The organism is Bacteroidales bacterium (assembly GCA_029210725.1).
Taxonomy (GTDB): Bacteria; Bacteroidota; Bacteroidia; order Bacteroidales.
Genome location: JARGFM010000008.1, coordinates 1 through 57,671, shown reverse-complemented (window position 1 = coordinate 57,671; position 57,671 = coordinate 1). Strand labels below are relative to the sequence as shown.

Genomic DNA, 57,671 nt, shown 5'->3' with positions numbered 1-57,671 from the left:
CTGGAAGGTGAGTTTTGTTGCATTTTGTTATAAATTAGAGAGATAGAGAATGAATCATGAATACATGAACCGGGTGGTGGATCTGACCGATCCCCGAAAAAATATTATTTACAATATGTCTGAGGAGGAGGCTGTGGAGCTTGTAAGGGCCGGGGATGCAGAAGGAGTCAGGGGTATTGACGGCCAGTTTGCCCTGGTGGCGGTGGAAGGAAAAACCATCCGGATGGCCCGCTCCATCGGACGCCCGCTGCGTTTTTTTATTGCCAAACTGAAGGCAGGACCCTGCCTGGTGCTTGCCGGGCGTATCGATACCATCTATAAGTACCTGAAACAGGAGGGGCTCGAAAACCAGTTTCATCCCTCCTATACCCGCATGGCCCCGGCTCATTATATTACGACCATTGAATTGCTGGGCTGTCCCGATCCCGCTCCGGTGCATCAGCGTTTTTTCACTCCCGCCAGGAACCGTTTTAAAGGGCTTGCAGTGGAGGAGATCGGCTGGCAGTATATGTCCGCCCTGTATGAGGAAATCCGGAAGTGGCTGAAGCACGTAGACACCAGCGGTCCCGTCGGGGTCTCCTTTTCGGCAGGAATCGACAGCGGATCGGTCTTTCTGCTTACCTATCATGCCCTGCTGGAGCTGGGAGAGAGTCCTTCCAGGCTGAAGGCATTCACCCTGAGCGTAGATGGGGAGGGGGAGGACCTGAAGCAGGCCAGGGAGTTTCTGAAGGCAGTGAACCTGGAAGTTTTCCTGGAGCCCGTTGAGGTCAAAGCGTCCGGCCTTGACTGGAAAAAGACCATTAAGGTGGTGGAGGATTACAAAGCGCTTGATATCCAGGCGGCCACCATGAACCTGACCCTGCTGGAAGGGATCCGTAAGCGCTATCCCGGATGGATCCATATGATAGACGGAGACGGGGGAGACGAGAACCTGAAGGATTATCCCATTGAGGAGAATCCCGAGCTGACCATCCGGAGCGTGCTGAATAACCTGATGCTCTACCACGAAGGATGGGGGGTTGGTAAAATGAAACATTCTCTCACCTACAGCGGAGGCTTGAGCCGGGGATATATGCGCACCTATACCACTGCCGATACCCTGGGCTTCCGGAGTTTCAGTCCCTATACCCTGGCCAATGTCATTGAAATTGCAGAAGGCATTCCCTTTATCGAGCTTACCGGATGGGACCATGAGAAGCTTTATGCCCTTAAGGGACAGGTGGTTGCCAGCGGAGTGAAGGCCATCACCGGAATGGAAATGCCGGTATTTGAAAAGCGGCGTTTCCAGCATGGGGCTGCCTCCATGGATAAGTTCCAGGCTCATTTTCCGGAAAAGGAGCTGGACTATCGCAAGGAGTTTCTCTCCCTTTATGAGTAAATTTCCCCCTTTCCCCACGGATGGCCGCTGGATCCGGTCCATGCGGGGAGAGAAGTCCCCGGCGGACCCCTATCTGCCTTATGGCTGGTTCAATGAGCAGGAACCTGATTCGGCACGTCAGATACAAAAGGTGTCTGCCATCCTCCTTACCAACAGGGAGTGTCCCTGCAGCTGCCTGATGTGCGATCTCTGGAAGCATACCACCAATGAAACGGTCCCGCCCGGGGCCATCCCGGCTCAGCTGATCTATGCCCTGGACAGGCTGGCTCCTGCCGGTCACCTGAAACTATTCAACAGCGGGAGTTTTTTTGATCCCGGTGCTTTTCCGGTGGAAGATTACCGGGTGATCGCTTCCCTGTCATCCGGATTTGATCAGGTGCTGGTGGAAAGCCATACGGCTTTCATTGGAGAAAAGTGCCTGGAATTTAATAAGATGCTTGAGGGCCAGCTGCAGGTGGCCATTGGATTGGAAACTGTCCATCCCGAAGTGCTTCCACGTCTGAATAAAGGGATGACTCTGGAGGATTTTAAAAGGAGTGTGGACTTTCTCCATGGCAGGGGCATCACCAGCCGGGCATTTATATTGCTTCGTCCCCCCTTTCTCTCTGAGACGGAAGGCGTGGAGTGGGCCTGCCGGTCCATCGATTTTGCATTCAGCTGCGGGGTGGAGATCTGTTCGGTGATCCCGGTCAGATCGGGGAACGGGGCCCTGGATCATCTTGCCGGGGGAGGGTTTTTCGCGGAGCCTTCCATTCGTTCTCTGGAACAGGTGGTGGAATACGGAATTGGACTGAACAGGGGACTGGTATTTGCGGATTTGTGGGACCTGGAGCGCTTTTCCACCTGCGAATCCTGTTTTACATCCAGAAGGGAGCGCCTGAAGCAGATGAATCTGAAACAGGAAGTTTTGGAGTGTGTGGAATGTGACTGTTGATTATCTTTGATCAGGAACTGAAATCATCCGGACCATAGCCTGGATTTTTATTATATTGTCCGCTACAGACCGGATTCTAATCAAGCTTTATATTCACATAAAAAACAGAGATTTACTTATGCGACCCTATATTCTTTCAGAGACACACTGGTCAGAGGTCAGCGACCAGGACTTCGAACTGGCCATCCTTCCCTGGGGGGCCACCGAGGCACACAACTTCCATTTGCCTTATGGGACCGATAATTATGAAACAGAGGCCCTGGTGTACGAGGCAGCCCGCCTGGCCTGGGACCAGGGGGCCCGGGTGATTGTTCTGCCCACCATTCCATTGGGCGTAAATACCGGCCAGACAGACATCTATATGACACTCAATATGAATCCTTCCACCCAGCAGTCCATTATTGAGGATGTGGCGGAGAGCCTCTACGGGTATGGAATGGAGAAATTGCTGCTGGTAAACGGCCACGGGGGGAACGATTTCAGGCAGATGCTCCGGGAAGTGGGTACCGCTTTCCCGGATATGTTTCTGGTCACCTGCAACTGGTTCCAGTCGGTGGATCAGAGCCGGATCTTTGAAAATGACGGGGGGCATGCCGATGAGATGGAGACCAGTCTGATGCTTCATGCCTGTCCGGAACTGGTCAGATCCCTGGATCTGGCCGGGGAAGGGAAAGCGAAGAAATTCTCTGTGGGGGCCCTGAATGAGCCCTGGGCCTGGGCCGAACGCAGGTGGACCAGCATCAGTCAGGATACCGGGGTGGGTGATCCGCGTAAAGCCACCCGGGAAAAGGGAGAACAGTATTTCCGGGAGGTGACGGCCAAGCTGGCCGGACTTTTTGTGGATCTCTGCGGAACAGAGGCGGGGGAATTGTATAAATAAGGAGACCCGGACATGAAACGACGAAACTTTTTAAGTCAGGCGGGTGCGGCCGGGAGCAGGGTATGAGGATTGGGACCGGGCCCTGTCGGAACTTGTGGAACGGGGCTACGATGCCATCCGGATCGATGCTTTTCCACATCTGATTCACGAGGACCCGGAGAGGGAGTATCTTCTGCTTCCCCACTGGAGTACCCAGGATTGGGGCAGCCCGGAGATTAACCGGGTGCTGGTCCAGCCCCATCTGAACCTTTTCCTGGAACGCTGCAGGGCTTTTCACATCCGGGTAGGTCTCTCCTCCTGGTTTCGAACCGATGAGGAGGATGTACGAATGAAACTGGACAGTCCCGCGAAGCTGGGAGAAGCCTGGCTGGCGGTTTTAAAGTCCGTTGAGGAGGGGGGGCTGCTGGATACCATCCTGTACGTGGATCTCTGTAACGAATGGACCGGCGATGCCTGGTGCCCTTTTTTTGTGAACGATCCCCCTGAAGCCCTGTGGACGGGCTGGGATACTCCGAAATCGAAACAGTGGATGGGGGACTCTATAGCTCTTCTGAGGCAACAATACCCGGAGATCCCCTTTACCTTTTCATTCACCGGCGAAATAAGTGAGGAGACCCTTTCCAGAGGCCCCTTTAAAATGCTTGATTTCCTGGAGCCGCATATCTGGATGACCAGCTACAAGGATGGAGAGTTTTACCGCCGGGTTGGTTACAATTATGAACGTTTCGATTATGCAGGGTACCGGAACATGGCCCTTTACGGCAAAGGGATCTACGAGGAGAAAAAGGAGTACTGGCAGACGGGACTGGTAAAGCAGATCCGGCTGGCGGCTAAGTGGTCGGAGCAACTGGGTCAGCCACTGATCACCACCGAGTGCTGGGGGGTGGTGGACTACAAGGACCTGCCCATGCTGGACTGGGGATACGTAAAGGAACTGTGTGCGCTGGGCACTCTGGAAGCTGCTAAAACCGGGAGGTGGCTGGCTGTGGCCACCAGCAATTTCTGCGGTCCCCAGTTTGTGGGAATGTGGCGAGATGTGGAGTGGCACCGGCAACTGACCGATCTCATACACCTGGCCCCGGTGAGCCAGGATCTTCAGGACTCCCTGCTGGCAGGAAGGATGCGGGCGATATAGCTGTCATTTTTTCTTTGTCTCATTGATAAAGACGTGCAAAATGAATACTTTTGCCTTTCTCCTGTAATTATTGAAAATATTAAATTCCAACATCATGCAGTTCAAGTCCCAAGTTGAAAAAGCCTTTTATAAAATCTCCGGCGAAGCGTTGATCCGCACCAGGATCCCCTATATCGTGGTGGAGAATTTCCCCTTGATGGGCCTGCTTACCGCCCTTCGTTTTCTGGAGTGGGTCAGTGAGAATCCCGGGGGAGTGATCAGTCTGCCCACCGGGAAAACGCCGGAGTATTTTATCAAGTGGACCACTCACCTTCTGGAAAACTGGGAGGAGCAGAAAATTAAGGAGCTGAGAGGCAAATATGGCGTTGCGGATTTAAAAAAGCCCTCCCTGAAGGATCTTCATTTTGTTCAGATCGATGAGTTTTATCCCATCAGCTCCGAACAGCATAACAGTTTTTACAACTATGTGAAAAAATATTACATCCAGGGATTTGGCCTGGATCCGAAAAATGCCCTGCTGATTAATTCAGATGAGATTCTTCTGGCAGAAGGCAAACATTTCAGAGAAGTTTTTCCCGACAGCCGGGTGGATCTCTCGCTGAGGTACCGGGCCCCTAAGAGTCAGACCGAAAAATTACAGCAGGAATCGATCTTCCTGATCGATGACTGGTGCACGAATTATGAAAAACAGATCCGGGACAAAGGAGGAATAGGATTTTTCCTGGGAGGGATCGGACCGGACGGTCATATCGCTTTTAATGTCCGGGGATCCGACCATCATTCCACCACCCGGCTTACCGAAACCAATTTTGAAACACAGGCCGTGGCTGCGGGGGATCTGGGAGGAATCGAAATCTCCCGGAACCGCCTGGTCATTACCATCGGACTGGATACCATTACCCATAATCCGGATGCAGTGGCTCTCATCTTTGCCGCCGGAGAGGCCAAGGCTCCCATGGTCAGGGAGGCCCTGGAGAATGAACCTTCGGTGCTTTACCCGGCCAGCGTGCTGTCAAAACTGGATCATGCCCGTTTTTACCTGACCACCGGAGCGGCTGCCAGTCTCCAGGCTTCCGTGGATGCCTTATATAAGGAGGGGGAATGGACCCAGGCCAAGACCGACCGTGCGGTGATCGATCTTTGTGCTAAATTGAACAAGTACGGGCATCATCTTACCATGAGCGATTTGAAAGGGGACCGTTATTGCAGGCAGATACCCGGTTTGAATGAGGATACGGTTTCCGGGGTGATCAGCTCCACCATGGCAAAGTTTGAAAAGGGGATGGTAGCCGAAAAAAATCAGACCTATTACCATACGGGACCCCACCACGATGATATCATGCTGGGGATCAACCCTCATATTCACCGGTTGATGCGGAACGAGACCAATACCAATTACTTTTCGGTGCTCACCTCCGGGTTTACCGCTGTTACCAACGATTTTGTGATCAAAGCCCTGGAAGATACCCGCTACTTCCTCGACAACGGAATGATGCAGATGGTCAATTATCCGGATTTCTTTGAAACGGGATATAAATTCAAGCGGGACAAGGATGTGAACCATTACTTGCTGAAGGTGGCCTCGGGAGAGGATTTTGAACTCCGGAGGGGCCTGGCTCACCGGATCGTTCGTGATATGGTGGGCCTGTATAAGGTGAAGAGCAAATACCAGCTGCGCGATGAGATCAACAACATCATTCATATCCTGAACAAGAGCTACGACGGGGAGGTCAATCAGCCCGATATCCAGAAGCTGAAGGGGATGATCCGGGAGTTCGAGGAGGAACTGGTCTGGGCCTATTTTGGAATTGAGACTAAAAACGTACATCACCTCAGGCTGGGCTTTTACACCGGCGAGGTATTTACCGAGCAACCCAAGCTGGAAAGGGACGTGGAACCCATCCTGGAAAAGCTCAGGGAGATCAAACCCACCGTGGTAAGCCTGGCCTTTGACCCCGAGGGAAGCGGCCCCGACACCCATTACAAGGTGCTGCAGGTGATTGCAGAAGCCCTTCGTAAGTGGAGCAGGGAGGAGGATTTATCCGGGCTCAGGGTATGGGGATACAGGAATGTGTGGTACCGCTTTCATCCGGCTGAGGCCAATGTGATCGTTCCGGTCTCGCTGAATGCCATGGGAGTTATGGACAATGCCTTTACCCACAGCTACCTGAGCCAGGTGGATGCCTCCTTCCCATCCTACCAGCACGATGGTAAATTCAGCGATCTGACCAAACGCATCTGGGTGGAACAGCTGAAACAGATCCAGTTGCTGGTTGGAAAAAACACCTTCTACCAGAGCGATAGTCCCCGGATAAGGTCCACCCACGGACTGCTCTATTTCAAGGAGATGAAACTGGATGAATTTCTGACCAACGCCCGTGAACTGGAAAAATCCATGGAGGGAGTGGTACTCTAGCGGGCAGCCTGAATGAAAAAGAGGTACTGTTTTAATATCCAAACGTTTTAAGGATATTTTGTAATTTGGGCTAAACGAAGGAGAACTTCAGATCTTTAAGTTGTTTAAATAGCGGGTGTGGTGGCACCCAGTTTGATAATTTCCTTTCTGCTCCCATTCGTGCAATGACACGGGCATCCACCTTGTCTGTTTTCGTTTTTACATTGAGACTTTTTGCAAAGTGGCTGACTTTGTTGGGAAGTAGGACACAAACTGGTTGTTTAAGATTGTAGAGATGATGTGCCAAGTTTTCATAGTAAACGCCTGTCGCCTCCATAACGAAAGTCACTTCTAATGATGGTACAGTGATCTTTCGACTCCACGTGATGAGCTGATTAAAACCTGATTTTAGATTTTTGAACTCAATAACTTCACTAAGTCGTTCTTCCCCTGTCTTGTAATGAGTACAGACACATGCAGTAAAGCTTTCTTTTGAGACGTCAATCCCTACACTTTGCTTGATAAGCTGTTCCATGATGCTGAGAATTTAGGTTAATTGACCTAGTTTCTCCATCATCTTGTCTCTTGATTTACACTTGCTTATCTAATGATAGCATGAAGTACTGTCCAGACTCTGAAGAAACTAAAATGGGAACGGAGCATCCTCTTTTTCGATATGACTTTATGCCTATCTGGCCGTACCTACTCTCGCTCCCTAAGGCCAAAATGTTTAGTTTAACTAAACAAATTAACCCTATTTATGGTCTGGGTACAAATGTAAGAGGCCGTACCTTTTGATACAGCCTCTTTTTCGTTATACCCGTTCGTCGCTTAAAATATTTACGCAGTAAAGATTTGTAGGCTTCCTCACAGGTATAACTTTCAAAGAGGTATTTTTGGACGACCTCCTTTTCGATTGCTTGAAACTTCCCTGTTACAACTCCTTGATCTTGATATTCCTGAACCAGACCGCATGGCCGTGGTCCTGGAGACCGATATAGCCTGTCTTGGCCACATCTGCAAAATCAGGATTAAATTCCGGGAACTTGCTATTGGCGATCATCTCTTTCCACTCATCGGTCCAGAGGTGAAACTCAATGGTGTTCTCTCCATTCATCCGGTAGACGATGGTTCCTTCATAGGAGATAATCTCCGCGGAGTTCCACTCCATGGGCCCTTTGGCATTCTGCGGATCGGGGGGGATCAGGTCGTAAAGACTTCCGGCCCTCCGGTTTCCGTTTTCACCCAGGGTATTGTCGATGTGGTTTCCAAAGTTATCCAGGATCTGATATTCCGGAGCTGTATACCAGATCTTCTTGCCCGGCAATTCCTGCGCAAGATAGAAGATCCCGGAGTTACCTCCCTCTTCAATCATCCAGTCCACTTTGAAATGGAAGTTGGTAAACTGTTTGTCGTAAATGATGTCACCACCAAATCCGGCCTCGCCGTTCCCGGAGTTTTCACATACCAGGGCACCATCTTCGATGTACCAGCCGGTATCGGGGAAGACTCCGGCATCGTATTCACGCCAGCCCTCGGTGGTTTCGCCATCGAACATCAGGATCCAGCCCTCTGTTTTTTCCTGTTCTGTAAGGGTATTGATGGCAGCAACTTCTCCGGTCGTTACTTCAGTGCTTTCCTCATCAGCAGCCTTTCCCTTTTTAGGGGCAGAGTTACAGGCCGACAGTCCCAGAAATAAAACAGCAATAAACAGATAAAATAGTTGTTTCATCAGATTTCGATTTTAAAACCAACTATCCCCGCAGCTTGCTGCAAGGATAGTTGATTGATTTTTAATTCAACTTGCTTAAGGCATGGGGGGAAGCTCCCAGCCACCTTCTCTCGGGGTGTGTTTCACCAGTTCCCTGGAGAACTCCCTGGCTGAGAATTTATCGGTCCAGTCCTTCTTGAAGGTCGGGTGTCCGTCGTGGATCTCAAATCCGTCCTTGATGCACATGCGCAGCTCTTCACTATCGCTGATATTGGTGAACTCCATCTTTGCACCATCCCATTCCAGCTCCTTGTTCAGGCCCTGGAGGCGAACTGCATTCACGCCCATAACCACCATCTCGTTGAATGGACCGGCTTCGCTGAACGGGGATGCGGTCTGAACCCGGTTTTCGGGACTCTCCTTGCAGGCCCTGACCCAGTCCATTTCATGGCTGGCCTCTACGCGGCGCCTGAATTTGGGAGCATCGGGCACCCTTCCGGAAAGCAACCAGGGGTTCACACCGTAGCAACCACAAACCAGGGTATCCTTGGTTCCGTGGAACAACACGCCACCACCCTGATCGTTCATGTCCTTGCCATCGGGCCAGCCTGCCGGCTTCATGGGCTGCAGACCACCATCATACCAGGTAACTTCGACCTCGGGCAGAGCTACCCTGGGCATATTGTCCCTGGCGGGATAAGTCAGCTTCACCATTTGTGCATTGGGGGCGCATTCGGTCAGCAGGAGGGTAGAACTGGCCTGTACCTTGCTTGGGTAGGTCAGTTTCAGACCAACGAAAACCGGATGCAGGATATGGCAGGCCATATCGCCCAGGGCCCCTGTTCCATAGTCCCACCAGCCACGCCAGTTCCAGGGGTGGTAAATCTCATTAAAGTCTTTCATTTCGGCCGGACCGGTAAAGAGATCCCAGTTGAGGGTATCCGGAACCGGATCTACTTTTTCGGGTATATTCAGACCCTGGGGCCAGATGGGCCGGTCGGTAAAGGCCTCTACTTTGGTTACTTCTCCGATCTCGCCATTGGCCAGCCATTCACAAACCAGGTTGACCCCTTCGCCGGACGATCCCTGGTTACCCATGGAGGTGGCCAGCTGGTGCTTGTCGGCCAGGTTGGTCAGCAAGCGCGACTCATACACGGAGTGTGTCAGAGGCTTCTGGACGTACATGTGCTTATTCATGGTCATCCCGTGGGCAGCGATAAGTGCGTGGGTATGGTCGGCAGTGGCTACGATAACTCCATCGATATCTTTGCCCATCTTATCATACATCTTTCTCCAGTCCCAGAATTTTTTGGCATCGGGATATCTCTTAAATGTGCCATCAGCATATTTCCAGTCTACATCGCAGAGAGCTACAATATTCTGATCCTTGATGTTCCGGAGGTTGGAAGCACCCATACCTCCAATACCTACCGCAGCAATGTTCATCTTGTCGCTGGGGGCAACGTGACCCATTCCACTGATCACCTTACTGGGCAGAATGGTGAAACCTGCAGTTGCAGCAGCGGTAGTGCCCATAAAAGCCCTACGGGAAACCCCACCTTTTTTTTCTTTACTCATAATAGTCTTGATTTAAGTTAGGTATTTTGTCTAAGTTGAATAATCGCCCTCCAATTTAGTAATAAAAATCCATAGTTAAAACTCTCAGCTATCCTTTATTGGGCGATCTCTGCCCCTTTATCAGCAAATCAGCATTCCTTTTATGTATTTTTTACACAAAGTCACTTTTTCCGGCTGATCAGGGGGCATCTACAGAGTAATTTCCTAAATTTAGTGTTCCTAACTAAACTTCCATCATGAAAAAATCACCAAAAATCACCCGCAGAGAGTTTTTGGGTACAACTGCCGCTGCCGCTGCCTTTACGATTATTCCCAGGCATGTCCTGGGAGGAGCGGGCTATACGGCTCCAAGCGATAAGCTGAATATCGCCTATATCGGATGCGGAACCCAGGGGATTCGTGAGATGGCCCCGCTGCTCAGGGAGGAGGATATTCAGATCACTTCTGTTTGCGATCCGAATAAGTTCACCACCGACTACGTGGACTGGTCGCTGAATGGCATCCGCAACATCATGCGCCGCACCCTGGAAGATCCTGAATGGGGGAGTGCCCTGGATGGTATTCCCGGAGGGCGTGACCTGGGCAAGGAACTGGTGGATAAGTACTATGCCATGAAGAGCGGACAGAGCACATACAAGGGCTGCAAGGCCTATATAGATTTCAGGGAGCTGCTGGAGAAAGAGACCGATGTGGATGTGGTGAAGATCATGACCCCTGACCATTTGCATGCTGCAGTTTCCATTGCTTCTTTGAAAAAGGGGAAGCCCGTGGTGATTCACAAGCCCATTGCCAACCGGATGAAAGAGGCCCTGCTGACCATTGATACGGCCAGAACCACGGGTGTGGGATCACACCTGCTGGCCTGGAGTCAGAGAAGCGGACTGGATGTGGCCAGGGAGTGGATCAAACAGGGGCATATCGGTATTCTTACAGAAATACATAACTGGTCGAACCGTCCCGTCTGGCCGCAGTGGACCGCGAATCCTGAAGAGGAGATGCCCGTTCCCGATGGATTTGACTGGGACCTCTGGCTGGGACCGGAACCCGACCGGCCCTACCATCCCAACTATACCCATGCGGTTTTCCGGGGCTGGTATGATTTTGGAGCCGGAGCCATTGCCGATATGGGGCACTACAGCCTCTGGCCCATGTTCCTGCAGATGGGGATCCATACGGCGCCCCTGAGTGCACGGGCCTACGGGACCACCACCTGTGAAGTGGTCAACCACGTGAGCAGGGGAGTACGTAACAACGTGGCCTTTCCCTATTCCAACATGGTGAAGTTCGATTTCCCGCAGCAGGAGACCCTGCCGGCCTTTAAGCTTTTCTGGTACGATGGCGGGATGAAACCCTTCACACCTGAAGAACTGGAGGCCGATGGCAAGGACCTGCCACGGGAGGGAATGATGTTTGTGGGAGACAAGGGAAAGATCCTTTCGGGGTTCAGGGGCGAGAGTCCCGTGCTTATTCCCGAAAAACGGATGGTCGAACTCACCGGTTCCGGTAAGCCCCCCAAAGAAGAGACCATCCGCTCCGATCGCGACTGGATCGATGCCTTTAAGAAGGGAGAAGAGTCGCCCGGAACCTTCCTGAAGGCCGCACCCGTGACCCAGACCATTCTGCTGGGCGGGGTGGCAATGAGAGCCGGTACGAAGGTGGATTACGATCCGGAGAAGGTGGAGATTACCAATGAACCCGATGCCAATGAATTTTTAACCAGGACTTACCGGAAAGGATGGGAGTTGTAAGATGAAAAGAAGATCTTTTATTGAGAAATCAGTGGGAATAGGGGCCGCCGGAGTGGTGGCTCCTTCCTTGCTGGGATCCTGTGTATCTCAAGGAGATACGGACGGGACAGCAAAAAGTGAACCGGCCATTATTTTGCCGGTAATGCCCGAAAGGGATGATATTTCGATTGCCCAATGGTCGCTGGTGGATGAGATCCGGCAGGGCCTGTGGACCACGCTCGATTTTCCAAAACTGGCCCGGGAGGAGTTTGATATTAACGGGATAGAGTTTGTGAACACCCTCTTTGAGGTTCCCCATATGAATTACCTGAACCAGCTGAAGAAGAATGCTGACGAGTACGGGGTGACCATGGTGCTGATTATGGTCGATGCAGAAGGGGATCCCTGTTCTCCCGAGGAAAAGGTAAGAAAGCAATACGGGATCAATCACCGGAAATGGATCGATGTGGCTCATTACCTGGGCTGCCATACCATTCGGACCAACTGCAGGGGACTGGAGGAGTCCACTCCGGAAGAGAACCTGGGATGGGCTGCAGATTCCTACCGGATGCTGCTGGAATATGCCTCCGGGGCCGGAATCAATGTGGTGATTGAGAACCACGGGGGAGTCTCCAACGATCCGGCCTGGATGGAAAAGCTGTTTGAAGCGGTCGACCATCCCCTCTTTGGATCCTATCCGGACTGGCGGCAGCCGGGTCCCGAGTTTGATAACCTGGCCTACCTGGAAAAGATGTTGCCCTATGCCAGGGGAATGTCGTACCGCAACCAGCCCACCGAAGAGCTGACGGGCCGTATGATCCGGATGTCAAAAAAAATGGGATATACCGGGTGGTACGGGATTGAGTCGTCGGGCAGGGACGCCATCCGGCAGGGCAAGGAGCTGCTGACCAGATACCTGGGGCTCTAATGCCCCGGGTAAGCGGTCATCACCTTTCTGAAAAAAGTGCCCTGCCGGGTGGGGGTGTAGTCCCAGTCGGTAAACATGTAAGGGGACCAGTCGGGATCAAAACACCAGACTACCCAGGAGATGCCCTTTTCTTTCGTATAATCCACGAGGGCCTGTCCGTATACCTCATCTCCGTGGACCGGGATATGCACCCCTTCTTCCTCAGGTAGTGCAAATCCGATTTCGGTCAGGAACACCGGGTATGTTTCTGCTACATAGCCCCAGTCTGCTTCCCATTCTTCTACCCAGGGAGCTTCCCTTTTTTCCGGGTAGGGATGGCTGATGTAGGAGATTCCCGGAGCATCTATTGGAGCCTCCCTGATGGGAGTCAGGTCATTGGCCCAGTTAAACCCTGCCACTCCGATCAGCGACCGGGGATGGTTGGACCTGATCACTTTGATAAGCTCTTCGTTGATGCCTTTCCACTCCTGCCAGCTCATTTCCCCGAAATGCTCTCCGGAAATGGTGGGTTCGTTGTAGAGCTCATACAGGAGAATGACCGGTTCATCGGCATACCTCCCGGAAACAGCTTTCCAGAAAGAGCTGGTCTCTTCAAAAGAGGTGATATACATCTCGTGCTGGAACAACTCCATTTTCAGATTTCCGATGGAGTGCCAGTCAAGGATCAGGTAGAGCTCCAGCTCCCGGGCCCACTCCACTGCCTGGTCAATCAGGGCCATGTAGCCCTCTTCTCCCCGGGTTCTCCAGGAGGGTGGATGGACGGGTAAGCGGATCACGTCTGCCCCCCAGGCTCTGGCCTTTTCAAAATGAGACTTTGTCCAGTGCCCATCTTCTTCCAGATTATGCGGGTCCCGGATATTCACTCCATGGAAAATCATGGGTTCGCCCGATTCATTTACAAATGTATGGCCCTCGATCCTGATCCAGTCCATGGCTTTGTCGTCCTGCTCCGTGGGCGGGCTGTTCTGCCTGCAGGATGAATGCAGGGATAAAGCAAGAATCAGGCTGAGCATCAACATGCTGCGGAACTTACCGTTCATATGTTTACTTTTTAATTAGTTTGTCCGGTTTAATAATTCCAGTCCAGTCCGTACCGGTCGCTGATATCCAGCCTGGGCATGGGTCCGTCCAGAGGGTGCAGGTCCTTCACGTACCAGTCGAGCCATTCCATCTGCCTGTAAAGGACATCGATCTGGCCCACCTGCTTCCTGTTGCCATGTCCTTCCCCCGGGTATTGCACCAGTCTGACGGCCGGGTGCTTATTCATTTTCATCCGGCGATAGAGTTCCAGGCTCTGAGAGGGGTGAACCCTTGTATCGGCTGCTCCTCCGTAGATCAGCGTGGCGGTCCTGCTCTGGTGGGCCCAGTAAAGGGGACTGCGTTCCAGGGCCAGCTGCCACTGTTTTTCCAGCTTCTCCCCGGAGTGCACATAAAGTTCTTCGAAAGGGATGTCGGTGGTGCCCCGCTTGCTGATTACATTACTGATACCCACAAACATACAGACCGCTTTTACATATTTGGTGTAGTAGGTGGCAAACCAGGCAGAGGCATAGCCTCCATAGGATCCGCCAGCCATACCGATCCGGTCGGGATCGGCTCCCTTTTCACGCACGGCCCACTCGATGCCATCGGCGATATCATCAAACTCCTTTCCGGCCGGATCCATAAACCCTTCCATAGCAAAATCGACTCCATATCCGGTGCTGGCCCTGTAATTAAGATATAGGACCAGGTATCCTTTGCCGGCCATGACCTGTCCGGGGGTCGAGTACCCGCTTTTCCAGCCATTTGTCTCATGGGCTTCAGATCCACCATGCACATATACAATCAGGGGGTAGGAGTTGCCCGGTTCATAGCCTGCCGGATAAATCAAAATTCCTTCAATCATCTTTCCATCTCTGACCGTATACTGAATGACCTCCTGTTTTCCCAGGACTTTCTCCAGGAGCCAGGGGTTCAGATTGGTGACCTTCTCCGGTTTGCCTTTCCCGTCCCAGTGGTAGAGATTACTCCGGTCGGAGGGCGTGGAGCCTTCAAACACAACATGTTTGAAATCGGCAGTAAACAGCGGGGTGCCAAAAATTATGTCCTGATCTGCTGCATTCAGGATCACCTCTCTTTGTCCGCCCGAAACCGGTACCACGCTCAGAGTGGGATAGACCCCTTCTCCGGAAAGGTAAAGCAGGTGATCCCTGTCTTTCCAGTCCACCCAGCTTACATGACCCTTGAACCCGGGAGGAGTCAGCCTGGAGATCTTCCCGGAAGCCAGGTTTACCACATAGGCCTGGCTGACCTGGGAGTCATTTATGTTCAGAGCAGCGGCGTAGGCCAGGAAATTGCCGTCGGGACTGAAGGCATAGGGCCCCAGTTTACCCTCATTGCCGGAGACCTGCTTCATCCGGCCGGTTTCCAGGTCAATGAGAAAGATTTTCCGGAACATGTAGCGCTGGTCGATCAGATTATCCGGTGAAACGGAGCATGCTATCTGAGTTCCCTGGCGGTTAAACTCAAAATCCCAGACATTTCCTTCCCGGGTGATCTGCCACACGCTTTTCTGGTTCCACTCCCCGTCGAACCAGGCCAGATGGAGATAGTTGTTTTTCAGCTTCTCTTCGTAGAAGATAAAATCATATCCCCGTTGCTTCAGCTCCTTTTCGCGACCGGATGTTTTTGCGCCGGAAACATAGGCGATCCCCTTTTCTCCGGGTTGCCATTTGAATTGGGATACACCGGAGGGTTCGTTGGTCAGTTTTTTTGCGGGGCCTCCATGGGCGCTCATCACCCAGACCTGTCTGGCTTCGCCCTTTTCCGCGTCGAGAAAGGCAATATAACCGCCATCGGGACTGAAGAGGGGAGAGCCGGCAGACGGCCTGTCTTCAAGGAGGGGGCCGGGTATCCAGTTTTCAAGAGATGCCCGGTAGTACTTTCTGTTGGCCTCACCCGGTTCATCGTTGGGTCCCCTGGGGGCAGATACATAATAAATGACTTCATTTCTGGCAGGGCTGATCTGAACCACCCCGGCGGTTTTCAGCTCCAGGAGCTCCTGCGGACTTAAGGGATCCTGTCCGCAGGCAGCTTCGGATTCAAAAGAGTGATACCAATGGCCAGTAAGAAGGCAAGAGAGAATCTGTTCATATTTTTCCGGTCAGTTTAGATGTTGTTAAAGTCCCATTCTCCCCGGAAGGGCCTGCCAAGCATGCTGTTGGCAGCATCATCGTCAATGAATTTTTCATGTGCCGGTTTCCATTTCAGAGGCCGTTCCAGGGCGTAGCCGATGTTTATAATGTTACACAGGGAAGCGGTCCGGTGCCCCGTCTCCACATCGGATACCGGACGGGTGCGCTTTTTGATGGCATCTATCCAGTCCTGGTAGTGGTTATCACTCTTATAAAGAGGGGTATCACTGTCCTTCAATTCAAGTTCGGTGAGGCCTTCGATGTCGGAGCGGTAAAAACCGCGGCTCACCTCAATGTTTCCCTCTGAGCCCAGGAACTGTACCGCATTAAAGCTTCCCCAGTCCGTATGATTCATGACAACGCCATTGGCGTAGATCATTTTCATTCCCCTGCTGCCTCTCTCTTTGGGCGGTAAAAATTCCACCGGGCCGGATTGATCCATGCCCAGGGCCCACTGTGCGATATCAAACATATGAGCCCCCCAGTCGGTGACCTGGCCCCCTCCAAAACCCCGGTAGGCCCTCCAGTTGGCCCATCCGTCATCCTCAATGGGAGGGGCAAGCTCCGGGTGATAGTTCCGGAACAGGGATGGCCCCACCCAGAGATCCCAGTTCAGATATTCCGGAACCGGTTCTGCCGGAAGTTCAACGGCCATATCCGGATCCCCCACACTTACATTGATCTCCCTGATATCCCCGATGTAGCCGTTGGAAACCATCTCACAGGCATGCCTGAAGTTTCTCCAGGATCGCTGCATGTTCCCGGTCTGGAAAACCCGGTCGTATTTCCTGGTGGCATTCACCATGGCCCTGCCTTCCGCCACGGTGAGGGCCATGGGCTTTTCGCAATAAATATCTTTGCCCGCTCTGGCTGCATCAATGGCAATCATCGCGTGCCAGTGGTCGGGAGTGGCAATCACCACCGCATCAATGTCTTTCCTCTCCAGGAGCTCCCGGTAATTCTCATAGGTATCCACGATCTGGCTTCCGCCATTCAGCTTGGAGGCATTCATTTTTTCTGCCTCCCCCTTAAAGCGATTCAGTTTTAGTTTGTCCACATCACAGGCAGCCAGAACCATGGTCTCCGGGCATTCGCCCAGGCTTCTCAGCAGTCCGAGGCTCTGTTTCCCGACCCCGATATATCCCAGGTTCACCCGGTCACTGGGTGCCATACTTTTTTTCTGTTCTCCGGCCAAAACCTTTTCGGGTATAATGGTAAACGCTCCGGCGGCCAGGGCCGATTTTCCGATAAAATTTCTTCTGTCCATGATGTGATATGATTTAGTGGTTTAGATCCATCCTTAAAAATAAGAGATGAACTCTGATTTCCAATAAAAGTGCTGCACTTTAATAGAACATTTTCCCATCCATGCCCATCCACTCTTCCATAAGCTCTTCCATTTCCGGAACAGAAACACGATTGGTCAGCAGCTCTCTCTGATTTTCATTCAGGGATAATTCATGATAGAGGTGCTGATCCTGAAAGCCGATGAGCTCCGCATCCCTGCGCCCGTGACTGTAAAAGAGGGAGCGTATGTCTGCCCAGTAGATGGCGGCCAGACACATGGGGCAGGGTTCGAAATTGGAATATATGACCGCCCCGGTGAGGTGTGGACTCTTCCGTTGGCGGCAGGCATCCCGGATGGCATTTATTTCCGCATGAGCCGTTGGATCATTCGATTTCAGGACCGTATTATGGCCCTTCCCGATGATTCTGCCGTCCAGGGTGATAATGGCGCCAAAAGGGCCTCCCGCCCCGGCACGCATGCCTGTATAGGCCTCATCTACAGCTATTTTCAGAAAGGCAGAAGGATTCATTATTTGTTGCTTTGATATAAATGTAATGATTGTAAATTTAAGTACCTTGCATTTCCCCGGGTAAAAAACCGTGTTAATACTCTGCTTCATGAAATTCGGACATTTTGATGATCAAAAAAGAGAATATGTAATCACCAATCCGCGAACCCCGTATCCATGAATCAACTACCTGGGATGCGAGGAGTTCTTTTCCATTGTCACCCATACAGCCGGCGGATACAGCTTCTATAAGGATGCGCGGCTGAGAAGGATCACCCGTTACAGGTACAACAATGTGCCGGTGGATGATGGAGGTAAATATTTCTATATCAATGAGAACGGAAAAGTGTGGTCGCCAGGATGGAAGCCGGTTAAAACAGAACTGGACCGTTATGAGTGCCGGCATGGAATGGGCTATACCCGGATTAGCGGGGAAGTCGACCAGCTGGAGGCCGAGGTGCTCTATCTGGTACCGCTGGGCTATCATGGGGAGGTACAAAAGGTGAAACTCACCAATCACAGCAGGAGGAAGCGCTCCTTTTCGCTCTTCTCTTTTGTGGAGTGGTGCCTCTGGGATGCCCTGGATGATAACACCAACTTTCAGCGTAACTTTTCCACGGGCCAGGTGGAGATCGAAGGTTCGACCATTTATCACAAGACCGAATACCGGGAACACCGCGATCATTATGCCTTTTATACGGTCAATGAAAACGTGGACGGACTGGATAGCGACCGGGATGCTTTTCTGGGCCTCTACAATGGCTTTGATGCTCCCGGTGCGGTGATGGAATGCCGTTCACGAAACTCCCGCGCCCATGGCTGGTCGCCTGCTGCCTCCCATCACCTGAAAGTGGAGCTGGAGCCGTGCCAGCAGAAGGAACTGGTTTTTGTTCTGGGATATGTGGAGGTGCCTGTGGCGGAAAAGTTTGTGGAGAAGCAGGTGATCAATAAAAAACCGGCCGAAAAGATGATGGCCCGCTTCCGGACTTCGGAAGATGTGGACCGGGCCTTTGAGGAACTGGCCGCTTTCTGGGAAAAGCTGCTTTCGGTATACCGGCTGGAGCACCCCGAACAGGAGCTTACCAGGTCTGTCAATGTCTGGAACCAGTACCAGTGCATGGTCACCTTTAACTTCAGCCGTAGTGCTTCCTTCTTTGAATCGGGCATCGGACGGGGAATGGGATTCCGCGATTCCAACCAGGACCTGATCGGCTTTGTACACATGGTGCCGGAACGCGCCAGGGAACGTATTATAGACATTGCCTCCACCCAGTTCGAGGATGGGAGTGCCTACCACCAGTACCAGCCCCTGACCAAAAAAGGGAACGATGCAGTGGGCAGTAATTTTAATGACGATCCGCTCTGGCTGATTCTCTCCACAGACGAGTATATCAGGGAGACAGGCGACTGGGCCATTCTGGATGAGCTGGTTCCCTTTGATAACGATGAATCCAGTAAGGCCACCCTTTTTGAACACCTGAAGCGCTCTTTTTATCACGTGGTCCATCACCCGGGACCTCACGGGCTGCCCCTGATCGGGCGGGCCGACTGGAACGATTGCCTGAATCTGAACTGCTTCTCGGAAACCCCGGGGGAGGCCTTCCAGACCACAGAGAACAGAGAGGGTGGGGTGGCCGAGTCGGTTTTTATTGCCGGGATGTTTGTGCTCTATGGCGATGCCTTTGTCAGGCTCTGTGAGAAACAGGGCCTCAGCAAGGAGGCCGCGGAGGCTGCAGGGCATATCGCTGCCATGAAAAATGTGGTGGATGAACACGGCTGGGATGGAAAGTGGTTTATCAGGGCCTATGATCATTTCGGGGAGAAGGTGGGCAGTGAGGAAAGCGAAGAGGGAAAGATCTTTATTGAATCGCAGGGCATGTGTATTATGGCCGGGATCGGACTGGAAGATGGCCGCGCCAGAATGGCACTGGACTCGGTGAAAGAACGGCTCGACTGCGAATATGGCATTGTATTGAACAATCCTGCGTTCACGAAGTACCATGTGCAATATGGGGAGATCAGCACCTATCCCGAAGGATATAAGGAAAATGCAGGGATCTTTTGCCACAACAACCCCTGGATCATGATCGCCGAGGTTCTGGACGGGAACGGGGATGCGGCCTGGGAGTATTTCCGGAAGATTTGTCCGCCTTACCTGGAGGAGATCAGCGAGCTGCATAAGACCGAGCCCTGCGTCTATGCCCAGATGATTGCGGGGAAGGATGCCTTTAAACCGGGGGAGGCCAAAAACAGCTGGCTGACCGGCACGGCAGCCTGGAACTTTTATGTCATCTCCCAGTACATCCTGGGGATCCGGACCGACTTTGATGGTTTGCGGATCAATCCGGTGATCCCGCGGGCGTGGGACGGCTACACGGTAACCCGGAAATTCAGGGGTGCCACCTATCGCATCGAGGTGAGCAATCCGGATCATGTCTCCGGGGGTGTCAGAGAATTGCTGCTTAACGGGAAGAAGCTGGAGGGAACTCTGGTTCCAATCTGCCCGGAGGCCAGTGTGAATAAGGTAGAGGTAATCCTGGGCAAATAGGGCTTGATGCTATCGTTTGAATGCACCATATGATAGCTTCATAGCCGTATGGCCCTTTACAAAGACTCTAAATAATTCTTGTTCCGGTCGATCAGCCTGTTAATACGCTCGACCGACGCAGCCGAGCGCAGCCCGTCTTCCGGCGTATTTTTACAGTAGTCCACCAGCTGTTCCAGGCTTGAGGTGGCCACATGCATGCGGGTATCGGACGAAGCATAGTAGATAAATACCCGGCCGTCGTCGTCGGCGATCCAGCCATTGCAGAAGAGCACATTGGAGACATCTCCCACCCGCTCCTCACCCAGGGGTCCCATCAGAAGTCCGGCGGGTTTGTGGATGACCCGGGTGGGATCTTCCAGCGCCGTCATAAACATATAGAGGGTATAGCGAAGTCCGGCTGCACAGTTGCGTACTTCGTGGGCCAGGTTGAGCCAGCCGGACTCTGTTTTTATGGGGGCGGGGCCCTGGCCGTTTTTCAATTCGTAGATGGTGTGGTAGGTCTTGGCATCCAGGATCTTTTCTTCCTTTACCTCTGCAGGCACCATGGAGTCGGAGAGCCCGAAGGCGATCCCTCCGCCCGAACCGGTATCGATAAAGCCATCCTGGGGACGGGTGTAGAAACCATACTTTCCACGGATAAATTCGGGGTGGAGCACCACATTGCGCTGTTGTCCTCCATAAGTGACCAGGTCGGGAAGCCGTTCCCAGTCCACCAGGTCCCTGGTCCGGGCTATGCCGGCTGCGGCCACGGCGCTGCTGCTGTCACCTTCGGGGGCAGCGGGATCCTTCCGCTCGGTACAGAACACCCCGTAGATATATCCATCCTCATGGGCAGTCAGCCGGAGATCATATACGTTGGTGTCGGGATCCCCGGTTTCGGGCATGGTCAGGGGCCGCTCCCAGAAGCGGAAATTGTCCACCCCATTGGGACTCTCGGCCATGGCAAAAAAGGATTTGCGGTCGTTTCCTTCTCCGCGCACAGCCAGCAGGTATTTCCCCTTCCATCGGATGGCTCCGGCGTTAAAGGCTGCATTAAATCCGATCCGCTCCATAAAGCGGGGATTGCTTGCCGGGTTAAAATCGAAGCGCCATTCCAGGGGGAAATGGTTGCGGGTCAGCACGGGGTACTGGTAGCGCCTGAAAATTCCGTTTGTGCTGAATAGCTCCCTGTTCTCTCGTGCCAGCAAAGTTTCATGTTGCTGGCGGATGGCCTTTTGGCGTTCCTGAAAAAGACTCATGGTTCAGGTGTTTAGATTTGTGATTTGTTCAGTTCCTCAATTCTACGTATGATCTCCATACAGGCCCTTCCGTTATGATAGGGGCACTTCCAGAAGCCGGCCTTTTCTTTCTCTGTTTGCGGCTTCCCGTTTATGTCCACTCCCCAGTACCATTCTCCCAGGGCGGGATCGATCATATGTTCCCGGATAAAAGCCCGGATTTCCAGGGCCCCGGCAAGAAACTCATGCTCGCCCGAGAGCTGGAATGCATTGAAATACCCCACCAGGGCCTCGGCCTGGGGCCACCAGTGCCTGTCTGTATCCATCTCCCCGGTTTCGGGGAAGAACTCATAGGGTAGTCCCCCGTCTGCATCGAGACTAGCCAGATTTTCACGGGCCATACTCACGGCCAGTTGTCCGGTTTCCCTTATCAGTTCCCGGTCTTCCAGTACCCCGGCTGCTTCATGCAGGAGCCAGCTGGCCTCGATGTCATGACCATAGGAGATCAGGGAGGATCTCAGGGTCCACTGGTCGTCAAAGAAGAGATTCAGGTGCAGGGAGCTGCGGTCAACGAATCGGTCCAGCAGCAGCCGCAATACGTTCTTCAGGGCCTTCTCCAGCTGAACATCCTTCCAGATTCTGAAGAGATTGGTATAGGCCTCCAGGATGTGCAGGTGGGTGTTCATGGTCTTGCTTTCGTTCTGGTCTTTTTCACTGAGCCGCATATCCTGCAGCGGTTTCCAATCGCGGGAAAGGGCCTCTTTGTAGCCATTCAGCTGTCTGTCCGGGGCATGGGCCTCCATATCCCGGAAGAGCCCCCTGGCAATTTTCAGGGGACGGTCGTCCCCGGAGGCCAGATGATATTCGGCCATGGCGTATATCGTAAAAGCGATGGCATAGATCTGTTTCCGGCCGGACCGCACACTGCCGTCGGGTTCCAGTTCCCAGTAAACACCTCCGTATTTCTTATCGGTGAAAAAGCGGGTGATATAGTCAAAGGCTCTGCGGGCCGTTTCCAGGTAATCCGGCCTCCGGTACAAGCCGTAGGCTGCTGAAAAGGTCCAGAGGATGCGGGCATTCAGTACCGCTCCTTTCCCGGCTCCTTCCACCACCTGGTTCAGATGATCGATGTGACCGTAAAAACCGCCCCGTTCCCGGTCGGGGGCAAAGCTCATCCACCAGGAGAGAATATTATCCTGTAACTCTTTTTCAAGTTCCTCCTTCAGATCCTTCAGCTCATGACTGATCATTCCGCTGATGCTTTTTCGCCGGGAAGCCTGTCCCACCAGGTTTTTTTCATAATGATAAAACAAATAACAATAATGGCTATGGAGATTCCCAGCGGCAGCATCCTCTTCAGTACAATGTAGATCGGGAAGATGACCAGGGCGGTCTGGGCAATGGTTCCTACCACGACGTTGAAGGTGTCCATCCAGAAATCATTATTCCCTTTAAAGGAGGGGTCCTCGGCCACTACCTTCTCATGGATGGGCTTCCAGAAACCCCAGGGTTTCACATTCTTATAAAAACTCTTCAGGGTCTCCTCCTCCGTGGGAGGTTTCAGGAAGGTGCCGGCAATGGCTGCGATGGCCGAGGCTGCCAGGATAATGGGGAAGTAGTACAGATCCAGGAAGTCGAAGATCTTACTGCAGATCAATGCGGATACGATTCCCACCAGCATGCCCCAGAAAAATCCCGATCCGTTAAAGCGCCACCAGTACCACTTCAGGATATTGGAAACCACATAGGCCCCCCAAAGAGCGGATACGATCCATTGCAGCACACTGTTCACATCCTGGGCGAAGAATCCGAAGACCACCGAGATGGCCACCACCGTGATCCCGGTGAGGTAATTGGTCCGGCTCACCTGTTTTCCGGAGGCATCGGGTCGCAGGTACTTCAGGTAAATATCATTGACAATGTAGGCCTGGGCCGCATTCAGGGTCCCGGCAAAGGTGGACATAAAGGCAGCCAGCAGTCCGGCCAGCAGCAAGCCCATAAAGCCCACAGGCACAAACTGGCTGATGGCCGAGGGGAGAATCTGTTCAAAGTCTATCCGGTTCCCCACAATCAGGTCCAGTTGATCATAAAAGAGCAGTCCAAGCACCCCAAAGCCCGCGATCATAAAGTAACGGGTGGGCATCAGGATCACCGATACAAAGCCCGACATCTTGGCCGCCTCCCTGGGCGATTTGGTGGATAGTATCTTCTGCATGTCGTAGTTGGGTGCAGGCCCGGCAAGACTGACCAGGACCCCTTTGAAGAGCATCATACTGAAGAAGATCCCAAAGAGGGAGTAACCATCGCTGATGATCTTTTCATTCACCTCATCGATGATCCCTGTCCAGTCCAGATCAAGCCGGGCCCCGAAAAAAGGATTCATCCAGCCCTCAGGCACCAGGAGGGGAAAATCCGATAAGGCATTCATGGCGATCACCCCGATCACTATAGCCGAGATGGTCATAATGGTGTACTGGATCACATCGGCCCAGACGATACTGCTCATCCCGCCCAGGATGGCATAGAACATGGCAAAGAGCGTAAAGACAATTCCGTACACATGGGCCACATATTGCGGAGCCACCTCAAAGGGAACATAAGGCGATACGAGCTCCCAGGGAATAAAGATCTCCACAAACTTACCCAGTCCGATAAAGCCATAGGTCAGGAAACCCAGGCAGCTGATCAGCGCAAAGGCCACGACGATCCAGTGCGATTGCACTCCTCCTCTTCCTGAACCAAACCTGGTCCGTATCCATTCGGCTCCGGTGGTGGCGTTGGATCGCCTGAGCCAGATGGAGAGAAAGACCATCAGGAAAATCTGGTTAAAGACCGGCCAGAGCCAGGGGATTTAGATGGATTTTAATCCGTAAACAAAGGCCAGGGTAACCAGCCACATGGTCCCTGATATATCGAACATGCCCGATGCGTTGCTCAGTCCCAGCATATACCAGGGCAGTTTGTTGCCACCCAGCATATAGGCGGTCTTGTCTTTCTGGGCGCGCTTCTTCATGACCAGGCCGATGACAATGGTGGAGGCCAGATAGGCACAAATAATCAGTATATCGAGAGCTTTCAGTTGCATAGCAGCAGGATGGGAGTTCGTGTATGTTTAAATGCAAGTGTTTAATGATAGAGTCCGGGGAGCTCCGAAAGAGAGAGCATCCGTTCGTGGTTCATGAATTGATTCTCCTCGCAGCAAGCTGCGAGGAATCATCGATTAATTGTTTATTTTAAATGTGCTCGCTTACCCCGCAGCAGAGCTACGGGGAATGCGCTCGCGTAATTCAATGAAATCGGGAGCTGCGGGATGCCCCGGGTAAGGAGCATAGAAGTGGTCCGGCCGGCCGTTACGCCAGAAGAGGATCCAGGCTGCTTTCCGGGTCGATTCATTGGCATCCAGGGTCGGCAGTACCACCCCTGTAAACCACTTTTCATTGGGAATGGTCTCAAGCCCGGTTTCCGAAATGGCCATTATCTTCCGGTGTGCCGAAGAGAGCGAATCGAGTATTTCCAGCATATGGATGGTCGAAGGGGGCCTCTCTTTGGCCGACAGGCCGTGATAGTCATCAAAGGCCATCACATCCACATAGTTGTCGCCGGGGTAGAAATCCATATACTGTTCAGCCGTTTCAAACCGATCGCTGGAATAAGCGACGATAAGCTGATGCAGCCCTTTTTCATTGCGGAGATAATCCATGGTGAAGCGAAATAGCGTTTTATACTGTTCAGCGGAACAGTTTCCGCGACCCCACCAGAACCAGGATCCGGTCATTTCGTGGAAGGGCCGGAAAACGACCGGGATCAACTCCCCTTCCTGATTGGTCAGGCCGGAAAAGAACTCCGCAGCCTGGTCCAGCCGCTCCAGATAGACTTCGTGCACCCGGCCTCCCGGCAGGCAGGCTTCGACACAGGAATCCCGGTCCAAGCTGCTTCCCCCGGTGGCATAGTTTCGCATATGCCAGCTGTAGGTATTCAACCCTCCTTTTTCGTAGACCGCTATGGCCCATTTTCTCATATCCTCGAAGGGAACCCCGTCGATATTTTCCGGATCTCCCATATGTCCCAGATCCCATCCAAACAGGGCCGGATGATCACCCAGTACATCGTTGATATCGGTCCGGAAGGACTCTCCTTTCCATCCCAAACCATAGGCCAGGGCATCCTGATGCCCCACCAGGATATGGTCCCCGGAAATCTCCTGCAGATTGTTAAAAAGGGCCGTGGCCATGGAGGTGGCCTTCGGGTCGCTCAGGGTGCTGTGGATGCTGATTTCCTTTTTTTGATCGCAGACAAAAAAGAGCAGCAGAAGACCCGGAAGGACCAGGAAACGTACGAACATATTCTGAGGGCTTTGTTAATGAAGGTAAAAATATTATTATTTTTGATAAAACCACCGAATCTTCTAAATTGCACAATACCCTTAAACTCCCCGGATTAACATGGCGGTCCTGAAGAGCATCAATCCCTTTGATCCATCAAGGATCATTAATTACCCGCAGTTATCGGATATGAGCCTGGCCATAAGGCTGGGACGCTCCAAAACCGCCTTTGAAACATACAGGCTGAACTCTTTTGAGGAGAGAGCAGTGATGATCAACAGGGTGGCTGCATTGCTTCGTGAACGAAGCCGGGAGCTGGCAGAGGAGATTACCCGGGAGATGGGAAAACCGATTACAGAAGCCCGGGCCGAAGTAAAGAAGTGTGCCTGGGTCTGTGAATATTATGCGGAGAACGCAGCACTTTTCCTGCAGGACAGGGTGGTGGAGACAGAGGCCGAGGAAAGCCGTATTGTATTTGAACCCCTGGGACCTGTCCTGGCCGTTATGCCCTGGAACTTTCCCTTCTGGCAGGTATTCCGTTTTGCTGCCCCTGCTCTGATGGCAGGGAATACGGTGCTTCTTAAACACGCCTCCAATGTGCAGGGCTGTGCCGCGACCATGGATCGCTTATTCAGGGAGGCAGGATTTGAAGAAGGGGTTTTTCAGAACCTGGCCATTGGTTCGGACCGGGTGGCAGCGGTTATTGCCAGTGAATATGTAAAGGCGGTCACCCTCACCGGGAGTCAACAGGCAGGGGTGTCCGTGGCCTCTGAAGCCGGAAAGAATCTGAAAAAATGTGTGCTTGAGCTGGGAGGCAGCAATGCCTTTGTGGTCCTGAACGATGCCAACCGGGAGCTTGCGCTTCATCTGGCCCTCCCTGCCAGGATGCAGAACGGGGGACAAAGCTGCATTGCAGCCAAACGTTTTATTTTGGAGTCCTGGATCGCTGAAGATTTTGTTCCGCTCCTGGTGGCCAGGGTCAAGGAACTGGTGATGGGAGATCCCATGGAGGAAGGAACCCAGGTGGGGCCGCTGGTTTCTGTCAGGCAGGCCAAAGAGGTGGAGGACCAGGTAAACAGATCCTTGGAGATGGGAGCCAGACTGCTCCTGGGAGGAGAACGGAAGGGGGCCTTCTACCAGCCCACCATTCTGACCGCTGTGCTTCCCGGAATGCCGGTCTTTGAGGAAGAGGTGTTCGGACCTGTTTTTGCCATTTCGGAGGCCAGTTCTCCCGGGCATGCCCTGGAGTTGTCCAACCATACGGCCTTCGGGCTGGGGATGCAGCTTTTTACCGAATCGGAGGCTTCGGCCGGACTCTTTATTAAAGGGGCCGAAGAAGGTGCCGTATTTGTCAATGCCATGGTCAAGTCAGATCCCCGGCTTCCCTTCGGGGGCTCCAAGAAATCGGGGTATGGCCGGGAGCTTTCGGAGGAAGGAATCAAGGAATTTGTGAACATAAAAACCATCTGGATCGGGTGATCCGTTAAAATCTTAAGACATATATGAAAAAAAGGGCAGTTTTTACCATGGCCATGATCTTTGCTTTGCTGGGTCTTGTGGCACAGGAGGCTTCTTTTACAAAACCGGCTGATTTTTTCGGCTTTGAACCGGGATCGGACAGAAAGCTTTTCCATTATGAGCAGTTGATCGAATACCTCCGGAAGCTGGACGGGGAATCGGAGCGTATTTACCTGGAACAGATCGGAACCTCGCCCATGGGCAGGCCCATGTACATTGCTTTTATCTCCAGCGCAGAGAATATTGCCCAGTTGGAGAGGCTGAAAGAGATTAACCGGGAGCTGGCTTTGAATCCGGATCTCGGGCAGGAGGATTTGCAGGGAATGGTTCGCGACGGAAAGGTCTTTGTACTGGCCACGCTCTCCATGCACTCTTCGGAAGTGGCCCCTACCCAGTCGGCACCGCTGATTGCCTATGATTTTGCCAGCACCGACGATCCGAAAAAAGAGGAGTGGCTCCATAACGTGGTTTATATGATGGTTCCCTGTCACAATCCGGACGGGATGAACCTGATCGTGGAAGATTATCTGAAACACAAAGATACCAGGTATGAGGGAGCCTCGCTGCCGGCCGTTTACCATAAATATGTGGGTCATGACAACAACCGCGATTTTGTGATCCTGAGCCAGGACGACACCAAAGCCATTGCCAGGATATACAACCAGACCTGGTTCCCGCAGGTTATGGTGGAGAAGCACCAGATGGGATCCACCGGACCCCGTTACTTTGTCCCTCCCAATCATGATCCCATTGCAGAGAATGTACCTGCCGGTATTTTCCACTGGAGCGGTGTATTCGGACAGCATATGGCCACCGATATTACCGCCGATGGACTGGCAGGGGTTGCCCAGCACTACCTTTTTGACGACTACTGGCCCGGATCAACAGAGACCTGTATCTGGAAAAATGTCATTGGCTTTCTGACCGAGGCGGCCAGCGTACAGACTGCCACACCCATTTACATTGAGCCTACCGAGCTGCAGGTTGGAGGGAAGGGCCTTTCTGAATACAAGAAGAGTATCAATATGCTGCTTCCCTGGGAGGGGGGCTGGTGGCGCCTGGGCGATATCGTTGACCTGGAACTCTCCTCCACCGCTTCCATTTTCAAGACGGCCTCCCTGTACAGGGAAGATATCCTTGCTTTCCGGAACAGGATGTGCAGGGAGCAGGTGGAACTGGGCAGAAGTGAGGCGCCCTTTTATTACATCATGCCGGAGGAACAGCATGACCAGGGAGAACTGGTCAACCTGGTCAGGCTGATGAAGGAACATGGCGTGGAGGTTTTCACCCTGGACGAGCAGCTTATTCTTGATGGAAAGGTTTATAAGGCCGGAGATGTAGTGATCCCTCTGGCCCAGCCCTTCAGGCCCTTTATCAAGGAGGTGATGGAAGCCCAGGAGTATCCCGAGCGTCACTATACTCCCGGCGGCAAGCTGATTGAGCCCTATGATATCACCAGCTGGTCGCTGCCGCTCCATCGGCATGTCAGCTCGTTTGAAATTAATACGCGCCACAGCGAACTGGAAGCAAAGCTCACGAAGGTGGAAGGCGAGTATGACCTGAAAGGGGAGAAGCCGGAGGCCGCTGCCATCCTCCTGCCGGTCACCTCCAATGAATCCTTCCGTGCTGTTTTCAAGGCCCTGGAAATGGGAATCAAGGTGGAACGGCTTCTGACTGAAACTGATGTGGCGGGACAGTCCTACGGGGCAGGAAGTTTTCTGGTCTACCAGGGATCCTCAAATGGGGCCTGGGATGAACTGCTTGAATCTCTTCCCTTTCAACCCGGAGTACTGCGCGACAAACGGGCTCTTCCCTCTGCCCCCGTAAAGCTGCCCCGGATTGCCCTGGTGGAGACCTGGTTTCATGATATGGATGCCGGGTGGACCCGCTTCCTGTTCGACAGCTATCACATACCCTTTACGGTACTGCATCCCGGAGATTTTGCAGGGACCGGTCTGGCCGGGACATTCGATGTGATCATCTTCCCCGACACCGACAAGGAGATCCTGATGAGCGGCAAGCAAAAGACCGGGGAAACCTACTACATGGGGAGCTATCATCCCGACTATGTGAAGGGGATTGAAAAGGAAGGGCTTGAGAAACTGATGAGCTTCAGCGATCAGGGGGGGACCATTATTGCCTGGGGACGGTCGGCCCGTTTATTTGAGGGAATGCTGAAGATCAAGCATAAAGACTCCGAAGAGGAATTCAGTCTGCCCTTCCGCGATATTTCGCCTGGTCTGGCTAAAGCCGGCTTGTCTGTTCCGGGCAGCCTGGTTAAGGTTAATCTGATAGCTGATCATCCGCTTACCCTGGGAATGCCTGAAAGTATCGGGGTGTTTTCAAGGGGCCGCCCGGTATTCACCACTTCCATACCTAAATTTGATATGGACCGGCGGGTGATCGGAACCTATCCGGAAAAAGATATACTTCTTTCGGGATATGCGTCGGGCGAGGAGAAGATGGGGAACAAGGCAGCCCTGATCTGGATGGAGAAGGGAAAGGGCCAATATGTCCTGTTTGGATTCGGGCCCCAGTTCCGGACCTCTACCCAGGCAAGTTACAAGCTTTTATTTAATGCTATTCTTCTGTAGGCGGGGTCTGGAGCTTCCTGGCCTCTTCCCGTCTTGAACTGATATCCCAGGAGCTGTCCCTGCTGTAAGCCTGGTCTTTTTTTTCGGCACGGAACAGCTCCTCCAGCTCCAGGGCATGCCTTTTAGTCTCCGTGAGATACTTGTTTTCATCCTCCCGGTGGTGTTTGTGCAGTTCGTAAAGCACCTTGCGGTTGTGTTTGCGAAAAGTCTGAGCCAGCCTGTAGGCCCGGTAATTGTTGTATCCCAGGTGTGTTAAGGCCTGCATGCCCAGGTGCAGAGACGACTCAAAGACATCCCGTTTGAATCCGTCCACCTGGCGGTCCAGAAGATCATAGGTGTGTTCCTGGCTGACCGCCCTGGCCAGTATCTTCAAATGGGGGTAGTTGCGCCGGGCCAGGTCTATGATCTTCAGGGATTTTTCACGGTTTTCCACGGTTACAATCAGTACTTTCGCCTTGTAGGCTCCTGCTGATGCCAGAAGATCGCTGCGGCTGGCATCTCCATAGTAGACCTTGAATCCGAATCTCCGGAGCACATCTATATTCTCCGGGTTATCATCCAGGATGGTGGCGCGTAATCCATTGGCAATCAAGAATCTGCCTAACACCACCCCGAATCTTCCGAATCCGGCTATGATCAGGGGAGTCTCTTCCTCATCGATGGAGTCCTCCTCCCCGATGGAGTCCTCCTCCCCGGTGTTTTCAGTCCTGCATACCCGTGGCATAATCCATTTATCGTTAAGGAGCAGAAGCAGAGGGGTTACCGCCATGGAGAGTGCCACCACCAGGAAAAGAATGGCAGAAACACCGGAAGTAATCACCCCGTTTTCAGCAGTAAAGGCAACCAGAACAAAGGCAAACTCTCCTCCCTGGGCCAGAGAGAAGGCAAACATGGTATTCTGCCCTCCCCGGATCCCAAAGAATCTGCCCAGGATGAACAGGATCAAAAACTTAATACCAATGAGTGCGGCCAGCAGGGAAAGGATCGTGCCCGGCGACGAGGCCAGCAGGCTGAAGTTGATACTGGCCCCTACCGAGATGAAGAAAAGCCCCAGCAGCAGGCCCTTAAAAGGTTCTATATCGGCCTCCAGTTCATGTCTGTATTCATTGTTAGCCAGAACGACACCGGCGAGAAAGGCCCCCAGGGCAGGAGAAAGCCCCACCAGCTCCATCAGGGCAGCGGTGGCAATCACCAGCAGGAGGGCCGCTGCTGTGAAGATCTCCCTGAGCCCTGTTCGGGCAATGATCCGGAAAACATATTTCACCAGGTAGAGACCGGCAACTATAATGAAAGAAATAACGGTGAGCATCAGGGCCACCTGGACCCAACCGCTTATCTCCAGCCCCCAAAGGTACTGAATCTCCCGGGGATCCTGGCCCTGTGAAAGGGCACTTCCTGCCAGAAGGGGGATCATTGCCAGGATAGGTACCACGGCTATATCCTGAAGGATAAGCACCGAAAAGGAGGCTTTCCCGGAAGCCTGTTTCATCAGTCCTTTCTCCTCCAGGGTCTGCAGGACTATGGCCGTGGAAGAGAGTCCCAGCGTCAGGCCAATGGCAAGGCCTGCACCGATCGATTGGCCCAGGAATACCGCCACGGAACCAATCACCAGGGCCGAAAGCAACAGTTGCAGGCCCCCCAGGCCAAAAATGGACCTTCGCATACCCCATAGCAAATTGGGTTTGAGTTCCAGCCCGATCAGAAAGAGCATCATGACCACACCAAATTCAGCAAAATGCATCACATCTTCTCCTTCACTCCCGATATAGCCCAGCACAAAAGGACCGATAATCATTCCGGCCAGAAGATATCCAAGCACCGATCCGAAGCCCAGCCTTTTGGCTACCGGGACCGAGATCACTGCAGCAATCAGATAAACCAGGGCATTTTGGAAAAAAACCTGTTCCTGCATTGGCTAGAGAATTATATCATTGATGTACTCTTTTTGCAAAAGCTCTTCTTCCCGGAAGCTGTCCTCCAGAAGACCCTGTATCACGGAGGCATAGGTTTCAGCTGTTTTCTCAATTTGTTCCCTGTTCATGAGATGGGTTCCATGTGTTACAAAGGGAGGAAGGTAGTCCATCCGGCAAAGGCTTACTGTCTGCTCGAAGGGGGCAAGCAGCTGGCGTATGGAAAACTTTACGCCCTCCACGGATCCGTAGTTATTCCTTCTGCCACCTGCTGAGATGACCGACATCACTTTTTTCCCTTCCAGGGCCCTTCCTTCCCTGCCATAGGCAAATCCGTGTTCCAGCACCAGATCGGTCCACTCTTTAAGCAGGGAGGGTGAACTATACCAGTATAAGGGGTGCTGCCAGATGATGATATCGTGGTTCAGCAAGACCTCCTGCTCTTCTTTTACATCAATGGCGAAATCGGGGTAGAGATCATACATGATCCTGGGGTTCACTCCCGGGAGCTCTTTCACCGCATTCACCAGCAAGCTGTTTACCCTGGATTTGTGAAGCAGGGGATGAAATACCAGGATGGCTATCTTATTTTTCGGAACCATTGAGTTGTTCAGTTGTTATCTTCAAGTAACAATTAACATGTACTTTTGTCAACTAAAAATACCAAGAAGATGATTTCCAAAAAACAAATATACCTGAAAACTTTCATGCTGCTTATTGTTGCCGGATCCTTCAGCCTTGCATTAAATGCTCAAAAAGCCGCTTACAGGCTGTTTCGCGAGGATGGCAGGAAGGTTAAATACGAGAAAATGCTGGAGCAGGCATCGGGAGCCGATATCGTGTTATTTGGAGAATACCATACCAATCCCATCTCTCACTGGCTCCAGCTGGAACTGACCACCGACCTGCTGGCGGCCAGGGGGAAGGAGCTTATCCTGGGAGCCGAGATGTTCGAGGCCGATAACCAGCTGATCCTGGACGAATACCTGGCCGGCTTGATCACGGAGGAGAAATTCGAGGAGGAGGCCCGATTGTGGAAGAACTACCAAACCGATTATAAACCCCTGGTATTGCTGGCGAAAGGGAACGGTCTGACTTTTGTGGCCAGCAATATTCCGAGGCGTTATGCCAATATGGTATTTAAAAAGGGAGTGGCCTCCCTGGACAGCCTCAGCGAAAAGGCTTTATCCTACATGGCGCCCCTTCCCCTGGAGTACGATACTTCTCTCAACTGTTACAGACAGCTGATGGGTTCCGGAAGGAGTTCCATGTCACAAAGCACGATGCCGGAGACTCCTGTGCCCGGCACTCCTGTGGCCGATACCCTCAGTCCGGTGAGCGATTCAATTGCTCCTGCGGGCGAAAGCACTATGCCCATGGCCGGCACCGGTCCCATGGGGTGGCATGGAAGTATCAATCTCGCTGATGCCCAGGCTATTAAGGACGCCACCATGGCTCACTTTATCCTGGAGCACTGGAAACCGGGAAAACTCTTCGTCCACTACAACGGGGCCTATCATTCCGACGATTTTGAGAGCATGAACTGGTTCCTCAGGCGCAGCAGGCCGGATTTGAAAATCCTGACCATTTCCACAGTGAGCCAGGAGGAGGTGGATATCCTGGAAGAGGAAGCGTTCGGGAAAGCAGATTTTATTATTGCGGTTCCTTCAAACATGACCCAAACCCACAGATAATCAAAGGCCCGTGGTTTTTTTGCAAAAAATGTACTAAGTTTAACTGAGAGGAGCCCTTCGGGGTAATCCGACTAAACAAAACAAAAAACTGAACAGATGAAAGTACACTTCCTGTCTGCTGCTGCTTTTATTTTCGCCCTGGGCACGCCCCTTATTTCCCAAACCCGGGCCGGCGAAAAATCCGCTTATCTTCAGGTGGAAACCACAACTGGCAGCGAAACGATCAGCCGTCATATTTACGGCCATTTCTCCGAGCATCTGGGCCACTGCATCTATGGGGGATACTGGGTGGGCTATGATTCCGAAATTCCCAATACCAGGGGCATCCGGAACGATGTGGTGGAGGCTCTTCGCCAGATTGCCATTCCCAACCTGAGATGGCCGGGGGGATGTTTTGCCGATGAGTATCACTGGATGGATGGAATCGGAGATCCTGCCCTGCGGCCAAAAATGGTGAATACGCACTGGGGTGGAGTTACCGAAGACAACAGCTTCGGGACCCATGAATTTATGGAGCTTTGCGAGCAGCTGGGAACGGAACCGGTGATCTGTGGAAATGTGGGTAGCGGCACGGTACAGGAGATGTCGCAGTGGGTGGAATATCTGAATTTCGACGGCATCAGTCCCATGGCCGATCTTCGCAGGACCAACGGACGGGAGAGTGCCTGGGGTGTGAAGTACTGGGGCGTGGGGAATGAAAACTGGGGATGCGGCGGCAATATGAGCGCCGATTTCTATGCAGACCAGTACCGCCGCTACGCCACCTTTTGCAGGTCTTACGGGGAGCAAAGATTATTTAAAATCGCCGGCGGAGCCAATGCGGAGGATTTCGGGTGGACCGAAACCCTGATGAAAAAGGTGCCTCACTGGCAGATGGACGGCCTGTCCCTTCATTACTATACCACCAACTGGAGCAATAAGGGGAAAGCCACGGGCTTTGGAGAGGATCACTATTTCGAGGTCCTGAAAAGGTGCCTGCACATCGAAACCGCCATTGACCGCCATATGGAAATTATGGATAAATATGATCCGGAAAAGCGGGTGGCCCTGGTCTTCGATGAGTGGGGGACCTGGTATGATGTGGAGCCCGGTACCAACCCGGGGTTCCTTTATCAGCAAAACAGCATGCGGGATGCCCTGGTAGCAGCCCTGACCCTGAACTACCTGAATGCCAGGTGCGACCGGGTAAGAATGGCCAATATTGCTCAGACCATCAACGTGTTGCAGGCCCTGATCTTTACCGAGGGAGAGCAAATGTTACTGACTCCTACTTATCACATATATGACCTGTATCAGGTCCATCACGATGCCACTTTATTGCCACAGATACTGGAAGGGCCTGTCTACGAGTATGGAGGCGAGTCCCTGCCTGCGGTCAGTGCCAGTGCCAGTATGGATCAGGAGGGGCGAATCCACCTTTCCCTGGTAAATATCGATCCCCTAAACTCCATTGATATGGAGATTGAACTTCAGGAAAAATCCTCCGGAAAAGTAAGTGGTCAGCTGCTTAGCTCTGCCGGGATGGACAGCCACAACAGCTTTGCCAATCCGGATGAGGTGGTCCCGGTGGCCTATGAGGGAGCCGGATTTAAGAAGGGAAAACTGGAATTGACCCTTCCGGCCCGTTCTGTGCTGGTGCTGGAGGTGGACTAAAGGGGCGAATCGTCCTTTTCGGCAGGCCGGGTGAAAAAACGCTGCGTGGGATAGGCAAATTCGATCTCCCTGTGCCTGGCAAACTCCTTCAGAACCTCTTCCCAGACTTCGTGCTCGGAGGCTCTTCTTTTGCGGGGATCGCATATGAAACGCATGGTAAGCAATACGCCACTTGGTTCCACCGTGGTATAGACCGTAGGGGTCAGGTGCGTGTAGTAGATCATATACTTCTTGGAAGCTTCCATGATCTTCTTTTCGGCATCTTCAGACAGGTCCTCCGAGTGTTCCCGGATGATCTTCAGCAGGATCTCCTTGGCAAGTTGCCAGTTGCTCTCGAAAGTAAGCAGCACCGCTATTTCATTCCAGATAAATTTAAATCCGGAGGTATAGTTGGCCTGAGCTTTTGTGAAGATCATTCCGTTTGGCACATGAATAATCCTTCCGGTGCTCTGATCGGCCTTCACCCAGTTTCTGATCTCCAGGAGGGTAAACTGGAAGATACGGATATCGATCACATCTCCTGCCAGATCCCCTATCTGCACCCGGTCGCCCAGACCAAAGGGTTTACGGGCCAGGATAAAGATCCACCCGGCAATATTGGTAAGCAAATCCTTGAGCGCTATGGCCAGACCGGCTGTGAGCAGTCCCAGAAAGGCCCCGAACTGGCTCATGGCACGGATCCAGACACTGCCGATCATGATCAGAGTGAGGGTCCCCAAAGTAAACGAGGCGGTACGTTTCCAGGTATAACGCGTTTTTGGATCCTCTGTCAGCCGCCAGACTATCTTCAGCATGGCAAAGCGGATAAGCCCAAAAGCCACGAGGATCAACACGGAATAAAAGAGCTTGGTCTGATTCTCAGGCGCAATCCCCAGAGTATCCTGCAATATTTTGCTAAGTCCGTTCATATCAAACCCTGGTCTGTTCCGGGAAATTACGGAAAATTCTTCAGATCAAAAAAACGCTGCTAAATCCTGGCCAGGGCCATCGTGGCCGCGTGCAGGGAAATGGTAATGGCCAGATAAAGGTTCCGGGCAGCCCGGGTTGAAAGTCCGGGAAAACGGTAATGCAGGGATCCTGAATGGCAGGAGGAGAGGCAGTCGCCACAAAGCGTGCAGGTGAGTCCCGGTTTTCTGGCAGCGATATCCTCCGGATTCAGGGCATCGTATTTGCATTTGGAAGTACAGGCCATACAGTCCGTACAGCTTTCCCGGTCGATGCTCAGGCGGAAGGGATTTACAAAGCGGGTCAGGTTCACGATAGTGCCGATGGGACAATAGGCCGTGCAGTGTACCATCCGTCCCTCCTTTCGGGAGACCAGAAGGATAATGCCCAGTCCGATAACTCCAAAACCAAGGGCAAGCAGGGTAGCGCTTAAGACAGGGACTTTCATCCATCTCAGCAACAGGGCTGCTGCAATAACCAGTAGGAGGACGGTGGATTTCAGGGCCCATTTGTACCGAATGGGGGAGCGCCTGGTTCTTCCTTTCGCGCCGACGGAATCGATGGCCCCAAAGTAGCACAGGTGACTGCACCAGGCTGGCCCGGAAAGGACCAGGGTGCTTACAAAGAGGATACTCATGACAGAAAGGTGTCCCCGGTAAAGGGGACCGCCGAGGATCATCATGGGTATGGGCAAATGCAGTTTCCCGGTCATCAGGAATCTTTCAAATCCAAAGAGTCCCAGGATCAGCTGGGAGAAGAAGATCAGCGAAAAGGCCAGCCAGGTATACCTCCGCCAGATCTGTACTTTGGAAGGATCCTGCATATGATAGGCCACGATGGCGCCATAGAGGGCGATCGCGGCGATTTCGAACCAGCCTCCCCCCGGCAGGAAACGTTCCAGAAGCAGCATGGGGTTTTCAATCTTCAGCTGGACGGGGATCAGCAGGAGCAGGATGGTGAAGAAGACGGCCAGGGGGAGCCGGAGTAGCCGGGTGTTTCGCATTGGGACAGCTAATCAAATAATGTTTTAACGGTGTAGCCAGCCTCCCTTTCCATGGCCTTCCGGTTCCATTCCGGAACGACTGTTTGAAGAAAAAGATTCTTTTCCGCTTTCAGGGCTGCGGCATCCAGTCCGATAAAGGCTTGGGCCTCAGCCTTGGTGGCGATTTCCGGATATGGGACCTCCTCCTTATAACCCAGGGAGTAGAGCAGGCGGCTCAGCTTGATTCTTCCTTCCTGGGCCAAGCTGATTCCCGTTCCGATCACCCTGGATATCTCCACCGGAGAGTGGAAGGATGCCCCGTGGCTTGCTGCCGCATAGTCCCATCTCCACTGGGCATGCCTGATATCCTGCAGGATGGCGGTCATCTGTTCCTCGCCAGCCCCCAGATCCCAGGCCAGCTTAGCTTCCACATGGCATCTGACCAGCAACTCTTCCAGCTTATCCCGGTTTTCGATAATCCGGTCCTGACGCTCGTATACATCGCCGAGCAGCCGGGAGGTTTCTTCCCGGTGGCAGACCTGGCACGAATTGGCCACATTGTTCAGCGGGCTCTGGATATGATGATCGGTATATTTTTGTCCCCCTTCGCTCATAAAGGGCATGTGGCAATCGGCACAGGAAACACCCCTTGATGCATGGACCCCGGTCATATAGGTTTCATAGCCGGGATGCTGGGCCTTCAGCATGGGTGCCCTGCTAAGCTGGTGGGTCCAGTCTGCAAACCCGTTGGCGTCGTAATATTCTTCCATGGCTTCCACGGAAAATCCACGATCCCAGGGATAGGTGAGATAGGGGACACCCTCCTCCACAGACTTTGAAAAGTAGTATTCCACGTGGCACTGGGCGCATACCAGTGAGCGCATCTCCTGGTGGGAGGCATCCTCGATGTTTTTTCCCATTCTTTCAAAGGCCTCCTGAAGGGCCGGCCTGGAGATCTGCAGCTCCATGCTTTCGGCATCGTGGCAATCCCCGCAACCAATGCTGTTAACCACGTCGGCACCTCTGGTTTCCCAGGTCCCCCGGTAGAATCCGGCAACTCCCAGTTCATTCATCAGTCGTGGCACATCCGGACTTTTGCAGCTCCAGCAGGTATTGGGCATGGGGCTTTGTCCGCCCTCCACCGGAGCTCCTGTCCTCAGCGTGTTCCTGATGTCTTCCACGGCGTAGGAATGCCCCCTGCCCTGCTTATAATCCTTTGAAAATCCATATCCTGCCCATAGCACCACAAGCCTGGGATCCACTTCCAGCATATCGATCACGGACGAACCGTTGTATTTGCTCCGGAACAGGGTGTCTGATGTTTTTTTATAACTCTGGTACTGCATGGGGAAGTTCTGTCCCCAGATTTCATTTCTGGGTTCAAACTGGCCATACTGCACCTGGGGTGTAAAGGCATAGGCAGCCTCTGCACGCCTCTCCAGGATGGAGGAAGCAAGGAGCCCAAGCATAAATACCACCACGATGGTGCAAAGAAATAATAACCAGCCCAGCCAGGGCTTCTGCTTGATCTGATTACTGAAGGAGTTCATGTTTCTTTATTTTCAGTTTATTTTTTCACTCGCCTAAACCAGTCGGGGACAGGGTTTACCACAACAGGAACCCTGGCATAGGGTACACTGGACAAGCTGTTTACCCGGCCATGAGGAGTTTCCCGGTGACAATCCCAGCAAGGCCTTTCGCTTCGCTGATCCTGAAAGACCATGGTATGACTTTTTACTTTCTCATCGGTAAGCAGTTTCTCATGACACCTGATGCAGTTTTCCTGCACCACTTTTTTTCCTGCCTCTTTGATGAAGATGACCTGGGGTTCCTTTCTGAGCGTAAAAATGGTGGCATGCCTCATACCATCCTTTGCTTTAAAATAATATTTATTCAGAACATTGTTATGAGGAACATGGCAGTCATTGCAGTTGGTCTTCTCCCTGTGTGCACTGTGGCTCCAGGTAGCATACTGGGGCGCCATGATATGGCAGTTCACGCAGGTGGAGGGGTCGTCAGAGAGATAAGAGGCGACCCTGGAAATATGTATGAGGTAAAGGATCAGTCCTGCCAGGATCCCGGATACCAGGATGACCGGAGTTCTCCATTTTCCGGGTGGTGCCAGTTTTCTAAATACTCCTGTCATCTCTGCTCCTGGGTTTAATCACAGGCCTCCCGGTTTACGGGTCATTTCCGGGCCGTTTTAATACTGCCCGGATTATATGGCATTTTTATAGCCGGCAAGATATTGATTTTTACACCATCAACCAAGCCCGGATGTTTACTTCGGCCACTATCCTTTACCTGCAGGAGATGAGGGATCGTTTTGCAGTCGACTCTCAGGCTGTGATTCACGATATGTCGGAAGTTCTAAGTGTATTTCGTGAATTTAGATACGGGGTTTGTTGCTGAAATCTCATTCAAACAGCATCATAACAGGCGATTATGTCCTATGGCATATATATTGAACTCTTATCAGAATCTTATGATATTGATACATGTCTTATGAAGGAACAAATCCCTGATACGCAGATCCTGAAGATCCTGGAGGCCGTAAAGAACTTTGTCCACGGCGATTATTCAGTCAGACTGGACAGCCTTGCCGGCAATGAAGCTTTAGATTCACTTGCCACAGGGATCAACCGGATGGGTGAGGAGCTGGAGACAAATCTGCAGGAACGGAAAGATATTACCCGTCAGCTGGAAGAAACCCTTTATTTACTGGAAAGAGAATGCAGGCTGTTGAACACTTTGATGGAACATATCCCGGATCGCCTTTATTTTAAGGATGTTGAAAACAGATTTATACGAGTTAGTAATTCGACTGCATTCAAGCATGGATTTAATGAACCCGACGAGCTGATCGGGAAATCGGATCAGGATCTGTTCTCAAGTCCTCATGCTGGAAACACCCATTCCGATGAAGAGAGAATCATTAAAACAGGCAAAGCGCTTATAGACATTGAAGAGAAAGAAACCTGGGAAGACGGTACGGAGACCTGGGCACTAAGTTCAAAGATGCCCATGTTTGATAAGCAGGGAAAGGTGATCGGGACCTTTGGTATCTCCAGGGATATCACCAGGCATAAACAAGTGCAGGAGGAGCTCAAAGAGCGGGAAGAATTGTTGAATAGAATTACCGCATCGGCAAAAGATGCCATTATCGTCATAGATGGCCAGGGTGAGGTGCTCTTCTGGAACCAAACAGCCGAATCATTATTCGGGTATTCTTATGACCAGGTTCGTGGCAGGAATTTTCATAATCTGATGGCCCCAGAAAAATATCACGCGGCCCACCAGAAAGCATTCCGCAAGTTCCAGAAAACAGGCAAGGGCGCGGCTGTTGGCGCCACCCTGGAGTTGGAAGCATTGCATAAGGACGGGCATACATTTCCTGTAGAGCTGTCTTTATCCGATATGTTTATCAAAGATTACTGGCATGCCGTGGGGATTATTCGTGATATCACGCTGCGAAAAGAAACCGACCGGAAGCTGGAAGAAGCCAAAAACAAGGCTGAAAGTGCCAACCGGGCAAAGAGTGAATTTCTGGCAAATATGAGTCATGAAATCAGAACCCCCATGAATGCGATTCTGGGGTTTGCTGAGATCCTGGAAGAACAGATCCGGGATAATCCCCGGCAGATGGAGTATATAAAAGGGATCAGAAACAGCGGCAAGGGTTTGCTGGGACTGATCAATGACATTCTGGATCTGTCCAAGATTGAAGCCGGGAAAATGGATATACGATACGAGCCCATCAATCCTTATGCAATCATTGAGGAGATCAGCCAGATATTTCAGGTAAAAACCCGCGAAAAGGCTCTGGGATTCAGGATCCATGTGGATTCCGGGCTGCCCCAGAGTCTCTTGTTTGATGAAATCCGCCTGCGTCAGGTGCTCTTCAATTTGATCGGTAATGCAGTGAAGTTTACCAGTAAGGGGGAAATAGTGGTCAACGTAAAGAGCAGAAATTCCAATGAAGACGGAAGCCATGTGGATTGCGTACTGGAGGTGATCGATACCGGCATCGGCATTCCCGGGCATGAGTTGGAACGAATATTCGAGCCGTTCCGGCAGCAGGAGGGACAAAGTACCCGCACCTATGGCGGGACCGGTCTGGGCCTTTCCATCACCAGGCGGCAGGTCGGCATCATGGGCGGCAGCATAGAAGTTGAGAGCACCCCGGGCAAAGGATCTGCATTTACTGTATATTTTCCGGGGATTCAGGTTGGTGCTTTGAGAGCTGTCACCGCGCAACAGGATGACAGGCCTGCGGAGGTCAGGTTTCATGAACCGAAGATTCTTTTGGTGGAAGATATCGAATCCAACCGTCAGGTGATTACCGGATACCTGAATGCTCAAAACATCAGAATCCTGATCGCAGAAAATGGTTCCACAGGGGTAGATATTGCCAGATACAGGCAACCCGATCTGATTCTCATGGATATGCAGATGCCGGTCATGGATGGATACGAGGCCATCAGAATCTTGAAATCAGATGAACAATTGAAGAGAATTCCGGTAGTGGCCCTGACAGCCTCCACCATGAAAAAGGATGAAGAGCTTATCAGATAGCAATGTGACGGGTTTCTGAGAAAACCGGTCTCAAAAAGCGAACTACTATCTGAATTGATGAAGCATTTGCCTTACACGGTGAAAGAGCAGGAGGACGGGGATCCTGACAACAATATAGAAGAAAGATTTAAGGAACTCAGGGTTCAATTAATTGAAAATGCTGAATTCGCTGAAGGGATTTCCCGGGTCTTGAAACGGGAAATCCTGGAGGAATACAGGGCTGTATTGAAGAACAGATCCAACAGAAGGATCAAATACTTTGCAAGCCTGGTAGCCGAAGCCGGGAGAGAATTGGGATTGGAGGAGCTGGAGTTATATGGCAAGGAACTATTTGAGAAGACGGAGGCTTTTAACCTGAAGCATATCAATTCATTACTGGATGAGTTTTCCGGGCTCTACGCTGCCATTCAAACCAATCCATTCATGACAAGAGAAGAAAAAAAATAGAAAAGATGGATGATTTTAGAATCAGCGGGGAACAGGACAGACAACCCACCGTATTAATCGTGGATGATATAAGCGAAAATATTCAGGTGCTGGGGACCATTCTGGATGAACATGGCATCGAGTTCAGTTACGCTTCCAGTGGAACAGAAGCCCTGGAATCGGTTTCTTTCAGCAAACCCGATCTTATCCTGCTGGATGTGAGTATGCCGGGAATGACAGGCTATGAGGTGTGCGAGATTCTTAAGAAAAACGGGGAAACGAAGGAGATTCCGGTAATTTTCCTGACGGCAAAAACGGAAACCACGGATATTATCAAAGGCCTGGACGTAGGAGGAATTGATTATGTTACTAAACCTTTTAACTCCAAAGAGCTGTTAACCAGGGTAAAAATGCATCTTGAATTAAGTCTCTCAAAAAAGATCATTTCCAAACAAAATGCTCATCTGGAAATGATAAACAAACAGCTTCGGGAGGCTTTAGCCGCAAAGGATAAATTCTTCTCCATTGTCGCCCATGACCTGAAGTCCCCCTTTCACACCCTGCTGGGATTCTCAGATCTGCTTTTGACCACTTTTGAGAATCGCGACCCGGAAGATATCAAAAGACAACTGAAAATTATTAAGCAATCATCCCAGAATGCATACGAACTGCTCATCAATCTTCTGGAATGGTCCAGGTCTCAAACCGGGAGACTTAAACACAAACCTGTTGTAATAGATCTGGCCGTTCAGATAAAAGAAGTTATGTCCATGTTGTCAAATACGGCAGAAAGGAAACAAATTCAGTTGATTTTGGACATCCAGGGTACATGGAAGGGTTTTGAGGATAAACATATGTTCCAGACCGTGATCCGGAACCTGGTCTCAAATGCCCTGAAATTTACGAGGCCTGGAGGACGGTTAGGCATAAGGGGCAGGGAATTGGAAAATTTTACGGAAATCATTTACAGTCCCCAAACGTGAACCTGGTCCACGGGATTCCCTGTAAAACCAGCTAAGGCAGGGTGATTTTGAGAATGGACTGTATTCAGGTCTGGCCGGAAGATGGTGCTCCGGCTATTTTTTTTCCCTGAAAACACAAAAAATCATATCTGAACCCATTCTTCGCTCAGGATGTCTCCTTCCACTCCCACGATGACCTTTTTAACGGGAACTTTTCTTCCGGCCTGTCCGGCGGCCATCCGGACCATCTGCATCAGTCCCCCGCAACAAGGTACCTGCATCATCATCACCGTTAAGGTATTAATTTTTGCCTCATCGATCAAGGCCCTGATCTTGTCGACATACTCTTCCAGTCCCGAATCTAATTTGGGACAGGCAATGGCCAGGGTTTTTCCCCGGAGCCATCCGGAATGGAAATTTCCTGCCGAGAATGCCACGCAGTCGGCCGCCAGCAGCAAATCCGATTGCCGGAAGTAGGAAGCCCCGGGATTGATCAGGTGCATCTGCACCGGCCACTGTCGCAATTCAGATGGCTGTTCGCCAAGGGGGCCTGTTGCCATGCTTAGAGCACCTGCGGCCGGGATGCTCCCGGCAGCGGCGGACTGCGGAGTAAAACTCCGGGCTTCCGATCCGGCACAGCCACAAGCCAGTTGCTGTTCTTCCACCCTGGCATGATGGACCTTGCTCAGCACCTTCTCCACATCGAAGGGCAGGGCATCCCTGTGATCCTTCAGGTACTGGACACCCTCCCTCAGAAACTCCATTTCGTTGTGGTCCTTCATATGCCGGAGGTGAGCCACAACGGTATTCTCGCCCTTCCCCACCATGATTTCCATGACCTTTGTCTCATTGTAGGGCCCGGCCTCCCTTTTTTTTATGGTGATGGCGCCCTGCGGACAATGGCCCAGGCAGGCACCCAGTCCGTCACACATCAGATCACTGATCAGCCTGGCTTTTCCATCAATCATTTGAAGTGCGCCCTCGTGACAGTTGGGGATGCAAGCTCCGCATCCGTCACATAACTCCTCATCTATATGGACCATTTCCCGTATCATAGCAACTTGTTTTTTTGTTTTCTGATACAAAGATGTGGAATGCTTGCGGATTTAATCGGTAACATATGTTACAGCCAGTACCAATGGGCTGTGGAAATTGTTATATTTGGATTACTTGAAAAACTGTCTGAGTATGTGGAATTACTCCAGGGGAAAGAATTTGCTTTCCGGCTTAAAAGTATTTGCTCTTGCAATCGTAATTGTGCTTCCTGGCTTCTCCTGCCAGAAGAGTCCGGGTGAAGGCGGGACCGGCTCCATAGGAGGAACGCTTACCGAGCAGTTTTATAACGAAGATTATTCCCTGCTTATTTATGAAAAACCGGCTGTGGATGAGGAAGTTTACATTGTTTACGGGACCAGGGAGGAACTTGGAGACCGGGTGAGGACCAACCATCTGGGGCAGTTTCGTTTTAATTATCTGTACCCGGGCAGCTATCTGGTCTTTTTTATCTCGGGCGATTCGACTTCGGTGCCGGATATGGATATGGAGAAGCTTTATGAGGTAGAACTGGAACGGGGAGAGGAGCTGAATATGGGAAGATTGAACAAATTGTCCACCCTGGATTACGATGAGGGAAATGCCAAAATCAAAGGGGTGGTGAAGGTAATCGACTACGTGGATCAGTCCTACTGGCCCAACCTGGTTGTTGAAAAAACCTATTTTGCAACTGAACAGGAGGTATACCTGACCTATAACAGGCACAGCTTCTACGACGACCGTATCCGCACCCAGGCCGGGGGAGTATTTGAATTCGGGGGACTGATTCCCGGGGATTACCTGGTATTTTTGTACTCCGACGACGTTACAGGAGAATCCGAAAAGGTAAGCATCGAATTTGAGGTGCGCATCAATGAACTGGATCAGGTGATTGATCTGGGGGAGATTGTCATTGAAAAATTGTAATTTTAAGGTTTATGAAACTAAAAACCAGGGCTTTATTCTCATGTGCCTGTATCATCCTGCTTATTTCCTGCCCGCTTCTGGGACAGAATTCCAGGACCATTCAAGAGAAAAAAATTGCTTCCAGGACTGTTCACGAATACTTCCTGGAAGAAGGATTGAAGGAGCCGCTCACTGAATCCTTTGAAAGGTACAATGAACGAGGGGAACTTCTGGAGATCAAGGAGTTCAACAGCAAAGGAGAAGTAAAACGGTGGGAGAAATATGCCTACAACGAGGAGGGCCGGCTGGTGGAAGAGGTGTTTCTCGATGGAAAGGGCAGTATTGAAAGGACAGAGAAGAGCCTGTACACGGATGGCCTGAGGACGGAGAAACTGTATTACAACAGGAAGGACAAGCTTTACAAGCGAAAGGTCTATGAATATGAGTACCGGAAGTAATTTCGATACAATTCTGAAGCAGTTCGGGGCCATTTCTCTGGAGGAGGTAAACAAGGCCAGCCTGATGCGCAGAAAGGACAATAAGTACCTTTTCAGTTTTCGGCATCTGCCCGGCCTTCTGGAGATGATTAGCCAGGATTACAGAGTTCTGGAGATCGATGGTTCCCGCTCGCAGCAGTATTTTACCCGCTATTTCGACACCGATGGCCGGGAGATGTACCATAAGCACCACCGTGGCCTCGCCAACAGGCATAAAGTGCGGATACGGAGATATGGTTCAGGCGATTTGCATTTCCTGGAGGTGAAAAAAAAGAATGCCAAAGGAGTTACCAGCAAGAAACGGGTAAAAACCAGGGGCATGGATCGCGATGTTCTGATGAAAGAGGAGGAATTCCTGCTTTCCTGTTCCCCTTATGAAGGCAATGGCATAGATCTGACCATGGAGAACAATTTCAACCGTATTACCCTGGTCAGTCATGAACAAACAGAGCGCGTCACCCTGGACTATGGATTGAAGTTCTCCAGTGCAGAAAATGGAGAGATGCTGGATCTTCCGGGTATTGCCATTGCAGAGATTAAATTTGAAAATCGTTTATCAGGTTCGGCCCTTCATGCTGCCATGCGCAAATTCCGGATCAAGCCGCGTCGTTTCAGTAAATATGCCATCGGAATGGCATTGCTTCATCCCGACCTGAAGCAGAATCGTTTTAAAAGCAAGGTGCGAAAGGTGCATCAGATCAATGAGAGTTATCATTCAATAACCAAATAATCCATATCATGCCTGAATTTCTGAGTATTCAATTAATGAACTGGGAGGATTTCTGGGACCTGGTTATCCGTGCCAGCTTCAACCTGGGAGTAGTCCTCCTCCTTGTCCGGGTTCTTTATTACCGGATCACACCCAGGAAAGAGTACCTGTTTACCTATATCCTGATCTCTGTGGTGGTATTCTTTATGATTATGCTGCTGGAGAATGTGGGTGTTGAGATTGGCTTTGCACTGGGGCTTTTTGCCATTTTCGGAATGCTCAGGTACAGAACCCAGCAGATTCCCATCCGGGAAATGACCTACCTCTTTCTGGTGATCGGGGTTTCTGTGATCAACTCCCTGGCCAACAGACGGGTCAGTTATTCAGAGCTTCTGCTGACCAATGCGGTAATTGTGTTTATCACCTACCTGCTGGAAAAGGTCTATTTGTTGAAGACCGAATCTAAAAAACTGATATTCTATGAGAAGGTGGAGTTGATCAAGCCCGATTTAAGGACCGAACTGATCGCGGACCTGGAGGAGCGAACCGGTCTGTCCATTCACCGGGTGGAAGTGGAAAGGATTGATTACCTGCGGGATGCTGCCAGGCTTTACATTTACTATTTTGAGAATGACTGGAGGAATATTGGCGGAGGCTACCAGTCGGGTGATGATAATGATGATTAGGCGGATTGCATATTCTGCTTTTTGTGTATTTCTCTTATTCTCTGGTGCTGTAAATCTCCGGGGCCAGGACAGGGATTTTCAAACCTGGTGGGAGCTGAAACTGGATAAGCAGATTTCAGGGAACTTCGGTCTGGAGGGTGAACTGGAGCAACGTTTCAAAAACAACAGCCTGCAGTACAGCCGAACCCTTCTTACACTGGGGGCTTCCTGCGATCTCCTGGATTTTCTCAAACTGGGCGGGGGTGTCAGAACTGTTTTTGTCATGAATCAGGAGCAGGAGCTGTATGCCAGGTACAGGGGCCATATCGATCTGACGGGCAGCTATGAGGTATCGGGACTGACCCTGTCATTGCGCACCCGTTTGCAATATGGGTTCGAAGAGTTCCCGGGGCCGAATACATTCAGCCTGAATTCCCTGGTGAACCGGAACAGGCTGAAGGCGGCATACCATATTTTTGGCACGAAGTTCGATTGCCAGGCCTCCGTGGAGAGCTGGCATAGTTCAGACAAGGAGTCATTCTGGCCCTATGTTGCCATGAGATATTCAGCAGGTGTCAGGTTTTCACCAAATTTCCGGTCTCGTTTTTCCTTGAGGTATATCCTCGAGGATGAGTTTAATACCTCCGATCCGGGACAGTTACATATCGTGGTTCTGGGATATGCCTATAATCTCTAGGGCTTACTGTTTGATCACCTTAAATACCGCCCGTTTCTGATCGTGACCGCCTGTTTCAAGGGTATAGATCCCGTTTGGAAGGAAGGAGAGATCGGGAAGGGCATAGGCAAATTCACGACCCGAATAAGGTGCCACAGCCTGATAAACCAGCCGGCCGTTCATATCATACAGCCTGAAAGGGATTTCACCTTCCACCAGGGCATCGAGATCCACAAAAGTGGCACTCAGGTCTGAAGGATTGGGATAGACTCTTCCCGGCTCAGGAAGCGGAATGACCTCATCTGCATCTGAAAGCGGCCAGCACTGTCCGCCCCACCGGGCATCCATCCACTCCAGTCGTTCATCGATCCAGTTGCGCAGCAACCACTCCTCGTCACTGTAGGTCTGTCCCACGTAACTGTTTGGCCAGACATAGGTTCCCAGGATGGGCCATTTCCTGAAATTGTTCGGAATGGCATCGCCCATTACCTGGATGGCACTATCAATCATCGAATGAAGATGTTCGCTGCTTAATATGGTCTGGTGAAGTTCATCCCACCTGCATCTCAGCTTGTTCCTGAACCAGGAGTCCTCCATGGCCCTCGCCCACCAGTAAATGGTAATGGGATAGGTATGGATCCAGTTATAACTCTGATGCATGTCCTCGGTAAAGTCGCTGTTGCCAAAAGTAAGGTTATAGTCCCAGGGCGGACCGCTCACCAGCTTGCCGCCATCTGAATCCTTCTCCTTATAAAAATAGTGGCTGAGTCTGAAGGCATCCACATCTTTGGTGAATTCGTTCAGGATCATCATATCCACAAAGGAGGGGATATCCAGGTAGGCCCTGTATCCCCTGGCAGGATCCTTAAAGTATTTGTTAGTCATGATGGTTTCGAATTCAACCAGATAATTCCTGATATAATTCCTCTGACTCTCGTTCAACTCCTCATATTTGGGGTCGAAATACTGGTAGGTGATATAGAGATAATCCGGATAGGGGGGACTTACCGGGGACTCCCAGAAATGGGTTTCAGGTAAATCGGTAAGCTTATCGATACGCAGCAGATAGCCACCGGTCAGTTCATTTCCCGAGACATCTTCAGGTAAAAGTTTGGCTATATCCACCCGGTTTATGTCCCTCTTGATCTTCTCGGTAAGAATATAAAGGCCCTGATAATCGTTGTTCACCACCACCTCCACAAAATGGGTTCGCGGGGAATAGTGTCCCATCTCTGCAAACAGGCGGTAGCTAAGCACATTGCGAATCAGGCTCTTATCCAGGTAGGGGCCATATAGCACCCAGTCGTTTTCAGCGGGAAGACCAAGCAGGGAAACATTGTTGTTTTCCCCTGCAGCAGTCTGGGTTTCGAAACTATAGGATTTTTTTGGAGAGTACCAGGCAGAGGACTCCCCCCTTATTTCGATAGAGATCTGACCATCATATCCGTTACCGGGATCAGAAGTCCTGTTGTACAGCCCGGCTTCGTTGTATATCAGTTTCATCTGAGCGGTAATTCTTGGCTCATTGGGAATGGTCTGACGATCGGTATCAATAAGGACCAGGGGAAGCAGGGTGCTGTCCTCGGTAAAGGGGGGGTAGAACCATCCGGGAGTGGCGTGGAAATAGTTGCCTGCGACCCCGACTCCGGCATGTAAATAGGGGTTGGAGGAGAGATCAGAGGAGCCCGGGTTATAGTTATGGACCTCCACGGCAAAGGTATTGTCCACGGTAAGCAGCAGATCGCTCACCGATTCGCCGAGGGTAAATCTCAGTGGAGCAATCCCCTGATAAAGCAGGGCTTCCTGCGGGGCATCCGAAGCCTGGTCCCAGGCAGTTACACTCCCGGCTTCCCCCATGTTGTAGCGGGCCAGCTCCACCCCGTTGAGGTAGGCTACGAAGCCGTCATCGAAATCCATGTCCAGAAGCAGCTGAGAAATGACCTCCGGGCTGGATAAGGTAAAGTTATAGCGGCAGTATACAGAGATGGCCGGGGCAATGATGGTGTTGTCGTCATCATCCCCATACCCTACACCTCCGGTAGCACTTGTCCAGCCTGAATCGTCAAAGCCGGTGCTTGTCCAGGCAGGATCCACCGGTGAGTCAGGTACCAGGTACTGACATTGCCGGCCGGGAAGAATAACCGTCTCCCAGTGATCGGTCTCCTGTGCCTTGGCCGCCGGGCCGGAGAGGAGAAATAGCAGCACCCCCAGCAGTGCCCTGGTCCGGATATCTGGAATCATCATTTTTATCTTACTGTTCAATGTGGACAAAGATAAAAGTCATTTAGTTGTATTTGCGTTGAGAGCAAACTTTTTTGGAAAGGAAGAGTTATATTCATGTATGTCCATGTCTGAAGAGCAAATAATTGAGCTCCTTGTGGAGTGTAAGTTGTTCCGTGGAATGAATAAGGGGGAGATATCCGAAGTGCTGTCCGGGCATCCGGGAAGAATTAGGCACTATTCGCGCGGTACCCTGATTGCCCAGGCGGGCGATGAAGTGCGTTCCCTGAAGATCATTCTGCGGGGAAGTGTGAAAGGAGAGATGGTCGATTTTACCGGAAAGGTGATCAGGATAGAGGACATTCTGCCACCCCGTCCGCTGGCGCCAGCATTCCTGTTTGGCAGCCGTAACCGCTACCCGGTTCATATAAGCTCTGCCGAGGATACGCTGATTCTTTCCATTCCACGTGAGCTGTTTCTGATTATGTTACAAAGGAGCGGGAAGATGCTGGTCAATTTTATGGATATCATCTCCAGCAGGGGGCAGTTCCTCTCCAGCAAGATCAAGTTTCTTTCTTTTACCACCATTAAGGGAAAGCTGGCTCAGTATCTGCTGGATCTATCCAGACAGAGCGGCTCCGGCACGTTCATGCTTCCTAACTCACAGTCACAACTTTCCGGGCTGTTCGGGGTGGCCCGTCCTTCCATTGGAAGAGCTCTGGGTGAACTGAACCAGAAAGGGATCATCCGTACCGTAGGGAAAAAAGTGGTGATCCTGGATCCTGCCCGGCTCGCCTCTTATTTGAAGTGACATCCCGGCGAAATTCACCTGGTGAATCCAACGAGGCCTGGAGGATCAGAGGGTTTCGGCTTTCTTCTCAAAGAACAAAGCTCTGTCGTAGAAAAACCGCTGCTTAATCATTTTCGATATGGTCTTTATTTCCTCAATGACGGAAAGCACTTCTGAACTCTTCTTCTCAAGTAGCAGGAATTCAACCCGGATTAAATAATACCTCAGCCTGACGTAATATTTATTGTTAACGGGGATGGCTCCCATTTTGGTTTTTTTGTAGAGAGAGACTGCTGTCTGAAAGTCTCCGGCATGCAAGAGGGCACGGGCATAGATTAGGTGGAACATCTGGTGTCGCCAGGTCAGCTTACCTGAAGCAAGCTCATACATCTTTTTAACCTGCCGGGAAAGCCTTATAATATTCTTGAAATCATCTCCATAATTCAAAGAGTAACTGATGATATATTCGAAAACCGGAATCCCTGATGCGGGCTGTAATTCTTTTTTGAACAGTGATATTGACTTTTTGAAGACCTTCTCCATCAGTGCAGGATCAGTGCCGTCTTCGAAACAGGATTGATAGATAAGCTGTGCGCCATAGTAATACCCGGCCAGGGTCGGCTCGGCATGCTCGTCCAGTGAAAGGGTCCGGAAGATTTCATATTCTTTCCTGCAAAGGGGCCGGTTTGAAGAAAGAAAATACTGCATGAACTTCAGAAAATGTCCGTAGATCTTCGCATCGTCGCTTTGTTTGTTTTCCAGGTAATGGTCTATGTTGTCGCCGGAAAAAAGGACGAGGCTATCCATGTCGGAGAAACCTTCGAAATAGTATTGCTGGCCCGCTTTTGTTTTCGCAAAATGGGGGATCAGAATTTTCCGGACCTTTTTATTCTTTCTTAACTCAACTCCTATGGTATTAATGATCTCCCTGTTGACAAGGCCTGTATCAGGAAAAAATGCAGAGCCTTTTCCATTTTCCAGAACTGAGAATATGTCCATCAGCACCTTTGTTCTTTCTTCTTTAAAGGCGATCTTGATCAGGAATTTGACTATGTTGATCTGTAAGTTGGGATGGTTCCTGTAAAAACTTAAGACCCTGCGAAACAGATCCAGGTCAAAACCCTTCTCCTCGATCCATTTATTAGCCAGGAAGAAAGCCAGTAATATATCATTTGAAAACTTTACATGGGTTTTCACCGAGAGATATTTTCCCGGAGTGGTGAATTCATAGAACACATTGTCAGATATCAGTTCCTTAAAGGCCTTGTTGTATTCAGCAGATGCCGGAAGATCCCTTTTATCTACTGAAGCGGATTGTTTAGCATAGCCGGAACGAACAAAAAAAGTCTGAATAATGGCTGATTTTTCCTGCAAGTAGGGTTCCACCAGTATTTTGTTGGAGACAAAGTAGTTCAGAAGTTCCAGATCGGAGCGTATATCCCTGGGATTCTGATTCGAACTGAACAGATGCAGCATGTAAGGTGTGTTGAAAACGTCAGCAATATCAGGATGATAAAATTTCAGTTTTTCAACGTTTCTGGAAGAATGCCTCTTTTTCAGATAGTACCTGATCTCATCATTGTTAAGCACGGGGATATTGATACTTTCGTTTGCCGGTCCCGTAAAATTAACGTCAAACCATTTATTTTTCAGGCGGGGGTCCTTATGTATCAAATCCGAGAAGATCTTCCAGTTATCGGGCCTGCATGTAATAAGCAACTTGAACCAGGAGAAATGCTCGTAGGCTGCAACGATATCCATCAGATTCTCCACAAAACTGTTCAGCTTCTCTTCCTGGTGATATATTTGACACAGGCTTTCAATAATCAGAACAAACCTACCTTTCACCTGATCGGGATTTTTAAGGAAATAGTTGCTAAAACTATTTTTCTCCTCCATCTCGAAGACATTAATCATCCTTACGATCTCCTGATTCAGGTTGATCAGGTTGAACAGAATGCTGCCGTCGATCAGACAGACTATGTCATCGGGATATCTGGCTTTTTCGCCAATAAAAAACAGACCGGTCAGTTGTGCAACAATCGTTGTCTTGCCAAATCCCCCGGGAGCAATAAAAGCTGTGGCCGTTTTCGGAGAGTTCAGGAATGCTTCAAATCTCTCTATGGCAAATTCCCTGATCTGGAAATCTGAAAGCTGTTCTCCAAGCTTCGCTTTCATGGAGGTAAGACTCTGTTCTGTAACTGTTTCAATACGCTTTTTTAATCTGGCCCAGTATTCCTGATCTGAGGAAGACAGGCCTTCGGCATTGTGGATTTCAGCGAGCTTGCTCCAGCTTTGAAAATTCAGATATACTGCTATGGTGTCAAGGGTATACCTGGAAGGTTTATATGGACACTCAACGATCCCGAATAGCCGTTTCAGGGTCGATACGCTGATATTACGTTTAGTCTTTTGCTGAATCGAAATGGAGAGGACCTGACAATCTTTCGCATATAAAATCACCTGACCATAAGCTCGTTGCAGCTCAAGTCTGATGATAGACCGGATAATGTCCATTTGAGTCGTCATATGTAAGCGAATCCTAAGGCCCCATTACTGCTGTCTGGAATAAACAATTATAAGTTACGAAAAATCCCGGTTTCTTCTTAAAATCAGGAAGCTAAATCCACCGGGTAAGGACAACTGAATGAACAAAATGAACAATGAATGAATGCCTGAATGGCTGCTTCTTCAGGCAGAATGATCGAACTTTGTGGCACAATTATGCGAAGAAAAGTGGAGCGGCGATGGAACACAATTCACATACAGAACGGGCGAAATCATTCTCCGGGAAGAAACACTCTTTATTGAACGAGTATTACTCAAATCCTTCCATGACGGAAAACAGCGTTGATGAAGACCGCAGGGTTCAGAAACAGGTGCCGTATTCAGTGGAGTGGCAAATGTACAATGCCTGACCGGGACCATTGAAGGAAAGGTAATGAAAGTGTTAATGTTCGGATGGGAATTTCCTCCTCATATATCCGGAGGTCTGGGTACAGCTTGTTACGGGATTACCAGAGGGCTTTCAAAGATCGGTGATGTGGAACTGGTATTTGTGGTGCCCAAGGCTTTTGGCAATGAATATTCAAGCAATCTTGAATTAATTTCAGCCGAAGATGTGCCGGTAAACGATCGCCCGGATTTGTTGAAGAAACTTCATGAATCGTGTGAATACATTGAAGCAGACTCGGCCTTAATCCCATATATAAACCCGGATGAATTTCGGAAACAGGCCGCAGATTCTTCCGGAAGCCTGAAGAGTCACAAAAAGTCCGCTTCGCATGGGCGGCTCCAGTTTTCAGGGAAGTATGGCCTTGACCTTTTTTCTGAAATATCCAACTATGCCCTGATCGCAGATACTATCTCCAGGGCGCATCATTTCGACATTATACATGCTCACGACTGGCTTACATATCCGGCCGGAATTGCTGCAAAAAAAGCATCGGGCAAACCACTGGTTGTTCATGTGCATGCCACAGATTTCGACAGAAGCGGCGGGAAGGTAAATCCCCGGGTATTTGAAATCGAACGCAAAGGTATGGATGCGGCCGATAAGGTAATAACGGTAAGTCAACTAACCCGTAAAATAGTTCTTGAAAAATATGACATTTCCCCGGGAAAAGTTGAAACAGTTTACAACGCGGTTGAACCTGTGCAAGAATGGGGAGCCCCGCGTTATTGTAAATCGACAGATGAAAAAATTGTCACTTTTCTGGGAAGGATTACATTGCAAAAAGGACCGGAATATTTTGTGGATGCTGCCTGTATGCTTCTTGATAAAACAGACAAGCTTCGTTTTGTGATGGCCGGAAGTGGCGATTTGATGCAAAAAATGGTAAGCCGGACCGCTGAACTGGGTATTGCCAACAAATTTCATTTTACAGGCTTCCTGGAGGGCCATGAGGTTTTTAAGCTGCTTCAAATCAGTGATGTTTATGTGATGCCCTCGGTCTCAGAACCTTTTGGAATATCCTCTCTGGAGGCCATGCAATCGTCCGTACCAGTGGTGATCTCCCGCCAGTCGGGCGTATCCGAAATACTGACCCATGCCATAAAAGTGGACTTCTGGGATGTGGAGGCCCTGGCAGATGCTATTTATGGCCTTATAAAATATCCCGCTCTTTCAAAAATGCTGATTAATGGTGGGAAAAGAGAAGCAGATGCTTTGAAATGGGAGGATTCTGCCCGGCACATGTACCAGATCTACACAAGTCTGATGCGTGCATGAACTGAAAGAAGCATGAACCTGCTCTTTCACCTGATAATTTCCTAAATTCGCTTCATTTACAGGATTAGTATGAAACGCAAGATTGACATTGATCAATGGGAGCGGAAGGAATTATTCAGATTCTTCAAGGATTTTGAGGAACCCTATTATGGGATCTCTACCGACCTGGAATGTACAGCAGCCTATGCCTATGCAAAGTCCAAAGGCATGTCCTTCTTTTCGTATTACCTTTACCTGGTGCTGAAAGCGGTGAACCGGACAGAAGCTATGAAATACCGCATAGAAGGGGAGGAGTTGTTCTACTACGAAAAGATCGATGGATCTGCCACCATCGACCGCCCGGACGGCACCTTTGGATTTTCCCTGATCCCCTATATGGAGAATCTGGAAGAATTTCTTGACCTGGCAGACGGGCTGCACGTGGGACAGTTCACCACTGCTCTTCAGGATTTGTTTACGGGGAAAAGCGCTTGAGCAGTTCTTCACGTAAAGTCGGACTTAGCGGGACGGTGTGTTCACCGATCCGGACCTGGTTCCCTTCAATGTACGCAATTCGATTCAGGTTGATTACATAGGATTTGTGGATGCGCATAAAGCGCTCCTCCGGCAAATTAAGCAGGAAATCTTTGATGGTGCCATGGACCACCAGATTCTCCCTGTCCGTGCGTATCCGGATATAGTCCCCCTGTCCCTCGATCAGCTGGATCTCGGAGTATAAAAGCGCATACAGTTTCTTATCTGCTTTGACCAGGATCTTTCCTTCTTCAGCAAGCGGACCATTAGTTTCCTGAAGGCGCTCCAGGGCCCGGTTCACGGCTTTCATAAAACGCTCGAAGGAGTAGGGCTTGACCAGGTAATCGGTGGCATTCAGCTCAAAGCCCTCCACCGCATATTCGGGATAGGCGGTAGTAAATATGATCAAGGGGGAGCGGGCCAGGGAGCGGGCGAAGGAAATCCCGGACAGTCCCGGCATATTGATATCCAGAAAGAGGATATCAATCTGTCTGCGGTTCAGGTGATGTGCAGCTTCTCTGGCATTGGAGCATTCTGCCACGAGTTGCAGATCTTTCACTTCTGCCAGGTACTTTCTGAGCACATCCCTGGAAAGGGGTTCATCATCGATGATTAAGCAACTGGCCATTAGTTCTGTTTTAATACTATTTCCAGATACACGGAATACTTCTCTTCTTCGGCTTCAATATCAAGTTTAAATTTTCCGGGATAGAGAAGCTCCAGGCGCTGCCTGGTATTCCGTATCCCGATGCCTTTGGCAGGTTCAATTTCAAGCCCGTCGGATGTACCACGACTGTTGCGAACGCTGAACTGAAGTATATCTTTGGATATTTCCATTTGAATGTTTACAAAGGCAGCATCCTCACCACCTGAAAGTCCATGCTTAAAACTGTTTTCAATAAATGGAATCAGTAACATGGGGGCGATCAGCAGCTCTCCCGGATCACCCTTTACTTCCATGTTGATCCTGGTATTCCGGGGATCCACCCGGTGCCGGTACATTTCTACATAGTTTTTTATCATCCCGATCTCCTTCCGGAGTTTAACGCTTGGCTGACCGGTCTCATAGAGCGTGTATTGCAGGATGTGGGAAAGCTGCAGGATCACCTCCGGAGTACGGTCCGACTTGTCCAGGGACAGGGCATAAATGGTTTGCAGACTGTTCAGGAGAAAGTGGGGATTGATCTGTGATTGAAGCGATTGCAGTTGGTGGGTAGTGGTCATACGTTCAAAACGCAGAAGCATAAACCAGCTTCGGGAAAGTTTAAGCAGCGTTGTCAGCACCAGAAAACTCCCGGTATAGATCATCAGCACAGGCAGATTGTAATAGGAGATGAAATAGAAACCAGGAAGAATCAGATCGATCCAGCGGTCGAAAAGAAGATACAGGAACAGGGCTCCTCCACTCAGGAGAATCAGAAAAATGAGGGTGTAGAGCAGGTATCTCTCCTTTCTGAGAACCCCGGGTACCAGCAGGTAGAGGTTCAGGTAAACGATGCTGAGAATGGGAAAAAGGAAGATGAGGGTGTAGATCACATCGATCTTCTCCAAAGAGCCGGAACTTTTAAAAATATTGAAGAGGATCAGCAGGACCACAGCCCAGAAGAAAAGATGCTGCCACCAGCGATTCTTAAAAATCATCAGATCCGTCAGCACGGATCTGGATAAGCGCTTATTTTTGGAAGGGCCCATTTCAGGTGTTCAATTTAGGGAAAAGCACAGGAGTATAAAATTTTTCCGGTGAAACAGTTTCCAGGTGTTTTTTTCCGGGTATGTACCTTCTGAAGGATGTTCCCTTGAGCAGTGTTGTCCTGCATATTAATTTTTTATTAAGGCTCTGCTATCATAGGATTAAGTTCAGAACTCCTGATCTGGTAACGTAAATATAGGCTTTTCCGGGGGTCTTTTCGCAAAGAGAAAATGCGGTATCTTTGGAGTTATGCAACTTAACTTACCGATATTTCCCAGGGAAGCACGACTTGTCAACAACAATCTTGGGGTCTATGAAAAAGACGGTCTTGTGCAATACATTGTCAATGGTGCTCCGATCTATTCCCACGCCAAAGATGATATAAACGCCTTCAGGTTCATTACCAGCAATTTTATTCACCAGGGCACATGCCGGAAGGTTGATATCCAAAACTTCTTTGGAGTTAGCGAGGACAGTGTCTATCGTTATTACAAGAAGTTTCTGGAACAAGGTGAACAGGGTTTCTTTGGTGACGACGCCCGCCATGGTACGGCACATAAGATAGTAGGCCCGCGGCGTATACGGATACAGCAGAAGCTAGACACGGGACAGAGCGTTAATAGTATCGCCAAGGAAGAAGGTGTTCGGGAGTCTGCCATCCGCTATGCAGTTAAGAAGGGGTATTTAGTGTCTGTAAGAAAACCTGCAATTAATTGTCACACAATGAATTAATGTTGAAAACTTGTTTGAATATAGTG

General features: G+C 50.8%; 47 protein-coding genes and 1 pseudogene. 25 read left to right on the top strand and 23 right to left on the bottom strand.

The window, feature by feature from the left end; translation table 11 throughout:
- Window positions 1-49: 49 nt before the first annotated feature.
- The 5 genes from P1P86_06135 (at window position 50) to P1P86_06115 (ending at window position 6,743) form a co-directional block, all read left to right on the top strand.
- Window positions 50-1,378 (top strand): asparagine synthase-related protein, encoded by a 1,329-nt coding sequence (locus tag P1P86_06135; protein ID MDF1574754.1) that lies wholly within the window; start codon window positions 50-52, stop codon window positions 1,376-1,378.
- Window positions 1,371-2,312: a hypothetical protein gene (locus P1P86_06130; protein ID MDF1574753.1), complete on the top strand. Its 942-nt coding sequence runs from the start codon at window positions 1,371-1,373 to the stop codon at window positions 2,310-2,312. The genes P1P86_06135 and P1P86_06130 overlap by 8 nt, the downstream gene beginning before the upstream one ends.
- A 118-nt stretch (window positions 2,313-2,430) precedes the next feature.
- Window positions 2,431-3,192, top strand: coding sequence for a creatininase family protein (locus tag P1P86_06125; GenBank protein ID MDF1574752.1), 762 nt, complete (start codon window positions 2,431-2,433; stop codon window positions 3,190-3,192).
- Between the two features lie 43 nt (window positions 3,193-3,235).
- Window positions 3,236-4,327: a cellulase-like family protein gene (locus tag P1P86_06120; protein ID MDF1574751.1), complete on the top strand. Its 1,092-nt coding sequence runs from the start codon at window positions 3,236-3,238 to the stop codon at window positions 4,325-4,327.
- A 94-nt stretch (window positions 4,328-4,421) separates the two neighbouring features.
- Complete coding sequence (locus P1P86_06115; GenBank protein ID MDF1574750.1) at window positions 4,422-6,743, top strand: hypothetical protein; 2,322 nt, start codon at window positions 4,422-4,424, stop codon at window positions 6,741-6,743.
- Between the two features lie 70 nt (window positions 6,744-6,813).
- Here the strand turns inward: P1P86_06115 and P1P86_06110 are convergent, their stop codons facing one another.
- The 3 genes from P1P86_06110 to P1P86_06100 form a co-directional block, all read right to left on the bottom strand.
- Window positions 6,814-7,257 carry a transposase gene (locus tag P1P86_06110; protein MDF1574749.1) on the bottom strand — a complete coding sequence of 148 codons (444 nt, stop codon included), beginning with the start codon at window positions 7,255-7,257 and terminating at the stop codon, window positions 6,814-6,816.
- Window positions 7,258-7,656: 399 nt separating this feature from the next.
- The gene (locus P1P86_06105; GenBank protein ID MDF1574748.1) at window positions 7,657-8,454 is read right to left on the bottom strand and encodes a DUF1080 domain-containing protein; all 798 of its coding nucleotides are present in this window, start codon (window positions 8,452-8,454) and stop codon (window positions 7,657-7,659) included.
- Between the two features lie 75 nt (window positions 8,455-8,529).
- Window positions 8,530-10,011 carry a Gfo/Idh/MocA family oxidoreductase gene (locus P1P86_06100; protein MDF1574747.1) on the bottom strand — a complete coding sequence of 494 codons (1,482 nt, stop codon included), beginning with the start codon at window positions 10,009-10,011 and terminating at the stop codon, window positions 8,530-8,532.
- Window positions 10,012-10,247: 236 nt separating this feature from the next.
- Between P1P86_06100 and P1P86_06095 the strand changes: the two genes are divergently transcribed.
- Both P1P86_06095 and P1P86_06090 read left to right on the top strand, forming a co-directional pair.
- On the top strand, window positions 10,248-11,759 hold the full coding sequence (locus P1P86_06095) for a Gfo/Idh/MocA family oxidoreductase (protein MDF1574746.1): 1,512 nt from the start codon (window positions 10,248-10,250) through the stop codon (window positions 11,757-11,759).
- Window position 11,760: 1 nt separating this feature from the next.
- Window positions 11,761-12,666, top strand: a complete 906-nt coding sequence (locus tag P1P86_06090) for a TIM barrel protein (protein ID MDF1574745.1) — start codon at window positions 11,761-11,763, stop codon at window positions 12,664-12,666.
- Here the strand turns inward: P1P86_06090 and P1P86_06085 are convergent.
- The 4 genes from P1P86_06085 to P1P86_06070 form a co-directional block, all read right to left on the bottom strand.
- Window positions 12,663-13,706 carry a cellulase family glycosylhydrolase gene (locus P1P86_06085; protein MDF1574744.1) on the bottom strand — a complete coding sequence of 348 codons (1,044 nt, stop codon included), beginning with the start codon at window positions 13,704-13,706 and terminating at the stop codon, window positions 12,663-12,665. The two genes, P1P86_06090 and P1P86_06085, sit on opposite strands and share 4 nt — an antisense overlap.
- Before the next feature lie 29 nt (window positions 13,707-13,735).
- Window positions 13,736-15,682, bottom strand: a complete 1,947-nt coding sequence (locus P1P86_06080; GenBank protein MDF1574743.1) for a S9 family peptidase — start codon at window positions 15,680-15,682, stop codon at window positions 13,736-13,738.
- Between the two features lie 134 nt (window positions 15,683-15,816).
- The gene (locus P1P86_06075) at window positions 15,817-17,109 is read right to left on the bottom strand and encodes a Gfo/Idh/MocA family oxidoreductase (GenBank protein ID MDF1574742.1); all 1,293 of its coding nucleotides are present in this window, start codon (window positions 17,107-17,109) and stop codon (window positions 15,817-15,819) included.
- 79 nt (window positions 17,110-17,188) lie between these two features.
- Entirely contained in the window at window positions 17,189-17,659 is a 471-nt protein-coding gene (locus P1P86_06070) for a nucleoside deaminase (GenBank protein MDF1574741.1), read from the bottom strand.
- A gap of 88 nt (window positions 17,660-17,747) precedes the next feature.
- Between P1P86_06070 and P1P86_06065 the strand changes: the two are divergent.
- Window positions 17,748-20,186 (top strand): annotated as a pseudogene (locus P1P86_06065) (glycosyl transferase).
- 56 nt (window positions 20,187-20,242) lie between these two features.
- Here the strand turns inward: P1P86_06065 and P1P86_06060 are convergent.
- The 5 genes from P1P86_06060 to P1P86_06040 all read right to left on the bottom strand — a co-directional run bounded on the left by P1P86_06060 (window position 20,243) and on the right by P1P86_06040 (window position 25,745).
- Window positions 20,243-21,424, bottom strand: a complete 1,182-nt coding sequence (locus P1P86_06060; protein ID MDF1574740.1) for a glycosidase — start codon at window positions 21,422-21,424, stop codon at window positions 20,243-20,245.
- 11 nt (window positions 21,425-21,435) lie between these two features.
- Window positions 21,436-22,650, bottom strand: coding sequence for an AGE family epimerase/isomerase (locus P1P86_06055; protein ID MDF1574739.1), 1,215 nt, complete (start codon window positions 22,648-22,650; stop codon window positions 21,436-21,438).
- Window positions 22,650-24,215 (bottom strand): sodium:solute symporter, encoded by a 1,566-nt coding sequence (locus tag P1P86_06050; GenBank protein MDF1574738.1) that lies wholly within the window; start codon window positions 24,213-24,215, stop codon window positions 22,650-22,652. The genes P1P86_06055 and P1P86_06050 overlap by 1 nt, the downstream gene beginning before the upstream one ends.
- Before the next feature lie 39 nt (window positions 24,216-24,254).
- The gene (locus tag P1P86_06045) at window positions 24,255-24,488 is read right to left on the bottom strand and encodes a hypothetical protein (protein ID MDF1574737.1); all 234 of its coding nucleotides are present in this window, start codon (window positions 24,486-24,488) and stop codon (window positions 24,255-24,257) included.
- A gap of 162 nt (window positions 24,489-24,650) precedes the next feature.
- A complete protein-coding gene (locus P1P86_06040) occupies window positions 24,651-25,745 on the bottom strand; it encodes a glycosyl hydrolase (GenBank protein ID MDF1574736.1) in 1,095 nt (364 codons plus the stop codon).
- Between the two features lie 100 nt (window positions 25,746-25,845).
- On the opposite strand from P1P86_06040, the gene P1P86_06035 reads away from it, so the two are divergent.
- A complete protein-coding gene (locus P1P86_06035) occupies window positions 25,846-27,204 on the top strand; it encodes an NAD-dependent succinate-semialdehyde dehydrogenase (protein MDF1574735.1) in 1,359 nt (452 codons plus the stop codon).
- Between the two features lie 23 nt (window positions 27,205-27,227).
- Complete coding sequence (locus tag P1P86_06030) at window positions 27,228-29,837, top strand: M14 family metallopeptidase (protein MDF1574734.1); 2,610 nt, start codon at window positions 27,228-27,230, stop codon at window positions 29,835-29,837.
- Here P1P86_06030 and P1P86_06025 read toward each other — a convergent pair.
- Together P1P86_06025 and P1P86_06020 are read right to left on the bottom strand one after the other, a co-directional pair.
- Window positions 29,824-31,749 carry a monovalent cation:proton antiporter-2 (CPA2) family protein gene (locus P1P86_06025; GenBank protein ID MDF1574733.1) on the bottom strand — a complete coding sequence of 642 codons (1,926 nt, stop codon included), beginning with the start codon at window positions 31,747-31,749 and terminating at the stop codon, window positions 29,824-29,826. The two genes, P1P86_06030 and P1P86_06025, sit on opposite strands and share 14 nt — an antisense overlap.
- 3 nt (window positions 31,750-31,752) lie before the next feature.
- Window positions 31,753-32,349 (bottom strand): NAD(P)H-dependent oxidoreductase, encoded by a 597-nt coding sequence (locus P1P86_06020; protein MDF1574732.1) that lies wholly within the window; start codon window positions 32,347-32,349, stop codon window positions 31,753-31,755.
- A 69-nt stretch (window positions 32,350-32,418) separates the two neighbouring features.
- Here P1P86_06020 and P1P86_06015 point away from each other — a divergent pair, with 69 nt between their 5' ends.
- A complete protein-coding gene (locus tag P1P86_06015; protein ID MDF1574731.1) occupies window positions 32,419-33,441 on the top strand; it encodes a ChaN family lipoprotein in 1,023 nt (340 codons plus the stop codon).
- Window positions 33,442-33,537: 96 nt separating this feature from the next.
- Window positions 33,538-35,094 (top strand): alpha-N-arabinofuranosidase, encoded by a 1,557-nt coding sequence (locus tag P1P86_06010; protein MDF1574730.1) that lies wholly within the window; start codon window positions 33,538-33,540, stop codon window positions 35,092-35,094.
- Here P1P86_06010 and P1P86_06005 read toward each other — a convergent pair.
- The 4 genes from P1P86_06005 to nrfH are packed head-to-tail and all read right to left on the bottom strand — an operon-like array spanning window position 35,091 to window position 39,167.
- Window positions 35,091-36,002 (bottom strand): mechanosensitive ion channel, encoded by a 912-nt coding sequence (locus P1P86_06005; protein ID MDF1574729.1) that lies wholly within the window; start codon window positions 36,000-36,002, stop codon window positions 35,091-35,093. The two genes, P1P86_06010 and P1P86_06005, sit on opposite strands and share 4 nt — an antisense overlap.
- 59 nt (window positions 36,003-36,061) lie before the next feature.
- Window positions 36,062-37,042, bottom strand: a complete 981-nt coding sequence (locus tag P1P86_06000) for a 4Fe-4S binding protein (GenBank protein ID MDF1574728.1) — start codon at window positions 37,040-37,042, stop codon at window positions 36,062-36,064.
- Between the two features lie 8 nt (window positions 37,043-37,050).
- A complete protein-coding gene (gene nrfA, locus P1P86_05995; protein MDF1574727.1) occupies window positions 37,051-38,571 on the bottom strand; it encodes an ammonia-forming cytochrome c nitrite reductase in 1,521 nt (506 codons plus the stop codon).
- 17 nt (window positions 38,572-38,588) lie between these two features.
- Window positions 38,589-39,167: a cytochrome c nitrite reductase small subunit gene (gene nrfH / locus P1P86_05990; protein ID MDF1574726.1), complete on the bottom strand. Its 579-nt coding sequence runs from the start codon at window positions 39,165-39,167 to the stop codon at window positions 38,589-38,591.
- 359 nt (window positions 39,168-39,526) lie between these two features.
- Between nrfH and P1P86_05985 the strand changes: the two genes are divergently transcribed.
- Genes P1P86_05985 through P1P86_05975 form a run of 3 tightly spaced genes read left to right on the top strand, consistent with a single transcriptional unit; the run spans window position 39,527 to window position 43,005 of the window.
- The gene (locus tag P1P86_05985; protein ID MDF1574725.1) at window positions 39,527-41,596 is read left to right on the top strand and encodes a PAS domain S-box protein; all 2,070 of its coding nucleotides are present in this window, start codon (window positions 39,527-39,529) and stop codon (window positions 41,594-41,596) included.
- Window positions 41,597-41,653: 57 nt separating this feature from the next.
- A complete protein-coding gene (locus P1P86_05980) occupies window positions 41,654-42,043 on the top strand; it encodes a hypothetical protein (protein ID MDF1574724.1) in 390 nt (129 codons plus the stop codon).
- A gap of 5 nt (window positions 42,044-42,048) precedes the next feature.
- On the top strand, window positions 42,049-43,005 hold the full coding sequence (locus P1P86_05975; GenBank protein ID MDF1574723.1) for a hybrid sensor histidine kinase/response regulator: 957 nt from the start codon (window positions 42,049-42,051) through the stop codon (window positions 43,003-43,005).
- A gap of 122 nt (window positions 43,006-43,127) precedes the next feature.
- Here P1P86_05975 and P1P86_05970 read toward each other — a convergent pair whose 3' ends face one another.
- Window positions 43,128-44,039, bottom strand: a complete 912-nt coding sequence (locus P1P86_05970; protein MDF1574722.1) for a 4Fe-4S binding protein — start codon at window positions 44,037-44,039, stop codon at window positions 43,128-43,130.
- 133 nt (window positions 44,040-44,172) lie between these two features.
- Here P1P86_05970 and P1P86_05965 point away from each other — a divergent pair, with 133 nt between their 5' ends.
- Genes P1P86_05965 through P1P86_05945 form a run of 5 tightly spaced genes read left to right on the top strand, consistent with a single transcriptional unit; the run spans window position 44,173 to window position 47,490 of the window.
- Window positions 44,173-44,943: a hypothetical protein gene (locus P1P86_05965; protein MDF1574721.1), complete on the top strand. Its 771-nt coding sequence runs from the start codon at window positions 44,173-44,175 to the stop codon at window positions 44,941-44,943.
- A gap of 11 nt (window positions 44,944-44,954) precedes the next feature.
- Entirely contained in the window at window positions 44,955-45,380 is a 426-nt protein-coding gene (locus P1P86_05960; GenBank protein ID MDF1574720.1) for a hypothetical protein, read from the top strand.
- A complete protein-coding gene (locus P1P86_05955; protein MDF1574719.1) occupies window positions 45,364-46,149 on the top strand; it encodes a polyphosphate polymerase domain-containing protein in 786 nt (261 codons plus the stop codon). Before P1P86_05960 ends, P1P86_05955 begins: the two co-directional genes overlap by 17 nt.
- Before the next feature lie 8 nt (window positions 46,150-46,157).
- A complete protein-coding gene (locus tag P1P86_05950) occupies window positions 46,158-46,814 on the top strand; it encodes a DUF4956 domain-containing protein (protein MDF1574718.1) in 657 nt (218 codons plus the stop codon).
- Window positions 46,798-47,490 (top strand): DUF2490 domain-containing protein, encoded by a 693-nt coding sequence (locus P1P86_05945; protein ID MDF1574717.1) that lies wholly within the window; start codon window positions 46,798-46,800, stop codon window positions 47,488-47,490. The genes P1P86_05950 and P1P86_05945 overlap by 17 nt, the downstream gene beginning before the upstream one ends.
- Before the next feature lie 3 nt (window positions 47,491-47,493).
- Here P1P86_05945 and P1P86_05940 read toward each other — a convergent pair whose 3' ends face one another.
- Window positions 47,494-49,713, bottom strand: a complete 2,220-nt coding sequence (locus P1P86_05940; protein MDF1574716.1) for a CotH kinase family protein — start codon at window positions 49,711-49,713, stop codon at window positions 47,494-47,496.
- Between the two features lie 103 nt (window positions 49,714-49,816).
- On the opposite strand from P1P86_05940, the gene P1P86_05935 reads away from it, so the two are divergent.
- Window positions 49,817-50,500, top strand: coding sequence for a Crp/Fnr family transcriptional regulator (locus P1P86_05935; GenBank protein ID MDF1574715.1), 684 nt, complete (start codon window positions 49,817-49,819; stop codon window positions 50,498-50,500).
- Between the two features lie 45 nt (window positions 50,501-50,545).
- Here the strand turns inward: P1P86_05935 and P1P86_05930 are convergent, their stop codons facing one another.
- Window positions 50,546-52,996, bottom strand: a complete 2,451-nt coding sequence (locus P1P86_05930) for a hypothetical protein (GenBank protein MDF1574714.1) — start codon at window positions 52,994-52,996, stop codon at window positions 50,546-50,548.
- A gap of 230 nt (window positions 52,997-53,226) precedes the next feature.
- Here P1P86_05930 and P1P86_05925 point away from each other — a divergent pair, with 230 nt between their 5' ends.
- The 3 genes from P1P86_05925 to P1P86_05915 all read left to right on the top strand — a co-directional run bounded on the left by P1P86_05925 (window position 53,227) and on the right by P1P86_05915 (window position 55,184).
- Window positions 53,227-53,397 (top strand): hypothetical protein, encoded by a 171-nt coding sequence (locus tag P1P86_05925; protein MDF1574713.1) that lies wholly within the window; start codon window positions 53,227-53,229, stop codon window positions 53,395-53,397.
- 23 nt (window positions 53,398-53,420) lie between these two features.
- Window positions 53,421-54,710, top strand: coding sequence for a glycosyltransferase family 4 protein (locus P1P86_05920; protein ID MDF1574712.1), 1,290 nt, complete (start codon window positions 53,421-53,423; stop codon window positions 54,708-54,710).
- A gap of 69 nt (window positions 54,711-54,779) precedes the next feature.
- Window positions 54,780-55,184: a CatA-like O-acetyltransferase gene (locus tag P1P86_05915; protein ID MDF1574711.1), complete on the top strand. Its 405-nt coding sequence runs from the start codon at window positions 54,780-54,782 to the stop codon at window positions 55,182-55,184.
- Here the strand turns inward: P1P86_05915 and P1P86_05910 are convergent.
- Both P1P86_05910 and P1P86_05905 read right to left on the bottom strand, forming a co-directional pair.
- The gene (locus P1P86_05910; protein ID MDF1574710.1) at window positions 55,165-55,851 is read right to left on the bottom strand and encodes a response regulator transcription factor; all 687 of its coding nucleotides are present in this window, start codon (window positions 55,849-55,851) and stop codon (window positions 55,165-55,167) included. The genes P1P86_05915 and P1P86_05910 overlap by 20 nt on opposite strands.
- A complete protein-coding gene (locus P1P86_05905) occupies window positions 55,851-56,915 on the bottom strand; it encodes a histidine kinase (GenBank protein MDF1574709.1) in 1,065 nt (354 codons plus the stop codon). Before P1P86_05905 ends, P1P86_05910 begins: the two co-directional genes overlap by 1 nt.
- Window positions 56,916-57,162: 247 nt before the next feature.
- On the opposite strand from P1P86_05905, the gene P1P86_05900 reads away from it, so the two are divergent.
- A complete protein-coding gene (locus P1P86_05900) occupies window positions 57,163-57,645 on the top strand; it encodes a hypothetical protein (protein ID MDF1574708.1) in 483 nt (160 codons plus the stop codon).
- Window positions 57,646-57,671 lie beyond the last annotated feature (26 nt).

Coding starts and splice junctions, on each gene's coding strand:
- P1P86_06130 (MDF1574753.1), top strand. CDS start 1,371: ATGAGTAAATTTCCCCCTTTCCCCACGGATGGCCGCTGGATCCGGTCC.
- P1P86_06040 (MDF1574736.1), bottom strand. CDS start 25,745: ATGTTCGTACGTTTCCTGGTCCTTCCGGGTCTTCTGCTGCTCTTTTTT.
- P1P86_06100 (MDF1574747.1), bottom strand. CDS start 10,011: ATGAGTAAAGAAAAAAAAGGTGGGGTTTCCCGTAGGGCTTTTATGGGC.
- P1P86_05980 (MDF1574724.1), top strand. CDS start 41,654: ATGAAGCATTTGCCTTACACGGTGAAAGAGCAGGAGGACGGGGATCCT.
- P1P86_06010 (MDF1574730.1), top strand. CDS start 33,538: ATGAAAGTACACTTCCTGTCTGCTGCTGCTTTTATTTTCGCCCTGGGC.
- P1P86_06090 (MDF1574745.1), top strand. CDS start 11,761: ATGAAAAGAAGATCTTTTATTGAGAAATCAGTGGGAATAGGGGCCGCC.
- P1P86_05900 (MDF1574708.1), top strand. CDS start 57,163: ATGCAACTTAACTTACCGATATTTCCCAGGGAAGCACGACTTGTCAAC.
- P1P86_06085 (MDF1574744.1), bottom strand. CDS start 13,706: ATGAACGGTAAGTTCCGCAGCATGTTGATGCTCAGCCTGATTCTTGCT.
- P1P86_06125 (MDF1574752.1), top strand. CDS start 2,431: ATGCGACCCTATATTCTTTCAGAGACACACTGGTCAGAGGTCAGCGAC.
- nrfH (MDF1574726.1), bottom strand. CDS start 39,167: ATGACAGGAGTATTTAGAAAACTGGCACCACCCGGAAAATGGAGAACT.
- P1P86_05915 (MDF1574711.1), top strand. CDS start 54,780: ATGAAACGCAAGATTGACATTGATCAATGGGAGCGGAAGGAATTATTC.
- P1P86_05945 (MDF1574717.1), top strand. CDS start 46,798: ATGATAATGATGATTAGGCGGATTGCATATTCTGCTTTTTGTGTATTT.
- P1P86_05975 (MDF1574723.1), top strand. CDS start 42,049: ATGGATGATTTTAGAATCAGCGGGGAACAGGACAGACAACCCACCGTA.
- P1P86_05930 (MDF1574714.1), bottom strand. CDS start 52,996: ATGGACATTATCCGGTCTATCATCAGACTTGAGCTGCAACGAGCTTAT.
- P1P86_06005 (MDF1574729.1), bottom strand. CDS start 36,002: ATGAACGGACTTAGCAAAATATTGCAGGATACTCTGGGGATTGCGCCT.
- P1P86_05905 (MDF1574709.1), bottom strand. CDS start 56,915: ATGGGCCCTTCCAAAAATAAGCGCTTATCCAGATCCGTGCTGACGGAT.
- P1P86_05955 (MDF1574719.1), top strand. CDS start 45,364: ATGAGTACCGGAAGTAATTTCGATACAATTCTGAAGCAGTTCGGGGCC.
- P1P86_06075 (MDF1574742.1), bottom strand. CDS start 17,109: ATGGACAGAAGAAATTTTATCGGAAAATCGGCCCTGGCCGCCGGAGCG.
- nrfA (MDF1574727.1), bottom strand. CDS start 38,571: ATGAACTCCTTCAGTAATCAGATCAAGCAGAAGCCCTGGCTGGGCTGG.
- P1P86_06020 (MDF1574732.1), bottom strand. CDS start 32,349: ATGGTTCCGAAAAATAAGATAGCCATCCTGGTATTTCATCCCCTGCTT.
- P1P86_06050 (MDF1574738.1), bottom strand. CDS start 24,215: ATGGTCTTTCTCTCCATCTGGCTCAGGCGATCCAACGCCACCACCGGA.
- P1P86_05925 (MDF1574713.1), top strand. CDS start 53,227: ATGGAACACAATTCACATACAGAACGGGCGAAATCATTCTCCGGGAAG.
- P1P86_06035 (MDF1574735.1), top strand. CDS start 25,846: ATGGCGGTCCTGAAGAGCATCAATCCCTTTGATCCATCAAGGATCATT.
- P1P86_06105 (MDF1574748.1), bottom strand. CDS start 8,454: ATGAAACAACTATTTTATCTGTTTATTGCTGTTTTATTTCTGGGACTG.
- P1P86_06000 (MDF1574728.1), bottom strand. CDS start 37,042: ATGCGAAACACCCGGCTACTCCGGCTCCCCCTGGCCGTCTTCTTCACC.
- P1P86_05920 (MDF1574712.1), top strand. CDS start 53,421: ATGAAAGTGTTAATGTTCGGATGGGAATTTCCTCCTCATATATCCGGA.
- P1P86_05910 (MDF1574710.1), bottom strand. CDS start 55,851: ATGGCCAGTTGCTTAATCATCGATGATGAACCCCTTTCCAGGGATGTG.
- P1P86_05970 (MDF1574722.1), bottom strand. CDS start 44,039: ATGATACGGGAAATGGTCCATATAGATGAGGAGTTATGTGACGGATGC.
- P1P86_05935 (MDF1574715.1), top strand. CDS start 49,817: ATGTCTGAAGAGCAAATAATTGAGCTCCTTGTGGAGTGTAAGTTGTTC.
- P1P86_06045 (MDF1574737.1), bottom strand. CDS start 24,488: ATGCAACTGAAAGCTCTCGATATACTGATTATTTGTGCCTATCTGGCC.
- P1P86_06060 (MDF1574740.1), bottom strand. CDS start 21,424: ATGAGTCTTTTTCAGGAACGCCAAAAGGCCATCCGCCAGCAACATGAA.
- P1P86_06115 (MDF1574750.1), top strand. CDS start 4,422: ATGCAGTTCAAGTCCCAAGTTGAAAAAGCCTTTTATAAAATCTCCGGC.
- P1P86_05950 (MDF1574718.1), top strand. CDS start 46,158: ATGCCTGAATTTCTGAGTATTCAATTAATGAACTGGGAGGATTTCTGG.
- P1P86_05960 (MDF1574720.1), top strand. CDS start 44,955: ATGAAACTAAAAACCAGGGCTTTATTCTCATGTGCCTGTATCATCCTG.
- P1P86_05985 (MDF1574725.1), top strand. CDS start 39,527: ATGAAGGAACAAATCCCTGATACGCAGATCCTGAAGATCCTGGAGGCC.
- P1P86_05940 (MDF1574716.1), bottom strand. CDS start 49,713: ATGATGATTCCAGATATCCGGACCAGGGCACTGCTGGGGGTGCTGCTA.
- P1P86_06015 (MDF1574731.1), top strand. CDS start 32,419: ATGATTTCCAAAAAACAAATATACCTGAAAACTTTCATGCTGCTTATT.
- P1P86_05965 (MDF1574721.1), top strand. CDS start 44,173: ATGTGGAATTACTCCAGGGGAAAGAATTTGCTTTCCGGCTTAAAAGTA.
- P1P86_06025 (MDF1574733.1), bottom strand. CDS start 31,749: ATGCAGGAACAGGTTTTTTTCCAAAATGCCCTGGTTTATCTGATTGCT.
- P1P86_06110 (MDF1574749.1), bottom strand. CDS start 7,257: ATGGAACAGCTTATCAAGCAAAGTGTAGGGATTGACGTCTCAAAAGAA.
- P1P86_06095 (MDF1574746.1), top strand. CDS start 10,248: ATGAAAAAATCACCAAAAATCACCCGCAGAGAGTTTTTGGGTACAACT.
- P1P86_06135 (MDF1574754.1), top strand. CDS start 50: ATGAATCATGAATACATGAACCGGGTGGTGGATCTGACCGATCCCCGA.
- P1P86_06070 (MDF1574741.1), bottom strand. CDS start 17,659: ATGAATCCTTCTGCCTTTCTGAAAATAGCTGTAGATGAGGCCTATACA.
- P1P86_06030 (MDF1574734.1), top strand. CDS start 27,228: ATGAAAAAAAGGGCAGTTTTTACCATGGCCATGATCTTTGCTTTGCTG.